We start from the raw sequence: 57,303 nt of genomic DNA, 5'->3' as shown, positions 1-57,303 counted from the left end.
ATATGAATATATACCTGGTGGGGCAGTACCGTTTTCCGCTGCAGCGTTATAGCTGGGAAATCCCGGAAGGGGGTGGCCTATTGGGGCAGGATCCCCTGGATAGTGCAAAGCGGGAATTGCTCGAAGAAACCGGCCTGGTGGCATCACATTGGGAGGTGATCACGAAAATGGATCTGTCTAACTCCGTTTCCGACGAGGAAGGGGTGGTATTTCTGGCCCGGGGGCTGGAGCAGCGGGAAGCTGAGCCGGAGGATACCGAGCAGCTGGTGGTGAAAAAGGTCCCTTTTGAAACGGCTTACCAGATGGTGAAAGACTTTGAAATCACCGATTCGTTATCAGTGGCGGCCATACAAAAAGTGAAGCTCATGGGCTATGAAGGCTTATTAAACAAATAAACCCGTTACCTTTGCAGCACATGGAAAGGAAATACAACGCTTTCAAAGGGGAAAGAAGAGAGGGGCATAGTGGCCCTAAAAAATATGCAACGCAGCGGCCAAAGCAATCTACCATGATTATTGGCCGGCAGCCGATGCTGGAGGCCCTGAGCTCCGGCAAGTCCATCGAGCGCATATACATGCTGCGCACAGCTACCGGCGATATTATCCCGCAAATAAGGGAGCTGGCGCAAACCAATAATATCCCGGTCAACTATGTTCCGGTGGAAAAGCTGAACGGGCTTACCCAGGCTAATCACCAGGGCGTGGTGGGTATTGCAGGTAATGTGACCTACCTGGACCTGCAGGATGTCATATCTCATGTAACGGACCAGGGCGAAACGCCGTTGTTCCTGATCCTGGATGGTATTACAGATGTACGTAATATAGGGGCTATTGCCAGGAGTGCCGTTTGTTGCGGCGCCCAGGCCATCATTATCCCTGACAAGGGTATTGCCGCCTTAAATGAAGAAGCAGTGAAATCCTCTGCCGGCGCCCTGGAAAAAATTTCCGTCTGCCGTGTTAACAGTCTCAATAAAGCGATCGATACCCTTCACCTCAATGGTATTAAGGTGCTGGCCAGTGAAATGGAAACCGAGATTAAGTTATACGATTGTGACCTGAAGGAGCCGGTAGCCATTATTATGGGATCAGAGGATAAAGGCGTATTTCCCTCACTGATCAAAGCTTCGGACGTGTTGTTCCGCATACCCATGGCAGGTAACTTTGAATCATTCAACGTATCCGTTGCCGCCGGGATTATTCTTTATGAAGCACTGAAACAAAGAACGGTAAATATCTAACGACGCGAATTTTGTCTTGCCCAGGATTAAACTTATTTTATGATTTTCAGGATTTTTTTAATTTCATCAGATTACAAAAGATTAGGGAAGATGGCAGCGGATATATTTGCTGTTATCTTCCCTAATCTTTTTAAAATCAAAAAAAATTAGAAAAATCCTGAAAATCATAAAATAAGTTTAATCCTGGGCAAGACAAAATCCGCTCCCACAAATGGTTTGTTATGCTAAAATTAATTGAATGCCCGCGCGACGCAATGCAGGGATGGCACCGGATGATCAGTACGGATGAGAAAGTGCAATACCTGGATGCTTTGTTGAAAGTTGGTTTTGATACGATTGATTTTGGAAGTTTTGTATCGCCCAAAGCTATACCGCAGATGGCTGATACAAAAGAGGTGTTGTCCCGTTTGCAGTTGCCTGGCTCCAAAAGCAAACTGCTGGCCATTGTAGCAAATTTGCGTGGCGCGGAAGAAGCGGTCGTATTTGATGAAATCAACTACCTGGGATTCCCTTTCTCCATATCGGAAACATTTCAGTTAAGAAACACAAACAAAACCATTGCGGAATCCCTGGAGCAGGTGCATTCCATGCAGGAGCTCTGTATCAAGAACCGGAAGGAGCTGGTGATTTATATTTCGATGGGATTTGGTAATCCTTATGGAGATCCTTACAGCCCGGAGATTGTATTGGAGTGGGTGGCGGAAATGGTGAAGATGGAAGTCGGCATTATTTCCCTGGCAGATACGGTTGGCGTGGCCGACCCTGCTACCATTACCGGTTTGTTTAAACACCTCATTCCGGCCTATCCGGATGTGGAAATAGGCGCTCACTTTCATGCGGCTCCCTACAACTGGGAAGAGAAAGTGCAGGCCGCCTACGAACAGGGCTGCAAACGCTTCGATAGCTCCATTAAAGGCATCGGCGGTTGCCCTATGGCTAAAGATGAGCTGGTAGGTAACCTGGCTACTGAAAACCTGATTGCTTTTTGTCATCAGCGTAAAGAACCGCTTACACTGGATATGACCGCTTTGCGCGGGGCACAGCGGCTGGCAGATGCTGTTTTTAAAGATTAACTGTAATACATGCAATTTCATTTGAGTTTTCCGGTAACACCGCTCTCCACTGCCATTCAATACGGGCAGGAGCTGTTGCTGATGGGATCCTGTTTTGCGGAAGAAATAGGGGAAAAGCTGCATGAGCACCGGTTTAACACCCTGATTAATCCACATGGTATTTTATATAACCCCCTGAGCATTACCCGGGCGCTGACAAGCTACCTGGATGGCAGGGTATATACGCGGGAAGACTTGTTTCAACACAACGATTCCTGGAACAGCTGGGATCATCACAGCCGTTTTTCGGCGCTTACACCCGAAGCGGCGCTGGATAATATCAACGGCATGCAGGCTGCCGCCATAAAAGCAATTGACAATGCCGATTGGCTGATACTAACGCTGGGCTCTGCACATGCCTATTCGCTGAAGGAAAACAGCCGCCTGGTAGGCAACTGTCATAAAGTACCGGCAGGCAATTTTTATAAACGCCTGCTCACCGTAGATGAAATAGTTACGGCGCTGGACAATATGATGCATCGTTTGTTTTTCCGCAACAGGAAAATCAATATACTCTTTACGGTTAGTCCTGTACGTTATATCAGGGATGGCGTAGTGGAAAATAACCTGAGCAAAGCGGTGTTACTGCAGGCTGTACATCATCTTGTTAATAAATTTAACCGCCTCTTTTATTTCCCGGCCTATGAGCTGGTAATAGATGATTTGCGCGATTATCGTTTTTACAAAGAAGACCTGGTACACCCCAACGAGCTGGCAGTGAACTACGTATGGGAGCAGGTAGTAAAAAATTGTGTCGGAGAAAACAGCCAGGCGCTGTTACACCAGGTCGCTGAAATAAACCGGGCCGCCCGGCACCGGCCTTTCAATCCTGAAAGCCACCAGCACCGGCAATTCCTGCGCACCTATGCAGAAAAGGTGAAGTTGTTGATGGCGCAACATCCGGAACTGAAGCTGGATGATTTACGCGAGTTTTTTCTTGCCCAGGATTAACGGTGATTATGATGATTAAAATGATTTTTTTCTTTTGGTGATTTTTTAGAGATTTTTGATTTTAAAAGATTAGGGAAGATAACAGCATATATCCGCTGTCATCTTCCCTAATCTTTTAAAATCAAAAGAAAAAAATCATTTTAATCATCATAATCACCGTTAATCCTGGGCAAGAAAAACCAATCCTGGGCAAAAAAATCACAGCGGGATACCCCGCTTATCCTTTAGATAAATGATCCCCACAATAAAGCAGATCACGGCAACGCCTATAGGATAGATCAATCCGGCGAGGTGATTGCCGGTATTGGTTACCAGGATGGTGGAAATAGTTGGTAACAATCCGCCAAATACGCCGTTACCGATATGGTAGGGCAGCGACATGGAGGTGTACCTGATACGGGTAGGGAACAGTTCTACCAGGAAAGCCGCGATGGGCGCATATACCATGGTAACAAAAATAACCTGTATAAAGATGAGCAGTACCAGGTAGGTAATGTTAAGACGACTAACGCTCAGTTCTTTTTTATCGGCAGTTTCCTTCAGGATGCTGCCGTCGGTGTAGCTGTGTACCCGGGTGGTTTTGTTAACGAGTTCGCCTGCATCGTTTTTGGTGGAGCTGCTTTCTATTCTGAACAGCTCTGTTTGTTCCTGTTTCAGTTTTACATTCCCGATGTTATCCATCGCCTGGTAGATAGGGTAGTAGGCCAATGCGGCCAGCAGCATGCCTGTGAGCATGATTTTTTTACGGCCTATACGATCGGAGAGGGAACCGAAGTAAATAAAGAAAGGGGTACCTAACAGCAGTGCAATGGCAATGATGATATTGGATTGCACAAATTCTATGTTCATAGTTTTCTGCAGAAAGGAAAGTGCATAGAACTGGCCGGTATACCATACCACGCCTTGTCCCATGGCGGCGCCAAATAAGGCGATCATCACCAGTTTCAGGTTTTCTTTGTTGGCAAAACTTTCCTTAATGGGATTAGCGGAGGTTTTCCCTTCTTTCTTCATCTGTGCAAACAGGGGGGATTCCTGCAGCCGTATACGGATATAATACGACATGATCACCAGCAGCACGGACAGCAGGAAGGGAATACGCCAGCCATAGTTATTGAAATCTTCTGGCGACATGAGCATGCGGGTAAGCAGGATTACGCCGAGGGATACAAACAAACCCAGTGTAGCAGTGGTTTGTATGAAACTGGTGTAGTAGCCGCGGCGGTCATCGGGCGAATGCTCGGCCACATAGGTGGCAGCGCCGCCGTATTCGCCACCAAGCGCTAGTCCTTGTGCGAGTCGCAGGATCAGCACCAGTATGGGTGCCAGTATACCGATGGTGTGGTAGCTGGGAATGAGACCGATAGCGAAGGTCGATCCGCCCATGATAAGGAGGGTAAGGAGGAACGTGTACTTACGGCCTACCATATCTCCGAGGCGGCCAAAAACGATGGCGCCAAACGGGCGTACAATAAATCCCACTGCAAAGGTTGCCAGTGTGGCAATATAGGCCAGTTGCGGGTTGCTGGGAGGAAAGAACTTTTCCGCAATAATGGCGGATAAGCTGCCAAAGATGTAGAAGTCGTACCATTCAATGAGCGTGCCTGCTGACGAGGCCATGATTACCTGCCAGATGTTTTTAGAAGGGAGCGAGGATTTCATATGTAGCTTTTGGCTTTTAGCAGCCAGCTTTTAGACGATGTTTTGTTTTTTAAAGATTTTGGCAGATAGCGTGTAGTCGATAGCGTATAGTCTTACCAACGGAACGGGCTTTTTGCTGTCTGTTTTCAGCCTTCTGCTTTTTAAAGGGGAATAAGATAACAAATATTTACAATGAGAACAAATGTATGGGGAAAAATCATGGATGAGCTAAACCTTTAATGTTTATAAAGCCTTATCTTTAATAAGGGCCAATTATTTACAATGAAGCAGGGACCATTTCTTAGAATCACCAGGATTATCAGTTTATTGTTGTTAGCTATTTTATCAGGCCACTATACTGTGGAGGCCCAGCAAACCGTCGGCAACAAACCCAGGATAGGGCTCACGCTCAGCGGGGGCGGGGCAAGGGGACTTGCGCATATCGGTATCCTGGAAGCGATCGACAGCGCCGGTTTGAAGGTAGACCTGGTAACGGGTACCAGCATGGGCAGTATTGTAGGCGGTTTATATGCGATGGGATATTCCGGTAATCAGATTGAGGCGGTGGCCCGCAAACTCAACTGGAATAGTTTATTTTCCAATCAGCCGGTGCTCACAGATATTTCTTACGAAGAAAAGCGGGAGTACAACAAATACATCATTGAAATTCCTTTCGAATATGGAAAGCCTAAACTGGCTTCCGGCGTTATTTCCGGAGAGGCGTTATGGCTGGAGCTGGCCAGACTTTGCTGGCCGGTAAAAGATGTAAAGAACTTCGGCGATTTTAATATTCCTTTTAAATGTATTGCCACAGATGTGGCCACGGGTGAAATTGTAACGCTCGACAGCGGTGAAATTGTTACCAGTCTGCGGGCCAGTATGGCGATCCCTTCTGTTTTTACAGCCGTAAAAATCGGCGACCGCAAACTGGTGGATGGCGGGGTGGTGCGTAATTTCCCGGTGATCACTGCCAAGGATATGGGAGCCGATATTGTCATCGGCGCCAATGTGAGCGGCGGCCTTCGAAAGGCTGATCAGCTGCTAACTCCCTTTGATATTCTTTACCAGCTTGGGTTTTATAAGGATGCTGCCGACTTTGCCAAAGCTATTAAACAATGTGATGTTTATGTGCCGATGAATAAAGAGTTAGAGCCTTATTCCGCTGCGAGCTTTGGCAGCGTGGATTCTATCATCGAAGCAGGAAGAAGAAAGGGAAGGGAGATGTATCCTGTGTTCAAACACCTCGCTGATTCGTTGAATGCCCTGTATCCGCAGGGACCGTTTGTAGCGGATCGCCTGCCTTTTGCCGCCGATATAGAAATCAGCAGTATTCATGTAAGCGGCCTGGTGCACTCTGATCAGAAATTCTTTTTGCAGCGGCTGCATCTGAAGCCCAATGGCTGTTATACGTCGGCGCAGCTGAGAAATGCGATCCTGAATGTATACGGCACGCGTTTTTATAAGCTGATCACCTATAACCTGGTGCCGGAGGGATATGGTAAAAGCAGGATGGATATTACGGTAGAAGAGAATCCGCTCACTTATGTAAAGGTGGCGCTGAACTATAACACGTTTACCGGCGCCAATGCCATCGTGAACCTCACCCAGCGGAATTTCATTGTACCTAACTCCCGTTCGTTTGTTACGGTGGCGATCAGCGAAAATCCGCGGCTGGAAGCGGAATATTTTAAGTACCTGGGGAGAAGCCGCAATTTTGGTTTTGGCCTAAGTACGTACTACGAGAATAACGGACTTACTTTTTATGGTGATGATTTCAGCAAACAGCAACCTTATCGCAGCAAATATGCCAACGTGAATATGGATGTGCAGTATACCCTGAACCGGGATATGTCGATGGGAGCGGGTACGCGCTGGGAGTATATCAAATACAAGCCACAGTTCTCGAATTTCCAGGATGTGCGGGGCAGCACGAATCAGCTCAATACTTATTTGTCGTTCGGTATTAATTCGCTGAATCAGAAATTCTATCCAACAAAGGGTCTTTTACTCGATTTTGAAGCGGGCTATATCTACAATCAGCATTCCGGTATTAAAGTAAGTTTTGGTGGTGTAGACCAGGACCTGGATAGTTTGGGCGTGAACTTCAAAGACTATCAGCGGTTGCTGCTGAATATGAAATACTATATCCCGATGGGGCGGAAATCGGCCCTGGAACTGGATGGTAATATCGGGTATAGTATCAACTATAGCGAATCGGTGGTAAATGGTTATGTAGTAGGCGGGATGACCAACATCACCCGCAACCAGGTTCCATTTGTAGGACTCTATGAAGGCGAAGTTATCACACCCAAAATAGGCGCCGTGCAGGTAGCATGGCAGTATGAATTTCTCCGCAATCTATTTGCCATTCCACGTATAGGCGCTGCCGTATATGATGGTCAGATAACTGGTGGCGAACGTTACAAATACCTGAGCGGTTACGGATTGGGAGCGGCTTATACGAGCCGGCTCGGACCTATTGAAGCCACCATCATGTATAGTGATCAGACCGGGAAATTGAAGTTTTATGTGAATATGGGGTTCAACTTTTAGCTGTTAGCCATTAGCTGTTAGCTTTTAGTAAATGCAGCGAACCAGCTTTTAGCCATTAGCTGTTAGCTTTTAGTAAATGCAGCGAACCAGCTTTTAGCCATTAGCTGTTAGCTTTTAGTAAATGCAGCGAACCAGCTTTTAGCCATTAGCTGTTAGTTTTTAGTAAATGCAGCGAATCAGCTTTTAGCCATTAGCTGTTAGCTTTTAGTAAATGCAGCGAACCAGCTTTTAGCCATTAGCTGTTAGCTTTTAGTAAATGCAGCGAATCAGCTTTTAGCCATTAGCTGTTAGCTTTTAGTAAATGCAGCGAATCAGCTTTTAGCCATTAGCTGTTAGTAAATACAGCGAAAATCAACAAATGTTATTCTTCGCTGCATTTACTAAAAGCTAACAGCTAATGGCTAAAAGCTGGCTCAGTGCATCCTATCGCCGCGCACATCGATGTTTTGCAGTATTTCTGCTTCCATTTTCAGCCATTCCTGCCAGCGGTTTCTTACTTTATCTTCCGGGAAATATTCGTTGGCGAGATCGATAAACAGCCGGTAGTGACCTGCTTCTGACACCATGAATTTGCGGTAGAATTCCCGCATGTACTCATCTTCCAAACCTTCGCTCAACAGGCGAAAGCGTTCACAACTGCGGGCTTCAATGAGGGCAAATATCAGAAGGGCGTCGAGGAAGCTGTCGTCGGCATGACCGCCTTTGACGCGGTTATCCATTAATGCGTTTACGTATTCATCTTTCCGCTGACGGCCCAGTGACAGGCCACGCTTTTTCATTTCAGCAAGTACCTGCCGGAAATGGCCCCATTCTTCCGTAACAATAGGCGCCAGTTCTTCCACCATTCTTGTTCTTTCCGGGTTGCGCTGGATCAGCGAAATAGCGGAAGATGCCGCCTTTTGCTCACAATAGGCGTGGTCGGTAAGAATGTCCTGGAGTGAAATAGCGGCCAGGTTAACCCATCTGGGGTCCGTAGGTAATTTTAATCCGAGTATTGATACTTTGCTCATGAGAAAACAGCAGTTAGCGTATAGCTTTTTTGCGAAGATAAAGGCAAAGTTTAAATTGTGCATGGCAAAAGACAGATCAATGAGTAAGGATAGTACTTTTTTTTTGACACAGTTGCTGGATGAACGCCGGGCGCAGCAGTCTTTCCGGGAGTTACGGCTGCCGGGAGACAAAGTGGATTTTTGCTCCAACGATTACCTGGGGCTGGCGCGGAATGCGGATGTGCGGGCTTATATCCATACGCTGATGACAGAGCGGCATCCTGCCCATGGCAGCACCGGCTCCCGGCTGCTGGCAGGCAATTATGAGTGGATATTATCGGTAGAACAGGATCTGGCCAATTTTCACCAGGCGCCCGCGGGATTGCTTTATAATTCCGGCTATGATGCCAACCTGGGTGTGTTTTCCTGTTTAGGCAGGAAAGGGGATACCATCATCTATGATCAGCTGATACATGCGTCTATCCGCGATGGGGTACGGTTATCCGCCGCACAGTCTTTCTCCTTTCTGCACAGCGATGTTGCCGACCTGGAGAAAAAACTGCGGAATGCCGGCGGGAATATATTTGTGGCCGTAGAATCGGTATACTCCATGGATGGGGACCTGGCTCCGCTGGCCGCCATTGCGGCGCTTTGCCGGCAGTACGGCGCTCATCTGATCGTGGATGAGGCCCACGCCACCGGCATCATCGGCAATGCCGGCGAAGGGCTGGTACAGCACCTGCAGTTAACAGATCAGTGTTTTGCACGGATACATACATTTGGAAAAGCGGTTGGTTGTCATGGCGCCGTGGTATTGGGTTCGGAGATACTACGCGAGTACCTGATCAACTTCTCCCGATCTTTTATCTATACTACTTCCTTACCACCGGCCGCGTTGGCGGCCATTGTGGCGGGTTATGCCGCATTTCCCTATATGAAGGCGGAAAGGGAGCAGTTATCCGCATTGATCCGGCAGTTCCGGGAAGGCCTTACCGCCGTGGAGCTGCTGGCAGGAAATACACCTATACAGGCGGTGCTCACACGGGGCAACGACAACACCCGGAAAATAGCAGGCGCGTTACAGTCTGCCGGCCTGGATGTAAGGCCCATACTGCATCCTACCGTGCCTAAAGGAGCGGAGCGCCTGCGCATAGTATTGCATAGTTTTAATACAGCAGCAGAAGTAGACATGCTCATAAAAGTATTGCAGTCGTAGGCGGTTATGAATCAAATTTGATGTATTTTACATATTACATCCGATACGTAATATGAGAATCATCCCCGGAATTATTACCGCAGCAGTTACCTTATCGCTTTCCTACGCTTTCAGTCATAAACTGGGACAAATACCACCACTGGGCAACCTGTTAAGTCCGCAAACCGGCTTCTGGCAGAATGCGGAGCCAATTGGCGAGTTTCCCCGTGAGCAGCTGGTATTGCCGGGATTAACAGGCAAAACGGAGGTTTGGTATGATGACCGTATGGTGCCGCATATTTTTGCAGAAAATGAGGCAGATGCATATTATGTACAGGGATATGTGACAGCCCGGGACCGGCTGTGGCAAATGGAACTGCAGACCTATGCGTCTGCCGGCCGCCTCTCTGAAATACTGGGACCGAAACTGATTCAGTATGACCGCAAACAACGGCGCCTGGGGATGGTATATGCAGCAGAGCAAGCCGTGAAGAAGATGATGGAAGATCCCGATTCCAAGGTAGCCGTAACGTCCTACGCTGCCGGTATCAATGCTTATATCGCCACGCTCACACCGGCTACCTACCCTGTAGAATATAAGATCCTGGATTATAAACCGGAGCAATGGGACGTGATCAAATCCGCGCTGCTGTTGAAATACATGGCACACGACCTGGCGGGCTTTTGTAACGATCTCGAATATACGAATGCGCGCCGCCTGTTTTCGCCGGAAGACTTTAACCTTTTATACCCCGATTTTCATGACGCCACGGATCCTATCATCCCGAAAGGCACTGCTTACGCTGCTGCATCCGCAAAAGCCATGGCGCCGCCAGATAGCCTGATAGCCGCAGATGCCACTTTCATGAAGTTTAAGATGGATAAGCCTGATCCTGCCAACGGCAGCAATAACTGGGCAGTAGCGGGCAGCAAAACCCGTTCAGGCGCTCCTATCCTGTGCAGTGATCCTCACCTGGGTCTGTCGCTGCCCTCGCTCTGGTACGAAATACAGATACATACTCCTAATATGAATGTATATGGGGCCTCTCTGCCCGGCGCACCTGGCGTGATCATTGGCTTCAACGATCATATCGCCTGGGGCGTCACCAACGGAGAAGAAGATGTGAAAGACTACTACCGGGTACAGTTCCGCGATGGCGTGAAAGAATACCTGTATAACGGCGGCTACCGCAAAGCCGATCTGCGTGTGGAAGACATCAAAGTAAGAGGTGGCGCCACTGTACACGACACCGTGGCCTACACTGTTTTCGGACCCGTTATGTTCGACAACACTTTCCCGGATAAAACGGCTGGTCAAACCTTCCTCGCCATGCGATGGAAAGCATTGGATCCCTCCAACGAACTCGCAGCGTTCAACAAGCTGAATAAAGCCCATAATTACGACGATTACGTTAATGCCATCACCACCTTTACCTGTCCTGCCCAGAACTTCGTATTTGCTGATAAAGCCGGCGATATTGCCATCTGGCACAACGGGCAATACCCGGTACGCTGGAAAGACCAGGGCAAATGGATCATGCCGGGCAGCGACAGCAGCTATGCCTGGCAAGGATATATTCCGCATGACGAGTTGCCGCATATCAAGAATCCTGTACGTGGCTTTGTGAGCTCTGCCAATCAGCGTCCTACCGACAGCACCTATCCTTACCATCTTTACGGCGAATATGATCTTTTCCGCGGTCTGCGTATCAACGAGCGGCTTTCTGCCATGAGCGCCATCACCCCACAGGATATGATGCAGCTGCAAAACGATGATAAGAACCTGTTTGCCGCCGCCGCCATGCCTATGATCCGCAAGCATATTGACAGTACGGCTTTCACCGCACAGCAACAGCCCTACTGGCAACTGCTTTCTTCCTGGGATTTTATGGCTACCCCCGACAGCAAAGCCGCCAGTATCTTTAATACCTTCTGGCGCCATCTTGAAGACACCATCTGGCAGGATGAGCTGCATCCAAAAGATACGACCATACTGGCGTATCCGCAGTCTATTACCACCTTACAGCTCTTACTACACGATACCTCCTTTCATTTTATCGATAACATCAACACGCCGCAGAAAGAAACATTATCGCAGTTGGTACAGGGCGTTTTTGCCACCACCGTACTTGAGCTGGCAGAACTGAATAAAGCAGGTAAACTGGAACTGGGCAGAGCCCGCGGCACCGATATCAACCACCTCTCGCGCGGTATTCCTGCATTCAGTGCACAACACCTGAATACCGGCGGCGGTCAGCATATTGTAAATGCCACCAAACAAACACATGGTCCTTCATGGCGAATGGTAGTACAGCTTTCTGACAAGACAGAAGCATACGGTATTTACCCCGGCGGACAAAGTGGAAATCCGGGTAGCCCGTTTTATGACAACGCCATCAATGACTGGGTAGCGGGCAAATATTATTTGCTGCATGTTTTCAGCCAGGAGGAAAAAGATGACGCTGTAATCCGCTACAAGCTTGTGTTTACAGGGAAGTGAGAAAAATAATTTCGATAAAATTTGGCTGGAATTAAATAATTCCTATCTTTGCACTCCGTTACAGAAAACGGGGTAAACGATTCCCTAGCTCAGTTGGTAGAGCAATACACTTTTAATGTATGGGTCTTGGGTTCGAGTCCCAAGGGGATCACCAGATGGGACAAGTCCGAAATTGACGGATTTGTCCCATTTTCTTTTTCTACGGAAGCCTTATCCAGACCGCATATTAGCTGAACCGCATAATTTATTCTCGTGGTTCGATATGCGTCACCGGAAAAAGTGAGTTTTTCGGGAAATATCGAACCAATGATCTGCCGCCGCTGTTCAATATCAGCATTTTCAAAGATTGTGTCCAATACTGAAATGTTTGCCATGCCTTTTTCGAGGATGGTTTCAATATTATGTGTTTTTTTGGGCATTCCCGCGAGGCTATCCTCTAATTTTGCAATCGCCTTTTCGTATTCTTCCTTGCTTTCTTTAAAATCTCCCGGTGTTATCTGCTGCTGAAATAGCAGTTTTCTAGCTTCTCGTATTAATTCTGTATAAGCATCAATTTGATTTAGTAGACGATCTCTTTCCTCGCTGATACCCTTAGTTTGTGCTACAAAATAGTATTCCAGCGCTGGGCGGAAAAGCTGATTGTATGGTGATCGTGGCACATATTTACGAAGCTCTTTTGTAAAGAGACTATTTGCACGTTCTGCCGGGAAGCGACAGCCGCACGAAGTAATGCAGTGATAGTAATGGTAGTGCCGATTTCTTCCCTTTGATGCGCTGCCAGTTAAGACCCTACCGCAACGGGGGCATAGAAGAAAACCGCGTAGGGGCAATTGATCGTCAACAACAATTTTTGTGCGCTGCTTTTTACGCCGTCCATCAAGTATTTCCTGAACGAGATAGAATAAAGTAGAGGAAATGATGCCTTCATGTTTGCCCTGTACAAAGATGCTTTCTTCATCCCGGTATTTAGGGACGTGTATTTTACCACAATACACAGGATTTCGTATTGCTACCCAAAAATTGTTTTTGCTGCATTTTAAGCCCCGTTTACGGGCCATTTGCAAGATTTGTTCGGTGTTGTATTGGCAGTCAGCAATTTCCTCAAAAGCCCATTTCATGATACTTGCTTCCGGGTCTTTGGGGCAGATGTATTTCGATTTTCCTGATTCGTCTGTTTTATTCTGGTAGCCAATGGGGGCCGTTCCCATCCATCTACCTTCCTTTCGTGCGCGGCGCATACCATAGAAAACATTGAGCGCACGGCGATCATTCTCTGCTTCGGGTACGGCGAGGTACACAGCCATCATGATTTTGCTTTCGGGGACGGTCATGTCCAGCGGTTGCTCTATAGCCTGCGGCTCTATATTGAGTTTTCTGATAGTACTAATCATTTGATAGGCGTCTCCCGCGTTACGCGAGAATCTGTCCCATTTTGTAAATAGCACAAAATCAACCTGGTTTCTGGTCTTTCGCCAATCGGTAAGCAATTTGTTCCACTGTGGGCGATTAAAGGTTTTCGCGCTGTGATCTTCAAAAATTGTATGGCGTACCTGGATGAAATTATGATCGCAATATTTTCTCAAAACTTCCTCCTGGTATCTTTGAGAAAACCCCTTATCGCGCTGATCATCTGTGCTTACTCGAATATATAAGTCAGCAATCTTCATGGTTTAAAATTTCGGTGATTGTAATTTCTGCAAGCCGGTAGATAATTTCAAGAATAGCCACGGCATCTTCCAGAGTAACCGTAATGCCTTGTTCACTCAGGATTTTTACCGCCATTTCAGGCGTCATTTTTTTGTTCATAACACACTCATGTTCATACATCACAAAATCCAAGTGCTATGAGGGATGACACAAATTTACAAAGGTTATGAAGGCAAAAAAACACTCAGAAATGAAGCAGAGGCAGTGTATCACGGGCAAGATGTATCAAAGTGTTACAAAGTTTTAAAATTTAGAAAATATTTAAGAAATGGTTGGTTGTATTGATGGTGGAAAACGATTTACAGCGGCTTAGGTGAGTTTATCTTTGCTTTTTCGCGCAATTTGATAACATCATGTATGTCTTTTACAATCCCTTCGTCAAAAAGTATTTTCATACGTGGGTTTTGGGCTATGAAGTCTTTTTTTTCTTTCTCCATCAGAATATTATACAGGTGTTCGTAAAGGGCGAAGTAATACCCAATTTGAAAGATTAGCAGCTCGCGCTGTATTTTTTGGACAAAGGTTTTCTTTTGTATGACGTTGAACGCAGAAATACGTTTGCCAAGATCATACAAGTGGGTTTCTATAAATTTCAATCGTTGCCTAAGCTGTATAATGGATAGGCTCTTAAACTTCCTACTGCGGATTAATTGAGGGAGAACTACCATCGTTTTACAATCTGTAATAGAAAAATACGCGAAGTGTGGAACTTTAAGGGGAAATAAGCGGTTGACTTTTACAGTAACATGGTTGACTTTTACCAGCATAGTAGCTATATTCGTAAATGGGGTGCCCGTACATAGGATAAAAAACCTATCATCACCGCCTCCAACCAAACAATCATCGTAATAGATGTATGCGTGCTTGGGTCGCTATATATACATATATGCACGCACGCATGTGTAGCACAAACAGCGGATTGAAGAATCCCCAAAAAAAGACTGGGCATTTACATTTGATTAAGATTTGACAGAAAAAAGGACTGTATTTTACACCAGCCTTTATTTTTAAATACTATGAATAACATCGATCAAACAATCGCGGAAGAACTGAAACTTCTTGAAAGGAATGTTGAGCAAGTAAAAAAAGCCGCACGAAGTAATATTGCGCAGCCACCTGCTCTAATGTACATTAACGGTGAGCCACTTTTTCGCCCTTTCACAATTAACGCAATTCAGGGAAAGGAAGGAAGTCATAAAAGCAGGCTGGCTGAGATCATCTCCACGGCGGCGCTGGCGGTAGATAATGCAGTCAGTAGTCCGGGGGGCAATCAACTTAATATAGTGGCTAATCCCGATATTCCCTGTCATGTTCTGTATGTCGATACGGAGAGAAATACACAGGATGAGTTTCCAACAACAATTCAGGCGCTGAACGCAAATGCGGGCCATAGAAAATTTACTATTTCATCTCGTTTTACACCGGTTCCGTTGCTGAATGTCAGCCGCCAAAATAGATTGGCGGTTCTGCAAATGTTCGTGGAGAACTTACGCAAAAAAGTCCCGAATCTTCATATGCTCGTAGTTCTTGATGTTTCTACTGATTGCATCGACGATTTTAATTCGTCTGCAAGTGCTAACCGTATCCATGACTGGATGAATGTCATGAGAACACAATTTGATATGACTTTTTTGTTGTTAATACACGAAAACCCAGGCGGAAGTAGCGATAAAGCCCGTGGACACGTGGGTACGGAATTGACGTTTAAGGCTTCAACGCAACTGCAAATTCGCCGCGTAGATGTTCAGGAAGATAAGGAAGTGTTTCAATTGGTGTTTAAGAAAATGCGATTTAAAAGACGTTATGCGCCCATTTATGTAGCTTATAGTGACGAATATGAAACGTTGGTACAGGTGGAATATGACGATGCGAAAGAAAGTAAACCAGGCAAAGAAGATTCCGCTGTGGGCAATGATTTGCACACTGCCCTGGCGGAAGCCTTCAAAGTGAAAAGAGAATACTCCCGTAATGAATTGGCGGAAGCTGTAGCAAAGAAATTGGGCGGAAAATTCAATGAGAATACCATCAAAAGAAAACTAGGTGAACTTGCCGGCGAGGCGCAATTTATACTGAATATAAATGGCGGAGGAAGGTTTGCTATGGAGAAGCGAGGTCGCGAAACCTTTTATCTGTTTCAACCAACAGTTCACCAGGAATCTGATAGTACCACAGTGGCAAACTAAAATTGCTGTTACAGGGTCATTTTTTTACTATTAGCCCTTCCTTTGATGGGTTATTTAAAACGGACTGTAATACTGCGTCCACAATATCCTGTACGTCCTGCTTTATAATCTCGTAGTTGTCCATTATATCTTCCCTGGTCACCGCCTTTACTACTGGTATAGGCAGGTAGGATTCTTTCTCAACTTTAAGGGCTAGATCATGAACTAAAACGCGGGCGTGGAATCGTTTTAGTTCTATCGGCTGTTGCGGTGTGTCGGCACAAATGCCGACGAACTCACCTGCTGAAAGATTTGAAATTGTACTAACAGGTACCGCCATTTCCAATTGCTTGCTTCTGGAAATACTCGTGTCACTTGCATTTATGGAAATACTTTCTCGGTCTTGTAGAACCTTTCCGAGCCGTTCTGATACTTGCTTTGCCAGTTCTCCGCTGGTTTGCCCAATCATGATATTTCCGCATATATTGAGTACCACATCGGCCCACTCTTTCCCATAGTTTAACCGAAGCTGATGATCGGATTGCATAGCAAGAATAGTAGTGATTAAGTGGCTTCTCGCACTTGCGATTTGGGTCGAAAGCTCCAAGAATGTTAATGTAGGGAACTCGTCCAGAATGACGGCAGTTTTAACTTTCCCCGGCTGGTTTATGATCTTGCTTATGCGTGTCATAAATAGGCTAAGAATGGGGCCGTATACCTCTTGTTTCTGCGGATTGTTAGCGAGGCAGACAATTTTTGGCGCAGCAGGATTATTTACGTCCAGGGAGAAATCACTGCCGGAAAGCAGATAGTAAATAGTTGGGGATGATAGCCTTGCTAGGCCAATTTTCGCCGCATCGACCTGACCTTCTAATTGTTCCATCGTGTTTTCAACATACGCACTGATGAAAGGGGAGATAAATGCTGATATTTCCGGTTCTGTTTGTAGTACTGTAAATAGCTTATCCATTTTTACTTGCATAAGCTCGATCAGGTGGGGTACGGTGCAGTACCTACCATCCTCATATTTTCGGAGAAACCAAATTATCGATATTGTAAAGTTGATTGCAGATTCAACGAAAAAATCACCCTGGCGCTTCAACCAGCTACGATTGGTTCCGAGCATTAATATCCGCGCAGCTTCTACTGCATCTGAAATGTCCAGCATCATTTCTGGGGAAAGTGGATTGCATCGATGGCTGTGCGGTAGATCATCGAAGTTGATGGTGTAGAACGATGGAGTAGACGGATAACTATGCCTATTTTTGAGATAGTGGTTATAAACTATAGTGCTTAAATCCGGGTACTTAAAATCATAGCATATCATTGCATGATTTTTAGATAGTAGTTGGCGGATAGCAGGCTCCACTAGGTATCTGGATTTTCCCCCTCCAGGTGAAGCCACACAGAGCAGGCCGCGTGCTGGAGAGATATAATTAATCCATGATTTTCGTTGTTTACCTTTGAAGTAGTAGGAAGCCGGAAGATTAATGGAAAATTCATTTTGCAACAGCCTTTCTTCCTGTGGGAATGTTTCGTTTTCCTTATTGAAAACGTCGCTACTCAATCTTTTTTTTAAAGCCCTAGCAATGACGCTGCCACCGGTTATGATAAGCAGAAAGGATAAAGCATTGAGTGATATGTAAGCTGTTGCAATAGCTTGCGGAGTGATACCGTTAATAAACAGAATCAAGCCGCTCAAAAAGTAGATAATCAGGCCGGAAATCAGTAACGCTATACCGGCGTGAGTATCGGCTTTTTCATTTTTTCTGCCCTGTACACCAATCAATGAAACAAAAAGAAATAGCAGCGCTATCATTTTACTTTTGAAAAAACCTGAGAGTAGCCCAGTACGGACGACGTTTTTCAAAAGTTGATCGGATATTTGGCTTGTCCATCCGATCACTTTGAAAGCATAGTAGCAGTTATAGTAGCAATGTATAAGTAGTATTACAATTGCAATCATTCTAGTGAGGTCAATTATTTTCTTCAGCCCCATTTCGTTTTCACCTGTCCTCATTGTCATAACATATAGTTTGATTAACAGAAATTATTTTTCGGTTTAATGGAATAACCTTTTCCTTTTTTTCTTTTTTCTTTCGTCAAATTCAGCCTGCGGAGACGTTTCCTTCTCCACTTCAAACACTGATTCTACCGCGTTTCTGACGGTATCTACCGGCGTGATTTTTTCTTTTTGGGTAATCGATTCTTCTTGTCTGATTGTGGGTTTTACTGATGGCTTGGTAGGTACTGGCAGCAGGCGTGTCTGCAATTGGTTGGCGCTATACGCCTTTCCTAAATCTGAGCCGTTGAAAACGCTTTGTGTCTTATGGTCAACATAGGTCAATCCGTAGATGAGACCTTGATCATTTTGCCGAGCAACAAGCGCTATCCGTTCTTTAAGGAGGTGCTGTTGGAGATCGGAGATTGTCAAGCGCACCTTTGTAGCAATAATGTAGTCGATCGCAGTACGTACCCGTTGCATATGCGGTCTGCGAGCAACTTGGTTTTTCAGGAAGTAGTTTTGTAGGTTCTTTAAAGTTGGTTTGTTGTAAATGTGGCTGGCTGGAATAGGTACTCCAACCTTTTCACCGTTTGCATTGATCACCCTATAAACCAGCCCTCCAGATTTGTAGATACGGGATTCCTTGCCACCCTGGTCAGCAACGATGTTGTACTGTCGGAGTACGGCGTTTAGTTCCGGAAGGGAAGTAAATTTGTATTTAGGTATTACTTCGTCCAGTACATTTGCGATAGCCCGCTTTGTACCAGATACCGCATTTTTTCCATACACTATTTTGTCGGCATTTACCGGTTTTATTTCATATACACGTTGCCGTTGTTTAGAATCCGCCTTAATGAGATTGTAGTCTTTTTCAATTTGCCTCCGGGCCTTCTCGGACTGATTTTTACCGATGTTATGGAGTGCTATTCGTTTTCCGTTGTTTTTGATATTAGTGGTTACGATATGGATATGTGGATGACTAGCATCTTCGTGTCTGTAGACGAGATATGGTTGGCCACCAAAACCAATTTTTTGCATGTAAGAATCAGCGATACTTTGTAAGTTGGCAGTGTCCAGTTTTTCGGATGGGTCGAAGTTCAAAGAGATGTGTACACTATTAACCTTTGTGCGCTCATTGAGTGATGCAAACTTTTGAAGCGTGCCGAGTTTGTCAGTTATGCTGAGTTTCTCGGTATCTTTTCCGAAGTTCCTTGAATGGATAAGTGTAGCTACGGATTGCCGGACCTTATTCTCGTTGTAATGGACCGCATTGCGCAGCGATCTGCTGGCGTTTATTCTTGCAACCATTTGTCATTGATTTGGGAGATTTTTTCCTTTATTTCTGTGATCTTTTCATTCAGTGCTTTCCGGCCAATTTCATTGAGAGAAATCCAGCCGGATAAGTCGGATTTGTTATTGAGCATGTGGAGTTTTTTGACGACCTGGTTGTAGTTGTTGGCGATGGCATTCAGTTCATCTTTAAGCACAATTAGCACTGCCATTAAGTCATCGGTGGACTGGTTTCTGTGGTACATTTTTATTGGCTTATCCAGTAGTATTTTGCGTATATGTTCGCTGAATTTTTGGCTGGAGGAGGTGGTGAATTGATGGTGTAACTTTTGGTATTCTTCCGGCGTGAGCCGCACATGGAGATGCTTGTTACGATTGATCTTTTGACTTTTCATTTGTAGAATGTTAAATGGTTAGAGATGGTTTTGGACGCGCCTTTGGCGCTTTCCGGCCCCGACTTCGGAGGGTGCCGGCCAGATTCGGTTGTAGCCTTGTGGCACAACCGTACATCTGGCCGATCATAGCGCAGCAGTTGATCTCAGATTCTGGCATGGTGAAAGAATCGTTTGCACTACTGGATGCGACAATGGCAGATTCAGGCATGGTGAGGGAATCGTTTGAAATGATGGATACGGCAATGGCTTATTGTGTAGATGGCCCGAAGCCCCGCACAATCGAGAGAGTACGTAGCCGGGAGATACTAGGGGCTTCGGTGTTGCTGCTGGTGTTGTTGCTTTTGCTGAGGGGTGATATTGAGTACCCACTCATTAAGGTCTTTGTAATGGGCATACAGCTTCCGCTCATCGCTGAATTTTTGGCAGTCGGAAGTTAATGCCTGCTTGGTGAATTTATCGCCGGATTTGTCATTATCAAGAAACAGGCGCACGTGGTTATGCGCTGTCATTCTTGACATATTGCCGTTGAAGAAAGACAGAGAGTTTAGGACTAAATAGTTGGTTGGATTCTTCGTTTCATCTCTGTGCATAGCGCGATACGTGAGAAAGTTGAAGAATCCCTCAAACACTGCAAGTTGATCGGTTTTATTGTCAATGAATGTGGAGGTTTTGGGCGCACTGCTGGCCTTGATGTATTTGTTACGCAGCTCATATCCGCCTGCGTCATTTTTGAATCCCAGGGCGTAGTAATTTTTCCCTTTGAGGTTATAGTTTATTTCCTTCAGGTAACGCTCCGCTATATCCATCGGGATACCACGTTGACGTATGTAATGTATGAGCGGTATTGATGTAATAGGTTTCACTTGCCTGATCGTGATTTCGCTTTCCGCCGGTGAATCAGATTGTGGGATTGCAGGCCTAGTCGTTGGCGTGTTTGCATCCAGCTTTTGCAAGAAATCTTTTACAGAGCATTTATGATACTGGACCCCAAAATCAATAATGTTCCCGCTATCACCACTTCCCCAGTCTTTCCATTTATTCATCACTCGATTTATCTTGAAAGAGGGTGTTTTTTCATCTGGGCGTAGTGGGGAGATATACCAGTAATGAGGCTCGGAAATTTTTGTTGGCTGATGTCCTAATCTGGACAGGTAGTCAACCATATCCAGGTCTTTAGCTTGCTCTATTGTCATAACTCACATTTTTCAATTACACAAAGCAAAATTGCAGATACAAAAGTAGAGATGTAACACAGTTGAGACTATACCACTGCAAAGAAGGACGTGGGTGAAAGTGCTGATTGGTTGTCACTAGTAATAATTTTACACTGGAAAAAATATTGTTCAAAAAAAACAAGTGAGTATGTTAAGTGCGAAAGATGTAGCTGTGATTTTTGAGACATTACTCGCCTCTCCGGGAATGGGGGATACGGTAAAAGTCAGTTTAGTGCAACCAAGAAAATTAATCCTGTTATTGGCGAAGGTGATCGACGCAGGATTGAAGAGCCGTGAAGATGCACTTCTTGCCGGAATGGAAGCGGCGACAGTTGATTCCATTAAGGGATTAGCAGACGAACTGCTGAAGAAGGCCGGCCTGACAGAATTGAATGAAAAAATTTCTTTGTTAACACAGAAATGATAAGCGGATGGAAAGTAATGTGCTGGCATGGAGTAAAGCCTTGCAAATGGGATTGCATACCAAAGAATATCCCTACTCAATAACGTCTGTTCCGACTGGTATAGTGGTTGCTCGGCTTGATTTTAAGATTTGGGCTAAAAAGATAATGGGGATAAATGGTTTTTTCTCACAGCAGGGCGGTCTGAGGTTTCAGTTGACGGTATTTCTGAATAAGCAGTTAAAGAACTATCAATTGAATAGAGAAACTGTTGATTTTGCATCCTGCCCGGTCAACAGCTTGTATGAATTGAAGATTGGGGTCCGGAAGGATAGGCCATACCTCGAAAGCATTCAATGTTTGGAGTTATAGCTTGTTTCCGGCAGTTAGGTTAACAACAATTGCCGTTATTCAATCAGATGATGTTAATGAATGGATAACGGCTTTTTTTTCAGATTGTCAAAGTGATCGGAACGGCGTTGTGGGTTACTTTTTACTATTCCCATCCACTTTTGAAAACTTCAAATAATTCCCGTTCTGCATCAGGTATTAATTCGTGTATCGTATATGTGTGTCCGATGTATATTTGATACTTGACTATCCCTTCTATCGGTGTTTCGATGAAGAAGAAAATATCGAGGTAGATATGAAAAGCGATAATGTCATGCCTATCCGCAAAATCATCGATGAAGTAATATTGTTCGTGATCTGTGAGTGCCTCTTGGAAGGTCACCCGCTTGGCAGAACGGCAAAATACTTTAAAGACATTTTTACAGAATACATCGTATCCTTTACTTTTCTTGTCTATGGGCATATGGATATTTTTATAAGATGGAGGAATGGCACCGCGGGTTTGGGCGTTTCTGTTCGGGTTTATGGTATGCCTTCCATGTTGAAGGAAGGCATACCTGGTGATAGATGTTTTAAGTGAGTAGGGTGTGGGCCGCTATGATCTTCTTACTCATTGCTTCGGCTTCTGTTATTCGATGTTGGTTTAAATCTGGATGCCACTGCCGGATAAGTTGACGGAAGGCGGTTTTAATTTCATTCGCAGATGCTCCGGGTTTTATACCGAGTATTTCATGCGGAGATTGTGCAATCTCTGTAATGATAAGCGTTGCATCTTCCTTACTCATTCGTTGTTTAAATGTTTCACGCCATTCGCCGGGGCTGCCGAAGCCACTGTCTGTGTTGTACGTTTTATAGCCATCAAGAAAGCCTTTCTTTGCCATAGTCTATTGGTTTATGAGGTTTACTTCATATGGTTGAGAGTGACCAGGCAGTCCGAGAGCGGAAAGATGCTTGCAGGTCCGGTGTGCCCTCCAACCTGGGCAACTGAACCCCCAATGTCTATTTTTTTTGTTCTGAGAAATAACATAAAGACGATTGGAGGATTCGCTTTTTACATTGAAGCGATTTTCCCATTGTGAGTTGTCTGGTAGGGCCATATCAGACCGTACGTAAATTGTAGGTAACATTTGTTTTGGATTTAGTCATGTGATGAAAAAATGAGATCGCAAGCGAGTTTGAACCTCTCGTTTGTCGTTTTTTGCTTTGCATACTGCTGTAAGCAATGGACGGTGTATAATGCCAGCATACCGTAAAAAAGCTGCTCGGAAAACATCTTGGGAGATTTTACCAGATTGGCGCGGTATTTCTCAATTAGGCGGCTTATTTCGGTAGCGTAATAAATCCAATCAGCCGGGCCGATAATCGGATTGGGTTTCCATTGCTTGCGGAGGCTGTCAGGGTCACCGGTTATCCGGCCAGAAAATTCCTTTGTATAGTCCAGGAAGGCAGGAATTTCTTCGATGAAAAGTTCAGAAATTAACTTTGCCTTTTGTTCGTTGTTCATTTTAGAAAGTGAGGTCATGTGTTAAGGTTTTGAAGTGAAGGAATGAGCGCGGATTGCTCCGCGCCTTTGTTATTTTAAGAATCCTTGTTTCTGGATATTGGCTAGCCATTGGTTAGCGCATAAGGTATGATCAAGCTGTAGGTCCGGCCAGTAGGACACGATAACATCGTTTTCAAGGTTTATGCTGTCCTGGTTTATGCCTCTGTTGTCCTGACGGAACATTTGGGGGATAACAACTAGTTTTTTTATTTCCTTTGGGTCGCTCCTTCCATCTACGACAATAAATCTCATTTCCGGGTCGCGTTTTGATACCCCGTCTTCTTGGTGGTAGTGGCATAGGCTTACAAGTTTAGCCTCGCCGCATTCAGTGGTTATCAAAGTGTTTAATACTTCCACCGTAAGCGCCATAAACTGATATGTTTCTATCTTGACATACTCGCGTGTGCCTAACCGTTTTAGTATTTCGGAAAATGTTTTTGTAGCTTGGTGATTTAACTTTTTCATGATTTTGAAATTTGGGTGTGAGCGAAAAGAGAGGGTAAGCAGAGCGGCTGTGCCGCTCCGTCATTTTTATGCTTCATCAATGGTTTTTCTTTTTTTTCCGTGTACGGTTTGTGACCCGTATTTTGCCCTGATTTGTTCCAGCGGCGCACCAGTGCCGCGCACTTTAAATGCTTCGTTCCTGTAGAACCAGGCAACCTTTTTTGAAGCGAAAACAAAACCTGCGTTTTTTAGGGTTTCTTTAACCGGCTTTGTTTCTCCGGTGACCCATATCCAGTTGCCTACAAGCTCGATAACGATTCCGGGCAGATGAATAATTTTTTCTATTTTTTCTCTGTATTCCTCAGATAGTTTTAATTCTTCGTCTATTTGTTCATCCGTCATGCCGGAACCCTTTGCAATAAAGGCAGAGGCAAAAGCATATTCTTTATTGATTTCCTGCATGGTTGCGGTATCACCGCCCATATCGGGGTGGTGTTCTTTTGCCAGCTCGCGGTAAAGCATTTTTACTTCGTCTAAGGTTTTACAGTTATTGAAATATTTCATCGTTCAAATTTTTAGAAGTTGAAAAGGGAGAAGTTTTTAATAGGTGCGGGTTTACTGTGGCGGGTGCTGTGCTTTGCACGGAGATAGCCTACTGCTATATCATCATTTTGGAAAATAACCCATGCTGACAGGAGGGCTTTAGATCGATTGGTATGACGGCGGCGTTGTATCTCCCAGGACATGCGCATTAAGCGGCTTAATAATATCTTTTGCATAGTGAAATATTTGAAGTGAGGAAAAGAGGGGATAATACCCCGTAGGGCGTTACTGATTGAGTAGGTTATTTAGGTGGGCTTTTACTAATCTTGCGGTTTCTCCATGCCATGAATGAGCATTCAGAAGGAAACGCTGTACTATACTTCGAGCGCTTTCATGATACAGCATATCGTCAATGCTGTTTAGTATTTCCATAGCCGACAAATAGGGCTTTGCAGCATATGCGATATTCTTCCAATCTTCGCGGATAACCTTTGCGATTTCTGATAAATTGTTTGAAAGTTGCATAACGAAAAAGTTTTGAGTTAATGATTACGGCTTACTGTGTGTGCCGCTTTCTTCTTTTTCGCCAGCAACGCTGCGCATTGTTTTTCGGAGCCCGGAAGAACTGCCTGCCGAAAAAAAATACAACCCTTTTGGGTGGAGATTTTTTTTCAAGGGCTGTTCTCCGGCATCCGGAAAACGATACACATCTATTCCTTCAATGCGGTAATCGTTTTAAAATCGTGTAGTCGTCAGTGTTATAATTGTTATAGTAGTGGCGTCGTATGGTGGCATGAATGATATGGTAGGGTGAGTAGAGGATTTTTCGCACAAGAGTGCGACGCAACGGAAGTTTCATCGAGATTCAAGCCTTGACTTCCCAAATACCCTAAGTAATAATGATAGTTTTATAATTGAAAATGTTTATAGAAAAAAGTTGCTTTGATCTCAGTTTCAATGTGACACTAGATAAATATGTAAAGGGGAATAGCACATCTGTGTACATTAATGGATGGAGTTTTGTAAATTTATTATAGGGGCATAATGACCGGACAACCCCATCATTTGGTAACCATTTAAAAAATACGAGAAATGCCAGCGTCTTAAAAGGAGTAACCCATTATTCATTAAAACCTCAGCTTAATGTTTACCTTATCCGAAAGAACTAACGGACAAGTTAGTTTTATGCCAAACAATCCCCATAGCCTACCGCAGACATATATTCCCGGAAGCCTTGCTTACCAGTCCATCAACGGTTTTGGAGATTTTTATTATCAGGTTGTGGAACAGCAACAATTCACGATATGGCGTAGTACCTACAAGCCATATGCTGATGTGTCTTTGCGTGTTGTTAGGAATGTAAAATGGTTAGGTTTTCGACTTATGTTGAAAAAGCATATAGCGCATGTTTACCTTGGGAAGCCTGTCGGTATCATGCAAGGTCAAATGTATTTTCAGTACTCGCCATTGACTGATGTTGAGATACGGCTAAAAGCTGACGTAACCTACGAGGTGGTGGATATGCACGTATCTACGGACTTATTCAGTCAACTTAATCTACGAAGTAGGGTATTTGATACGTTTTCCGAGATGATCGGTCATGATAAGCCAGTGTGGATTTCCGACACTCCGGTCTGGAGTGGATATTCTGTCTTGGAGGGTGTGGAGTCGTTGTTGAAAGACCCTGCAAAAGACGGGGCAGCAATAGAGATCGTGCAGCAGGTGGTAGCTACTTTGATTAAAAATGGAGGGCATGATAAGAAGATCACCTACGAACAAGCAGAAAATTTATACCATGTGAGAGAGATGATAATGAGTAGGTACTCGGAAGCAATGACATTGCAAAAATGGGCAAAAGCTACACAGATGAATACCACTGATTTTAAGTATAAGTTTCGCCAGGTATTCGGCATTACTCCCTACCGGTATCTAACATACGAACGTGTGAAGGCTGCAAAGGAAATCATGCTCTCGAATCCAGAGCTGCCGCTGGCTGAGGTAGCGAGGCGATGCGGTTTTCGTACGTACAATAATTTGCGCAGGGCGTTTTATCCAATGGAAAAAACAAAGTTATCAGTGTGGCGGGATATGAATTTAGGTATGGCATTCCAAATACTGGTAGAAATTCTGTTGAATGAATTATTGTAGAATGGTAATGTGTCAAAAAGGAAGTTTTTTGTAGCAAAAAGGAAATTTCAACATTGATGTATTGTTAACTATCAAACAGGTTCCTAACTTTAATATAGATTCATCAGACAATCAAGAATATTGTAGCCCTCAGCTTTAGACAAACACAAAGGACGTTGTAATACCGCCAACAGAATGTGAAATATATCGGTAAGGATAGACCTTATCAGGAATCACTTTGCCATATGCGCCTTAATAGTAAGCAACCATTACCAGGAATTAGAACAAAGGGATATATCGCGCAAGCCGCATCGGGTTTGCTAATCTGCCTCTTTTTGTATACCGGGTTGGACAAGATGTATAATCATAGTCGGTTTATGGATGCTTTAGAAAAGTCGTATTTATTGGCGGACGTGGCGGGAGTAGTTACATGGTCGCTACCAGTAATCGAAATATTAATTGCAGTAGCGTTGTTTGTACCAAGTTTAAGAATGAGAGGCTTCAAATACGCTATCGTTCTACTATCAGTATTTACTTTCTATCTATGTTATATGATGGTGGTATCGCCAAAGTTGCCGTGCATGTGTGCTGGTGTTCTCGAAGGCTTGTCCTGGAAGTCGCACATTGCATTTAATATAGTCATGATTGTATTGGCAATATTGGGAATGATGGCAACAGGAAAGTGCCTCGATGATGGTAGCCGTGCGCCTCCTATGACGAAAGGTTAAGTTGTCCGGTCTGTATTAAATAATTTTTTAACAATTAAAAATTTCATGTAATGAAAAAGTATTTAATCGGCATATTTGCCGCCGTAGTTGCCTTTACTGGATTTGCCTTTAAAGAAGCCAAAAGTAAACGCGCTGATATGTACGTTTTCGAGTTTAAAAGTTCACAACCATCAACTACTGCAAATGTGTCCAATCCGTCAAACACGTATTGGGAGTATAAGGGGCTTAACCTGAGCGGTTGTGCTAATATTAACCAGAAAGCCTGCCGTATCTTGGTGAGTGCTGATTATGTAGATAACCCCAATAGTCCGACTGAGCTTTCCGGTGTCAGCATTTCTGCTGCTCAAAGTGGAACTACAGCATACGTGACTGGTATTTCTGGTAGCGGAAATCTGTATTCTAATCAGGCAAGGTAAATTTGTTTTATTTTGAAAGGGCTACCCTCGAAGCGAGGTGTAGCCTTTTTGTCGTGTGATAGAATCAACTTGTAATATAGGCACAGTGCGGTTTTTGTTGGGGTGAAATCGGTAAATTTGCATGTAAAATCATATGAATTATGCGCATATTTATTTATATACTTATTACAGTGTTTTTTGTTTCCTGTAGCTCAAATGAGTTGACAAAAGAGAAGGCGGCAGAAGTCATCGCCAAGAAGTACCCCAAAGTGCTAGACTGGGAGATATTTACGGCTGACCCACAGCACGCAGCGGGCGCACTGAAAACAAAATTGGAAGATGAGGGTTACATTAGAATACAGAAAACGCAATCACTGGCAGATGCTGGGAAACCTTTTATCAGCTTTACTGATAAGGCAGCATTGTATATGTTACCAGTAACTGAAAGCGATAAGAAATACAGTATACAACGCGTGAAAATTAGCGAATTGCATTTTAAAGAGGTTGTCGATGTTAAAACCCAACCTGACGGAAAACAAGCAACAGTTGAATACACTGTAGAGCATCAGCATAATACGCCTTTTGCTGAATTGTCTCATTATAAATTAGAAGGCATTAAAAAGGAAAAAGCTGTGTTGATGTTGTCGGATAGCGGTTGGACGCTGGCTGAAAGAAAGTGATTTTTTATTGGTTCGAGTATGGATGGTATAAAGTTTACGGACAAACGTGGGCGTGAAGTCGAACTTTCTAAACCGCATGGTGCCGGTGGGAATAGCTATTACGTAACTGTGAATAGATACCATTACGGCCAGATAGTGAGGGTGTCGGGGGGAGAGTGGGTCGCTTATCCGAATAGCCAGGATTTGCCATCAGCATATTGGGATGCCCTGGTGAAGTGGGTGACGGAATATGAAGAAGGTAAAAAGAAAGAAGGCGGCTAAAGGCCGCCTTCTCTACATCAGGGCTACTGAAGCCTCTTTAGGTTTTCCTAGATACTGGTTAATACTTGTTTTGTGGTACTGTATTGCTCACTATGTCCTGTGGAAGTGGTAAAGCGAAGTATGGATCGTTTGCATTCAATCTGTAAGTAGTGCCTGCAACAACACGTTGCAGGGAGATATTCCGACCTTCTTTATTCAGCCGTTTTATATCCATCCAGCGGGTGCCCCGCATAAAAAGTTCTTTCCGCCGCTCATTGAGTATCATAGTCACAGCTTCCTTGCTATCAGCAGGCGTTATCACTGGCGGATTGGCGGATTCGTTCCATCTTGATTTTAACAGTGTTTGCATATCTGAAATAGCTTGTCCTATTATTCCTACCCGTGCGGCACACTCACTTCGTATCAGGTATAATTCATCTACCGCAATCCCTGTGAAATATTGCCATTCGTTCCCGGTATAGCTGCCCTTAAATCGATATATTGTATCCTCCTTCGTATAGAAGGCAGTAAGGCGTAAATCGTCTTTGTTGTACGATTTTATGATGTTGGAATCCACAGCTATAGTAGATGGATTTATGACATAATTAGTGGTTGCCATCTCCGAATAGAAGATAGTCTCCTTGTTGAATTGTCGGAAAGGAATTTGTGAGGTGATACTACTGTTTATGTCATTGTCGGCGGCAAAGTTCATAAGGTCGGATTTTAGGTGTAACGCAGCATCAGCATAGTGGTAGGCGCTATCGTAGTACCGCATTGATAAGTAGGTACGCGCCAATAGACCATATGCGGCGGCCTTCGATGGCATTGTTGGTAGCTTTGGGAGGTCCGGTAATAGATAGGCGGCCTCTTTGGCATCATGTAGTACTTGTTCAAGTGTCTGCTGTACGCTGGCGCGTTCGCTTGGTTCGTTGAAGTCTGAGTGAGTGCGTAATACAATGCCTAGATCGTTTGTAGCTGTGGCGGCATCATAGGCTGGTGCGAACGTGTTTACTAGCTGCTGGAAGTAATAGCTGCGAAAGAACAGCGCAGCACCTTTGACCTGGTTCCATACTGCCTGGTTTGTGGTTGGCGGTATTTTCTGCAATTGCTCTAAACAAAGATTAGCAATAAATACCGGTTCGTACGCAATAGACCAGTCATTCTGAAATTTGTATTCCTTTACCTTCCATGTATAGATTCGCTGTAGTTCTACATCAAGGCTATTGAATTGGTCATCAGATAAGAAGTAGTCATCCCCGGAAGCCTCGCTGAAGTTTGGTGTCCGTTGGAGATTCATTTTTTGGGAATTGTTAAGTAATGCCTGTAGGTCAGTAAGGGTCTTGGGTACTGTCAATGTATTGTCGGGCTGTACCTCCAGGTATTTGTTGCAACCAACCAGTCCACCGAGTAGTCCACCGAGTAGTAGTATATATGCTGTGTGTTTCATGATTTTGTTTTTTTAGGTTTAGAATGAAGCGCGTACGCCGGCGGAAAATGTTTTTGGCGTTGGTAAGCCATTCGGGAAGTCAGGGTCTATTCCGTGATCGTTGGCCCGCCATAGTATACCAACGTTCGCCATGTTTGCATATAGCTGGAATTGTTTTAGCGCTTTTATGCCGAAATGCCCTACCGGTGTATACGTGAGGTTAATGTATTGTAGCCGGATATGATCGCCTTTGAGGGCGTTAATCGTACTATATGCGTAGAACATATCACGGGTGCCGTCAACTGGGTAATTAAATGATGGTACAGATGTTTTGTTTTCGTCACCGGGCCTCTGCCACCTTTCAGCATATTCCTTGTTGCCCATCGCACCGGCAACTATACCTGAGTATGATATTGATGGCTTGCGGAAGTAGTACCCGAATTTGTAAGAAATATTTACCGATAGCTCAAAATTGAAGAATCCAAATGTATTTATCAAACTTCCTGTAGACCTGGGTATAGAAGAACCTACATATACAATGCTTGGGATTTTTCCATCTTTTCCCGGTGTTGATGCGAGCATTGCGGCGTAGTCTGTACTCAGTTCACCATTTAAATAACCCTGTGGGTTTCCGGCCTTATCGAGTGATGCCCATTGAAAAGCTGCGATGCTATATAACGGCCTGCCGATCACCGGTGTAATACTTCTGCCTCCGCTTAGTAGTGTGTTAATACTCTGCGCAGATTCATCATAGTATTTTGTGGTTTTGTTGCTGACATAATTATAAATCGCAGTTGTGTTCCACTTTAATTTCCCATTGAGATTTTGACTATTTAGCAGTACATCGATACCTGTACCCTGCATGTCAGCAACATTGGCGATGATAAAATTGGAGGCACCCCACGCTGTGTAGTCGTAGGGCATAGGGCCGTAAAGATCGGTCCCCTTTTTCCTGTAGTAGTCAACACTGCCTGATAGAAAGTTGTTGGAGAACTGTAGTCCTATATCGACCTGCTTTACAGTTTCCCATCGTAGCCGGGGATTATTCAGGTTTGTTATGGCGGCAATTGGTATGTTTGTAAGTGGGTCCACGCTATACACAGCCACAGGTAACGCTGTCCGAGTGAGGTCTACATTGCCAGACGTACCATAAGTCGCCCGCAGTTTTAGTTGCGGTAGCCATTGGAGGCCGTAGAATCGTTCACGACAAATATCCCATCCTAAACCGGCGGACCAAAGAGGTTTCCATCTATCGTTTGTTGCGACACCGAAGGCATTGCTGCCATCGTATCGCGCACTGAGAGAAACACTGTACTTTGATTTGTACCCGTAATTCATATTGGCGAATGCAGAAACAAAACGATTTGTTGTGTTTGCTGGTGGCAGTCCTGCATCTGCTATGATTTGGTTTCTGCCGGTGATGAATGTAGGATACTGATTTAAGAAGTCCATCTTTGCATATGAAAGTGGTTGATCATTGTATCCGTAGTATATATTCTTATTGCCATCAGTCTGAAGTTGCTGTATCTCGGCGCCAGCGAGCAGTGCTACATTTTGGTCTTTCCATTTCTTGTTGAAGTCAATCTGGCCGCGTAGGTTTTGGCTTTTTCGATTGGTGAAAGTAGTGCGGAGAATGTCCCCGACGGGGACGTTCTGTGTCACTTGCCCAGTAGAGCGGTTAACCTGTGTAAACAGGTTGATGGTATTTCGAGCGTCAAAACTGCCTACGCCTGATATGTTTTGCAGGTCTGTACGTTGTTGCTGATGTTGGTAAAGAACACTTATCTGCAATGACGGTAAGATTTTATAGGCAATGGTGATATTGGCGAGTATATCGTCTGTGTGTGTGGTTGCTTGCCGTAGCTTATATTCATCCAGTGGAATGTATTTCCAGTTAAGTAAATGTCCCGCACCTGCTGTGTCTACGTAGCTATCTCGGTAATATTTAGGAACAGGTAAAGGGTTACCCTCTTTGTCTGCAAATGAAAGGTAAGGCGTATATCTGCCGTTGACACTAGCCACGGTATTAAAACTTTCTTTTCCGCTGGTGGCTTTGCTGTTGGTATAATATACGTTTATGTCAGTTTGTAGTTTAGCAGATAGTTTTACCGCATTTGATAGGTGGAGATTCACCTTATCATACCTGGTACTAAGGTTGTCGGTGTTTCGGTCAATTGCTCCTGCCATTAGCCACCTTACATTGCTGCTGCCACCAGATACGCTTAGCGAGTATTGCTGAGTTGTAGCAGGACGGTAAAAGTACTCTTCATACTGGGCCTTACTATCTTGTGCTTGTAGCGCAGCTACCTGCGTAATGCTATCAGTAGCGGAGATCAAACCAGATTTTCGCTTCAGTAGCACTTCAATGAGTGGTGGAACTGGAACAAACTTCCGGTTTAGTGCTGGGTTGAAGTAGTTCTTCCCGAAGAGAAATGTTTCTAAGTTCATGTAGTCGGCAATGCTCATATCGTTTAGGGTCGATAGATCGGGCTTCTTTTGAACGATTGAGCCGGTAGTAAGAGAAACGGTTGGTTTTTGATTGTATCGGCTTTTTTTGGTGGTGATGACGATTACCCCGTTACCTGCCCTGGCCCCCCAAATACTGGCCGCTGCTGCGTCCTTTAGGATCGTGATACTTTCTATGTCTGTAGGGTTTATGTTTTGTATATCCCCATTGAATACAAAATTGTCCAGAACAATGAGGGGATCCAGCGAACCGTTGATGGTACCCAAGCCCCGAATGTTGATACCGGTTTTATTGTTGTTGCTGTTTGCATTGCCATAGCCTGGGTTAAAGCTCAGGCCGGGTGTAACGTTTTGAAGCCTGTTGAGGATATTTGTGCCAGTCTGTTGAATTAGCAATACATTATCTACAATAGAAAATGATCCGTTGACCTGGTTAGGCTTTATCCGCTGGTAGCCGGTACTGACTGTAACCTGTGATAGTTCCGTGGCAACGGTATTCATGATGACCTCCAACGCTTTTTCCGGGCTGGCAATCAGCGTTCGGACTGGTTGGTAGCCTATATGGGTAAAGTTCAGGGTGTCGGGTAATTCAACAAGGGAGAGGGTGAATGTACCATCTGTTCCCGTAGTAGTTTTGATGCCGCCTTTCATCGCTGATATGGAAATACCAGCTAACGGCACTTGGTCATTAGATAAAATCCGCCCACTGATCTTTACACGGGCATTCGGCTGTGCCGATGCGGCTGCGGCGAGTAAGAAAAGAAATACTGCAAAAATAAATCTCATTGAAAAATTGTGTTTTGGTGAATAAATGGTGTTGTGTCAATTATCCCTATCGTATCTGTCATCCTTAATAGGTTCTTTTAAAATTTGTCCTTTCAGTGCTTCTTGTATGTTGCCGGTAGTAAGTGCTTCGGCGCTAGTGATGCCTAGTATTTTCCTGTTGGCTGAAATCCATACATAGTGAGGAATGTATATATGCGGGAACAGTTTAAACGCGGTGGTATCGTTGATGGCAGTGGTAAGTGGGAAGGGCTTTCCTTTTACTGTTTGCCAACGTCTAAAAAATGTTTGAAGTTGCGGGATGCTGTCCAGTGTTCCCCGAACGCTGTTGACCAAGAGGAATTTTATCTGCCCGGAGAACTGATTTTCAAGGGAATCGTATTTGGGAAACATGCGAACGCAGCTACTGCACCATGTTGCCCAAAAGTCCAGGATCACCAGCTTGCCGGTATGGTCACTCAGCTTAATTGGCGCTTTTTCGTTCCAAAGGAGAAAGAAAATGTCGGGTACTGTATCGCCTACAGATAGGCGATGTAGTTTTGCTGGTTGAAGATCCTGAGCAAAGGAAGGTCGTGCCAGCCCAATAAGGGCCAGCGCAAAGAAAAACATAAATTTCATGCGTGATTTTTAAATTGAAGTATAAGTTTTCAGGCTAGTATTGTATCGAATGCCGCTCTACCAATGAATTTGTCATATTTCCAATAGCAAGGGAATTAGTCTCATCCAGCAAGTTAGCCCTTGTGATGCTAATTTTATCCAATTTTTAGTTGACTTTAACTGGAAATTGGTTGACTTTTACTATATTGTGGTTAAAATTGAGTATATGGTTACAGGCTCTCCAGATATGAAATCCAGCAAGCATCATGGAAAGAATATCCAAAAAATTAGGGTTTATATGAATGTTAAACAGGAAGCTTTAGCAACGGATTTAGGTTTAAGTCAGCAAGGTATTTCAGCACTAGAAAAGATGGAGTACATAGATGATGCAATGATGGATAAAATAGCAGATGTATTGGGTGTGTCTGCTGATTTAATCAGGGATTTTGATGAAAGAAATGTTATTAATAATATCAATAACGTAAGGGATTGTTCATTCTCTGATAATTCGATTAATTCTGTCGCTGGTACATTTAATCCTCTTGAAAAAATTGTTGAACTTTATGAGCGGCTATTGACCAGCGAAAGAGAGAAGGTTGAGATTTTAAGAAATAAATCTAATAATGAATAAATAATTTAATCGAAATGGAAAAGTCAATCAATAGTACAAATGTGGCTCACATGGGGCGTAGGGTTGAAAGGATAAGACGTTTACGAGGTTTTTCTCAAACGCAGTTAGGTGAAAGGCTTGGCGGCATGTCGAAGCAGGCTGTTTCAAAATTGGAACAAAGCGAAAAATTAGATGATGAGAAGATCGAGAAAATCGCACAAGCATTGGAAGTCACCGTTGAAGGACTTAAAAAATACCATGAAGAGCAAGTGTTGTATAATACTATTAATTTTTATGATTCCAGTGGTGTGACAGCTTCGGGTATTTGCGCTAACAATATTGAGAATCTAAATACTTTCGATATTCACCAGGCAATGTCACTTTATGAGAAACTTATCGCTAGGGAAAAACAAACAGCAGATAATTTGAAGAAACAAAAACAATAGACGGATGGCGATAGTTGAAAGTAATTGTAACAAGCATTGGGGTAGGAAAATTAAAAGCATTCGCCTGCTACGAGGAATAACAGAGATGGAGTTCGGAAATACCCTGGGGATTTCTGTTCAAGATGTTTCAAAATTGGAACAGTTGGAGAGAATAGAAATAGGTAGAGTAAAAGATATTGCAAGGGCATTGGGTGTAACTGAGCAAGGTTTAATAGATTTCAGTGATGATAGAGTGCAATATAACACCATGAATTTTTATGAAAATTGTGGAGTTAGTAATTCCACGATTGCTAACTGCTTCCATCAAACAGTTAATACAAATCAGTACGACAAACTTGCAGAATCACTGGAACTAATTTTGGAATCCTTGAAGATATATAAATGACTTGTACAAAATGAATATTTTTATATCTTTAGTTCAAACGACTACTGTTTAGACATAATATAATATTCAGTCCTTAAAAAGAAGGAAATATCTGCTTTTTAAGATTTGCAACCTTTAACAAATGGAGAAGAACTTATTATACATCCAAATTGAAGAAAACTCTCTCAATAGTGCAATACTTAATGAAATTAAAGGCTATTGCGGAGAAAACCCAAATGAGCAACTATATGTCATAAATGCACCTTTAGGCGATAAAAAATACAAATACCCTTATCAAGAGAATGCAGTCGTTATCCTTTCTCCCAGACATAAGCTTATGTTTGTTGATTTAAAAGGTGATGATGAAAGCTTTGAGGAATTTTATGATGATTTCCTTGAGGATATAAACTCAATCTCAGACAAGTATAACTATAGAAATCACATAGGCAGGCCAAGAGAATGGAAACAAAATAATACAGCTCTAATCTCCTATGGCAACTTAACAAGTTTTAAACTATTATTAAATAATAACAAAATAGCACCAGAAATACAGAGAGTAAGTGAATTATTAATTTCCCTCCTAATAGGAAGTATTAATGATATTGACAAAGTAGGTGCTAAAGTTCCAGAGACGATTTTAGCCAGAGTAAAGAAGAATATTATACTTTTTGATGGAGAACAAACTAGGTTTATATACCAAGAATTTAATAAGAAATCAGTATCCATTCAAGGACTTTCTGGTACTGGCAAAACAGAGTTGCTCCTACATAAGCTAAAGGAACTCTACATACAAGATGAATCCAGCAGGATATATTTTACTTGCCATAATATTGCTTTGGCGAATAATCTAAGAGAAAGAGTGCCTAACTTTTTCAACTTTATGAGAGTAGATAAGCAAATCGAATGGCATAAAAGACTGTGGGTTACTCATGCTTGGGGGTCAAAAAATGATCCTAATACTGGATTTTATAGTTACCTATGTAATTTTTACAATCTTCCGTTTTCAAGATGGAGTGTTGATAATACCTACGAAAAAATTTTCAAACAGATATTAGACCGAATAAACCTATTAAATGAAAACGATTTCGAATTTGCATTTGATTATATTCTGGTGGACGAACGGCAGGATTTTCCAAGTGTATTCTTCGAACTATGTGAAAAGATAGCAAAACATAAAGTCTATATAGCAGGTGATATTTTTCAAGATATTTTTGAGAAGGCTGATAAAAGTGATGTAGCAGTGGATATTGTTCTAAATAGATGTTATAGGACTGATCCGCGAACTTTGATGTTTGCCCACGGTATTGGCCTTGGATTATTTGAAAAGAAAAAACTAAACTGGTTTCCGGACAGTTACTGGAATGATATTGGGTATACTTTGGAAAGAGTAGATGGAAATTTAGTTCGACTGCATAGAGATCCTATTCGAAGATTTGAGGATTTGAATACAGACGATTTTGAAAGTGTTGTTATTGGTGGGTCAAATAGCGTCGGAGATGTAGTCAAAATCATTACCGGTATTCGAACTAAACATAAGGACTTATTGCCTGATGATATAGCAATTATAATATTGGAAGAAAATACAAAACAGACTTATGAATACATCGATTCATTGAGCGTATATATTGGAAGACAATTAGGTTGGAATGTTAATAGAGCCTATGAAAATAAAAATAAGATTCCTAACACTGTTTTTGTTTCAAATTCCAATAATGTAAAAGGTCTTGAATTTCCGTTTGTAATTTGCATAGCTGGATCGATAACAAATACCTACAAATTCAGAAATATCCTGTATACTATGCTAACTAGATCCTTTATTCAATCCTACCTATTGGTTCATGAAGAAAAGGGTATTGACCAAAATAAAGAAGGGTTGCGCATAATTAACAAGTACCATTATATTCAAACAATCGAACCAAACGTTAAGGAAAAGAGAGAGATACAAAATAAACTAACTAAGTTCATTCAAAGTAATACAAATTTATCCTATGAGGATTTTCTAACGAATATTTTCGACGAACTGAATATAGATAAGGATAAAAGGTCAAAACTTAGTGAAGCCTTATTGAAAACAGGAATTGACAGATTTGATAAAGCCAAAACGATAAAATTCATTAGAACAAATTTAGAATTTTACATGTAATGAAAAGCTCCTTTCAAATTGAAATTAATCAAGGTTCACTTAAAACATTCTTTCCAGAAGAACGAATAAAGGACAAATATAAAATTATAGAGATTCTATTAGAGGCATGTAGAACTTTATTATATAGCCCGAAAGCGGAAAAAATACGAGCTAAGACGAAGATAATAGTGAATATTGACAAAATGAATAGGCTATTTTTCGTCAGTGAATTAAAAATATATTCGATTGCTTTCCCGTTTAATATCAGCTATGATGAGAACAATACCAGCATAAGCTACAAAAACATTATTGACATTGATTCTTTAGCAATTACAAATGTGCTATCCATAATTAAAAACCCTATCTTCAATAGTGAACATTGCCTTGAATCCGTTGAACCAATTATTGATATTGAAGCGGAGCATAAGATTAACTATTGGACTTTAATTAGGGAATTAATTCTACTAGAGGATGGTTACATAAGATACGACAAAGATGAAAAGGGGTATCAGGCGGCATTGGAAAAAATGCAGCAACATCGGCACCCTTTGAATCATATTGATATATTTTATACAAATCATGTTTCATTTAAATTGGGACTAGAAAAAGAATATTTAGAAGCAGATCTGATAGACACGTTAGATTCAAATACAGACTGTAAATATCTAAAAATTGCTGTAGATTCAAGTTCTGCATCAAAAAAGACCAAACGCAAATAGTAAAATTTTTTTACCAGCGAGTTTCCTGAAAGTCGTCGGTCTATAACAAGAAGTTAATTGGTCTACATGTTACCTGGTTAGCATCCATCCGTGCGAAAAATATTGCACTTGTTCCTGCCTAAAAGTTCTTGCTTTTCCCATTCGCATATTAGCAATCTTTCATACAATTCAATGATTTTTTGAATATAGAAATCATCCTCCAAAGCTACAGGATTATGAACCTGTAGCGCTATTTTATTGAATAAATTACAGGGTATCTGAAATACCCATACAGGCACCTGTAAAGCGTGTGCAATTTCATTTAGAGCAGAAATTTCTATTTTTTGTTTGCTTTCCCAATAGGATATTTTCTGTTGATTCCAGTTTTCTCCAAGTCTTAGTGCCAACCTGTTCTGCTTCATTCCTCTTATCAGCCGCAGCTTCCTAACATTCTGGCCTTCGTGTATAGAAACATTTGTCATAAGCAATAAAACACTAAAAGTATATGGTTTTCGGCATTTGTAAAAGTCAACACCTGATTGGTAAAATACAGAATTTGAATTTGCATTTTCAGTTTGAGAATGGCGTCATTTGCTAGAAATGAAAATCATGTCTACAGCAAAACTAAACACCCATGCTCCATCTGCTTCTGTTGCTATTCCATTTACGAATGGCAATTGCATTTCATTGGAAGAACTACAAAAGCAGAGTATCGACGGCTTGCTATTGAAAGATATAGCTCACCCTCTCGTAAAATTTCAGGCGTATAAAAATCATCAGCTTGTTCTCAAAAGTAAATTTGCTACTGGCGACTATATTCTGACGTTCAATGCTGATAGTAAAGACTTACACGTGGCCTGTAGTTGCAAAAACAAAGCTCCTGGTATCTGCATTCACATTTTCAAAACGATTGATGCCATAGCTTATAAGTACGGAAACAAATATTTTGAACAATTACAGGAAAACAAGCAATTTGATATTGGGTTTAAATATCCAGACGCCTATGATAAAATAGAAACGGACTATGGTATTACTCTAGCGAAAAGAAAAGAACTAAAACAACTATATCCTTTTGAGAATACATCATGGCCACTTCCACTTTCGGATATGTTGGCCCTGGAACCTGCCATTGAAAGCGTCGCCCGGGAAAAGCGTGCTGCCGTTGTTTTTTTTGTAGCATTGCCGTATGGCAAGCGACAATTCCCTTTTATTCTCTCTGGCTATGGTAAACTATCGAAAGGAAATGATCAGTTGGTGTCCTGGGTGAAGTTCGGACCAGAGATTGACGAGGCTATCGGGAGACCGTATACTGTAGATCAACTTGGCCTGTATTTAAAAGCGGGTGAACTTAGAAAGAAGGTTGAGGAGTTTGCAAAGAAGTATGGGGATGTTTACCGGATAAGCTGGAATTTGGAGGTTCAAGAGATATTCCAGGAATGGAAGATCCTTTATCCGCTTTTACAAGATGAGATTTTTGTCTATGCCTATAAGTACTACGGTTCGAGACAATTGAGAGGGAGACCTTCGAAAGCGAATGCCCGGAGGGTAGCCATATCTAAGAAAAAACCTTTTGTGTATTTTAAAAAGGATTCCATAAAGGGGAAGTCTCAACTATCTCTCGGAATTAAAATCGATAGAAAGCCTATATCGTCTTACCGGGTCCACTTCCCTTTCCTTTTCCACAATGGAACGATGTATATGTTCGATAGTTATCAAGATGCTGTAATTGTCCAGTGGATAGACAACATTGGTTGTATCACTTTTTTTGCTGAACATAAAAAGGATTTTGATGACGCCATCTTGACGCCACTTTCCCAAAAGTACCCTATCCTTTAATAAATCTGCTCCGACTTACCAACTGAGAATAAAACTTGTATTATGATAAATTATAGCGAAGAATTTAATTTGAACCATTTTGATGATGACAGGCTCGGCTACGGCGGTGGCGATGGGCAGAATGGAAGAAAACCTGGTAGACCTAAAAAAGAGAAAACGGGATTGCCCCAAAAACCGGGTAACTGGCGCTCGCTGGGGGAGCGACCAAAGTACGATTTAGTTAGTGGCGAACGGACCGCACCACCGGTTTGGAACAACGACAGCGGTTTATCGCATACCGGAAAGCGTACTCGGATTACAAGTATTGGTCATTCAGGGCCAAACGGACCCCAAAGGAAACCAGGTAGACCGCCTGGTGCTAAGAAGCAGCAATCTTCAGGCTGGCTTACGGATGCTGATCGAACAACAGGCCCAACTTATTCTTCGCCCCAATATAGCCAATCAATTATAAAGCAGGAGAATGCGGACCACAATACTGGTGAGGCATTGGATGGGAACGGGGTTAACAACGCTTTTAGAGACCTTCAAATTTATATCGAATCTTTTTGGGAGTATCTCAAAGCTGATGTTATGACCGAATGTGGTTGGTCAATCGCGACGTTTCATAGAAGGATGAAGACGTCTGTTGTTTCCAAAGCGGAAGCTATGATGATTACAACCCTTATCAAAAAGCATTGGTCCATGTTTGAAACGCATGTGAAAGACTTGATGGGTCCGAACAAATAAAGCCTGTCCACCCCCAATTAATTATACACAGAAATATTTTATATATGCGGCCCTTTAATTTATTCAGCAATCAAAATAGTTCATTGCAGAGTGTACAAGACGTAGTGGTAGGGGTTATTAGAGAAAGCGTACCCACTGAATTGATTTACATACTAGGTTCCTCGCATTATCAAAGAAGAACAGAAACGATTTTTAGTAGTGTTTCGCCTGCTGCACACTATTTTGGAGACTTCTTCTTGCTCGTCGTTATTAAAGACGGAGAAAGCCGGCGTATGAGCGAGTGGGAGGATATTCTGGAACAAAGGTGTTACCAGTTCGCCAGGATAACAATAATAGCTATGGAGGCAGCAAGTTTCATCGAAAAGTATAATGATGGTAATATCTTCGTTACTTCTGTACACAGGTCCGGTATAATTTTCTATGATGCTGGTAATATACAGTTACCGGAGGTAACCACGATAGGCATAAAGCAATCTCGTGACGGGAAAAGAGAATATACTAAAACGGTACATCGTGTTAAGGAGTTTCTGGCCGGTGCTGATTTATATATTGCACGTGAAGAAGGTGAGCTGGCAACGTTTATGATTCACCAGTGCTTCGAGCAATCGCTTAAAACCATTGTCCTGATAGGAAGTGGCTTTGTTGTCGATACACACAGTATCGATAGGCTATTGAGGTATGCGGGCCTGGTAACATATCGATTGCTGGAGGTCTTCCCGCCGGAACAGGGACGGAAGTTATTGGAGGTGTTGCAGAAAGCGTATGTTGGTGCCCGTTATACGTATGATTTTGCACCCGCTTTTCCACATGTATTGAAGCTAAGGGAAAAGGCTCAGTTGGTCTTCAATATTCTTGTAGATACGGGAAAGACAGTGGCGTTTGAAGCTGCCGAAGAAGTGATAATCTAAATTTTCAGCAAGATGGAAAACCCAGGTTATGAGCACAAACGGCACTCTTTGTTCATTAAGTTGTCGGCCAAGAAAAAGCATGTTCTTCGTGCTATCTTTGAGGATTTTGGATTGGATGACCTGAAAGATAGTTTTGAGCATTGGAAGTATGCCAGTTTGACTAATGAAATTGGGTTATACGAAACAGGCGAAGAAAGAAGAATATTATTAGAGTTCTACGATGATGTTCTACGTATGTTTGAGGCTTTTTTTATACAGAGTGGGAGGCGTAAGCGGATGCTGAAACGACTTCCGGCAGAGTATCGAAAACACTGGAAAAAATCTGATCGTTGTAAAGCTCTTTCGAAGGAAGAAAGGCGAGATACTTCGCAGGTTTTGCTTTTGTTTACGAAAAAGTACAATCGTCTTTACTGTATAGCTGAAGCGATAGACATGCTGGAATGTGTTATCACATCGCAGAGTACTGATAAATGGGAACGGGAATCTGCAATATCTCTTTTTCTATGCTTACAAGCAATGTTGAATCTCGCCTACGGTTAGCGTTTGTTTATGTAGAGCCATAGTAGTGTTGTGATCTTCTCTATATTGTTCCATTTGATGAGTTCCTCGGTTATGTATTCTACGGAAGGTAATATTCCCCTATCTTCAAGTAGATGTAGAAAATACTCATCCTGCTTCAACCGCTTCATAATACGAATTATTCGTTTTGTGAAGCGGTAATTTATTGTTGCACTCTTCCTCAGTTGTTTAAAATTTTCGTGTGGTGAAATATCCATTTTGAAAAATCTTATCAGGTCATCACCCAATACATCACACATCTGATAGTAGTATCTTTTATCAGGATTGGGTGATTGGGTATTGACACAGATTCTATAGTCTGCTACTATCAAAACGAACTCAATAAATTCTTCTTTTGAGCCGGTCCATTTTATTGTCCCTTCTGGAAGGTTGTCGTTTATTTCCATTTAGATCAATTGACGGTCTATTGTATCTGCCTACAAAAACTATGCTTACTCACTCTACTACAGGCGCTTTTTTAAATGAATATACTGCATATATACATCAGTACATCTGCGCTATGCAGCATTGCAAATAAGTGAATGTGACGGGTATATACTATGCAGTAGAGAAATTTCCGATTTGCTGTTTAAAATTTCTTTTTTGATATGCTCCTGAATACCTGTTTGCATGGCATTTGCGGTAAATTAGTAATAGTGTAAAGTTAAAAAACTATTCCCTATGCAGAAGCAGCGATATTCGGTTTACGAAACGCTCCATAGCGAAATGGTAGATGAGCTGGAACAGATAAAGAAAGATGAACTTAGCCCAATTGTATTTGCGAGAGGCGGAATTGAAATCGTTAAGTTAGCTATTGAGCGTTTGAGGCAACACGTTATTACAAATGGTTTTTCCTCTGAAGAAAGCGAAGTGTCTTTTTTTAAGGAAGTTAAGCCACAATTTATGAGTAAGTTGATATTCTTTCGGAAACTGTATGATTCGGAGGTAAAACGGCCGTTGATGGTAGATAAGATTAATGCGAAAAAATATTTTAAACGCGAGATCCGCAAAGTAAAGCGAAACTACCAAAAGCGGTCTGAGATATATGCTTACTATAAGTCTGGTGCTACACATTTGGATAGAGTTTATTTTCTGAGGCGACCCGGTGATCTGTTGTATTCGGCTGATTCGTTCATGATCGTAGATAGTTCCTTTCAGACCCTACATGATAGTACTGTTTCCGAGTTTCTTGCCGATGAAGAATACTGTGCGTACCTATACCGGCAATTATCGGTTACTGAAACAGTGCAGCAAACGGTGGGGCTGATTCAAAATGAATCTACCAAAGGGTTAAGGTGGACCGGTTCAAAGGTTGCTTTGACAGAACTTGTTTACGCTCTATACAGCGCCGGTGTTCTGAATGATGGGAATGCAGACGTAAAGGATATTGTTGCCGACATTTCCAAACTGTTCAATATTGACATTGGGAATTTTTATAGGACGTTCCAGGAAATACGCCTCAGAAAGAAAGATCGGGTATCTTTTTTAAATCACTTGATTGAGCGGTTGGAAGATCGTATGAACTACTGGGATGAGAATCCGAAGCAGTAAACCGCCCGATGTGTGTTTTTTATGTCTAATGCTTGTTAATGCCGCTGCTGTAGCGGCATTTTCGTTTGTTATAGAAAAAGTCCCACTTCAGACCGAAGTGGGACTTTTTCTGCTTGTTAATAGATGTATGCGTGCGTTGTATATATAATAGATACATCGATGCACGCATCTGTCGTGTTTTCTTTATCGGTGCTATTTCTCTCTGATATACATGTATGCGTGCGTCATGGCTGTATATATAGACACACACGCACGCATCTATTAGGCATACATGCGTATGTTGATCGAGATCAGCAACAAAAAATATATTTCTCCGACTTCTGTCCATAGTGTGAAAAACAGCTTTCCGACTGGTGCATTTTTGTGTAGCAATAAAAAGCAATGCACTATGATTACATGGACTACTTATTTGTTATGGCTTTGCATACTGCTGGTAATCTATTATGCAGTTGTTGTCGTTTTCTTCCGTGTTAAGATTGGTTCAATATTGAGCCTGAAAAAACGGATAGCGGAGAAGAAGGCAGTTGATAGTGTTCTGTTCAAAGAGAAAGATACAACTGTAGAAGATCAGGACGCCACGACAATGGCTCCTGTGCATTCGCTGGTAGATGAGCTGCAAGCACTGGTAAGCCAAGCTGGAAAAGAAGGGATGGACAAAGAGGGGCTTTCCAGTAGCATTAAGATGCTACTAGGTAAGTATCCAGGTACAAAGGGAAGCATTTATCAGAATGGGATTACCAATCTGATCGAAGTTATTGCTGAAGATCAATGTGACATTCGTTTCAGTGAGGATGAGTTGAATGCGCTGTGGGATGAATGAATGAAACATTAGAAACACTCGTCAGCACCGGTGTGCAGGAAAACCAAGTGCGAGGGATAAGGTGCGGAGTGTTTCTTTTTTATTACGCATTTTTTGCGTTTTTGGCCCTGCCGTTACCTGATAGTGTTGAGTGGTTAGTGATTCGGGTCAGGTAGTGCGTGGGGCCTTTTTATGCCTATTATTTTTTGATAACAATATAAAGCGAAGTGTGTATGAAAATGAAGTTGATTGATCGCTTTGGAAAGCGGCTGCTTTACGGTTCTGTATTAACCGCATTATCAGCAGTGCTAAGTGTTTACGTTTATGCTCAGGATGGGAAGGCGGGTATCCAGGAAGCAAATGATAAGGTCCGCGGTTACTTTAGTGTTGGGTGCGATCTTATGTATGCAGTGGGCGCGATCTTGGGCCTCATCGGGGCGGTTCGTGTGTATCAGAAGTGGTCAAACGGTCACCCTGATACAGGTTCGACTGCTGCCGCCTGGTTTGGTAGCTGCGTTTTTTTAGTCATTGTAGCGACTGTGCTGCGTTCATTTTTCGGAATCCAACAGTAAAGCATTACGGAGTATGGCAAACAGTGTTTATAAGATCAATAAAGGTGTGGATAAAGCTGTTGAGTTTAAAGGGTTGAAGGCTCAATATATATGGTATCTCGGCGGTGGTTTGGTGTTAGCGCTATTGCTGTTTGCCATACTATATTTGGTTGGGGTAAATTCCTATTTCTGCATCGCACTGGTGGGTGGCCTTACTGCATTTCTATTTACCCATGTGTACAAGTTAAGTAATAAGTACGGAGAATATGGGATGATGAAGAAGATTGCTAGTAGAGGTATTCCTAACGTGATAAAGTGCAATGACCGGAGTGTTTTTAAGATGTATTGATCACCAAGTGTGGACATTATCCATATAGGTAGTCGAGGCGTAAAGAAGAAAAATATTGTGAAGATGGAAAAGTGGCTAAGAGATATTTTTCCCATTGCAGATTATGAGCATGATTGCATCCTAAGTAAGCAGGGGGACATAACAATTGCATACAGTGTAGAGTTGCCTGAAATATTTACCGCCCATGCTGACGATTTTGAAGTATGGCATCAAGCCTTGATAAAGGCTGTTAAATTGTTGCCGAAGAATACAATGATTCATAAGCAAGATTGGTTTGTGAAGAATAAGTACGAAGGGATTTTTTCGGAATCGGATAGCTTTCTGAAGAAGCATAGCCAGGCATACTTTCATGGTAGACCGTTCCTTGATCATCGTTGCTACATTATGCTTACAAAACGGTCGCCTGCGCGAAAGGGTTCTACATCACTGATGTCGAATCTTATACGACCAAATATCGTTCCGCAACAAACGTTAAGCGAAGTGGTGTTGCAGGGATTTGAGGACGTGGCTGGACAGTTTCAGAAAGTGCTGAGTGATGTAGGGATTATTTTAAAACGCTTGAAGAATGCAGAACTTGGAAGCCAAGATCGTAAAGCTGGACTTGTTGAAAGGTATCTGTTCCTGCTGGATAAAGAAGATGAGTTACTAGTCCAGGATATTGAGTTACGGGGCAAACTGAAAGTAGGTAACAAAAGCTGCCAGCTTTTCACGTTATCAGGTGTTGATAGCCTTCCTTCTCTTTGCGGGTCGCGGATTAACTATGATAAGTATAGCACAGATCAGACGAAGTTTTCAATAGGATTTGCGTCACATCTGGGGTTGCTGCTTCCGGTTAATCACATTTACAACCAATATATTTTTGTCGACGACGCGCAGCAAACATTAAAGAAGTTTGAAAGCAAGCGACTTCGCCTTCAATCTCTCGCTAACTATAGCAGGGAGAATGCTATTAGTCGTGATGCGGTGAATGAGTTTTTGAATGAGAGCATTAGCCAGCAACGCTTGCCAGTAAAGGCCCATTTTAATGTATTAGCCTGGACTGAATCTGCTGATGAAGAAAAGGACATTCGGAATTTGGTTACTTCCGGTTTGGCACATATGGATGCTGTCGCCAAGCAAGAAACTATTGGCGCTGCTCAGATTTTTTGGAGTGGTATTCCGGGGAATGGTGCTGATTTTCCGGGGAACGATATGTTCAACACTTTTGCAGAACAGGCTTGTTGCTTTCTGAATTTGGAAAGTAACTACAGGTCTGATGACCCCAAAGAGGGTATAAGATTTTGTGATCGTTTGACAGGTAGGCCCGTTTACGTAGACCCATACACAGCTCCCAGAATGAAGGGTATTTCCTCAAATATGGGTACACTCGTCTGTGGTACAAGCGGTGGTGGAAAAAGCATGACCGTTAACCATATGCTGAACACCATGTTTGAGCAAGGTGCCCATATCGTGGTTTTGGATATTGGGGGTAGTTACCGGGGGCTTTGTGAACTTACGGGTGGCTTTTACTTTACCTATACTGAGGAAAATCCTATCCGCTTCAATCCTTTTTATCTCCCGCCTGGACAGACGCTCGATACGGAGAAGAAGGAAGCCTTGAAATCCCTGCTGGTGGCCTTATGGAAACAAGAAAGTGAGGCTTTCAATAGATCAGAGTATGTAGCATTATCGAATGCGCTAACGGGTTATTACAAACATCTTTCCGAAAATCCGGCGATCGCTCCCTGCTTTAATACATTCTATGAGTATCTGCAAGAGTTCTTTATCGAAGAACTGAAGTTACACCGGCTCAAAGATCGGGATTTTGATGTAGACAATTTTCTGTACGTTCTCCGTCCTTTTTACAAGAATGGAGAGTTTGACTACTTACTTAATGCAGAGGGCAAGCAGGACTTACTAAATCAGCGGTTCACGGTTATAGAGATGGATAATATTAAAGATCATCCCGTCCTCTTTAGTGTAGTCGTACTGATATGTATGGAGATGTTCATTTCAAAGGTTCGGAAGGTGCCAGGTGTTAGGAAGGCTTTCGTGATTGACGAAGCATGGAAGGCGCTGACAAGGCCCAGTATGGCGGAGTTTACGAAGTATGGATTTAAAACGTTTAGGAAGTTTAACGGTGTGCCAATTGTCGTTACGCAAGAACTAAATGACCTGATTTCCTCCGCGGTAATTAAAGATGCGATTGTAGCTAATGCCGACGTGAAGATACTGATGGATATGCGAAAATTTATGAACCGATTCGGTGAATTGCAATCTGTATTAGGGCTGTCGGAGAAATCGAAAAACATATTGCTGAGTGTGAATAAGGATAATCGGGAGATTTTTATGGAGATAGGTGGGCAGGTTGCGAAGGTCTTCAAAAACGATTTGTGCGCTCATGAATATTTCGCTTTCACGACAGAAGGAAAAGAACGTGTTAAGGTTTTAGAGTACGCGGAGAAGTTTGGCAGTATGGAGAAAGCTATCGAGCAAATGGTGTTGGAGAAGAATAGAAAACAATAAATAAACTAAGGGGTATGAATAAGGTGTTTGTGGGGTTGGCCCTTTGCTTTTGTTTGGTGATTGCGCCAACACAAAAAAGTCACGCGATCATATGGGAGGTTGTGAGGCAGGCGTTGATTGCCGCTATTAAAGCAGCAGACCTTGCGGTTCAACGTTTGCAGAACAAGACCATCTGGTTGCAGAATGCTCAGAAGCAAGTTGAGAACGTTCTTACGAAACTGAAGTTGGATGAAATTTCAGATTGGACAAAGAAGCATAAGGAGCAGTACCAACAATATTTTGATGAACTGAACAAAGTAAAACAAGCTATCAGTTCGTATAAACGGGTAAAAGAAGTAATAGGGAGACAAATAGCCATTGTAGACGAATACAAAGCAGCGTTTGCTCTGTTTAGAAATGATAAACATTTTACGGCGAAGGAAATTGACTATATGGCAAAAGTCTATACCGGAATAATAGATGAGAGTTTAAAGAATGTAGATAATCTTTTCCTGGTCATAAACTCCTTCAGTACAAAAATGACAGACGGAAAAAGGATAGAGATACTGAATAGGGTTGCTGACGGAATAGATGTTAACCTGAATGACTTGCGATCATTCAATAATGAGAATAAGAAATTGGTTTTGCAACGGGCCAGAGATCAAAAGGACGTTGAGCAAATTAAGTTGATGTATGGAATAAAATAGTGTAGTATGAAACTATTACTTGCCATAGGTGTGCTGTTGGGTTTTTCTTTCAATGCCTATTCTCAGAATAACCAGATTAAGCTGTATGTGCAGCAGATTGCAGCCAATAAGGTATACATCGAGTTTCTTCAGAAGGGCTACAAAGCAGCGCAGCAAGGTTTGAACTTTATCGGTAGCGTTAAGGATGGACACTTTAAACTGGACAAGGATTTTTTTCTTTCGTTAGAATCCATTAACCCGAAGATTCGCAATTATTCCAGGATAGCCGAGATAGTTACAATGGGTATTGAAGTATCAAAAGACTTCAAGAGTATTCTGCGAGACATGGGAGAGAGTAATTTGTTTGTTGGGGCTGAATTGGGGTATGTTGGTAGCGTTAAAATTCGGATGCTGGGTAAATGCGAGAGACTATTGGACGATCTTATTCCTTTGGTAACTGCCGGAAAGATTGAATTGAGTGATGATGAGCGTATCAAGCGAATAGATGGTGTTTATGCTGATATGGAAGATTGCTATCTGTTTACGAAGCATTTTTGTTCATCAGCTAAAGTTCAGGTACTACAACGGAGGAAAGAGTTACTTGATGTTCAAGTAATGAGGAAAGCAACAAAATAAAATTGTGCGTATGAAAAGTGGTGTGTTGGTTTGTTGGGTACTCGCTGGCGGGTTATTTTTTACTGTCTTTTTTGCCCCATATAGGGTAAATGCCCAGGCGAAAGAAATCGCGCAGTTAGCGTTAAATATTGAGAAGCTGGCGCAGTTCCGGCAGATTTTATCTGATTTGAAGAAAGGCTATGAAATACTTTCTGGTGGCTATAATACAATAAAGAACATTAGTCAGGGAAATTTTCAACTGCATAAATTGTTCTTGGATGGATTGATGGAAGTGAATCCTGCCATCAAGAAATATAGCCGCGTCGCCGATATTATAGACGATCAGGTTTCTATCGTGAAAGAATACAAGAAGGCGTTTCAGTACGCTAAATCTTCAGGCATTTTTACGGTTGGGGAGATTGAATATATGGGTAGGGTATATAGCCGCCTGTTCGATGGTTCACTGCAAAATCTGGACGATTTGATTACTGTTATTACGGCCAGCAATTTACGAATGTCTGATGAAGAGCGGCTAAGTGCCATTGATAAAGTATACTCGGAGATGGAGGATAAACTGGTTTTTCTTAGGCAGTTCAATAGTTCTAATTCGGTTATGGCGTTGCAGCGCATGAAGGAACAGAAGGAGGTCGATAGAATGAAGGCAATTGAAGGGCTGAAGTAGGTAAATTATTTTAGGATTTCAGAAAGCGTGATGTATGAAAATGTTGTTAAAATCCTTAGTGGTGTGTGCGTTTCTGTTTGTCATTCCCTGTTTGACTTATGCCCAATCAGGTGGGGTTTCAGATGATATAAAGAGTTTGCATCTGGTTTTAGACGAACTGTATAAAAAGTTGATGCCCTTGTGTGGTGAATTAATAGGTGTAGGGCGTGCTATAGCAGGGTTTGCCGCTTTATGGTACATAGCTGTTCGTGTTTGGGGTCATTTGTCAAGGGCTGAGTCAATCGATTTTTATCCTCTCTTTAGGCCATTCGTAATTGGTTTTGCTGTCCTCATTTTTCCTTCGGTACTCGCAATGATTAATGGAGTTATGCAACCTACTGTTATCGGTACTGCGAAAATGGTGAATGGTGCTGATGAATCTGTTGCTACGTTGTTGAAGCAAAAAGAGGAAGCCATAAAGAAAACTGATGTGTGGCAGATGTACGTTGGTGAATCGGGTGTGGGTGACAGGGAGAGGTGGTATAAATATACTCACGACGGACAACCAAGTGATGATGAGGGGTTCTTATCCAGTATCGGAAACGATATGCGGTTTGCTTTTGCCAAAGCATCATATGATTTCCGCAACTCAATTAAAGAAGTTATAGCAGAAGTATTGCAGTTGTTGTTTGCGGCGGTTTCGTTGTGCATAAACACGATGAGAACCTTTAACCTGGTTATTCTTGGGATTCTGGGACCATTAGTTTTTGGATTGTCTGTTTTTGACGGTTTTCAGCATACCCTGAAACATTGGCTGGCGCGCTATATCAATGTTTTTCTGTGGCTTCCTATTGCCCAAATATTCGGGGCAGTTATAGCTACTATTCAGGTGGAGATGTTGAAAATCGATTTGTCGCAGATTGGCTCTACTGGTGATACTTTTTTCAGTCGTACGGATTTGGGTTACATGGTGTTCTTGATCATTGGAATATACGGCTACACGACTATACCAAGTATTGCTAACCATGTTATGTTTGTCGGAGGTGATGCGCTTACTGGAAAAATGACACAGGCATTGGGAGGCGCTGCTGGTGCTGCTGCTGGTGCTGCTGGTGCCGCCGCGGGGATGGCTGGTAAAGCTGCTGGTGCTGCCGCCGATGGTTTCGGCCACTTAATGTTCGCGGATAATAACAGCCTCGAAGCTGGCGCACGGAACTTGTATAATGCTCCGGATGACATTAAGGAGGGTTACAATTCTGGTAGCACAGGAAAGGGATTTGCTGCTGATGCTGGCCGTGCCTATGGGCATTTGGCTAATAAATTGAAGGGCGGCAAAGCTGAATAGGTAGGCATGTTATGTTCATGCTGTGAATTGAAACAATGTGTTGGTTGAAAAGTGAAAGAGTATGTTTCAGAAAATGAAGAGTATTCAGGGTGCATTCGCACATGTGCGGTTGTTCACGTTGGTGATCGTTGTGTTGTCGTTTTGCTTGGTCGCGTTTACTATTTATAAATCGATGTTGCTGGCGGCGAAAACACAAGATAGAATTTATGTTTTGGCAAACGGAAAGGCTATCGAAGCCTTTGCCAGCGAGAAGAAGGAGAATATCCCTGTGGAGATTCGTGATCATGTCAAGATGTTTCATTTCTATTTTTTTACCCTCGACCCCGATGAGACGGTAATAAAGAAGAACATCGGCCGTGCTTTATATATGGCAGATGCTTCCGCAAAGCGGCTTTACGAGAATTTAAAAGAGAGTGGTTATTATAACAACATTATCTCCGGGAATATTTCTCAGAAGATAGAGATTGATAGTGTAGCGGTGAATATAGATCAATATCCATATTACTTCAAATGTTACGCCCATCAGCGGTTAGTGCGCGCAACAAGTATTTTAACGCGAAGTCTCATTAGTGAAGGATATGTTCGGAATGTTAGTCGAAGTGATAATAATCCGCATGGTTTTTTGCTTGAACGGTGGACCACTTTGGAGAATAAAGATTTGAATACTGTAGAACGTTAAATCTTTTTTTATGTGGAGAATTTTTAGGCGTAGTACCCGACGTATTTCTGTGGTAGATGCAATTTTCGAGTGTAGTGCTGGTAAAGTTGAGAAGATGCAGCGGAAATACGCAGATTTTCTGAATGGCAAGGTGAAAAGCTGGTCGCCGTTTAAGATCAAAGTAGTACTGATAGTGTTTGTTCTTTGTTACATCTCGGTTACAGCTATTGTATTAATCCATGCTGGAGGTTCAGCAGATACAGTTGATGCTCATTCGATCTACCAGCCTACGCATGTGATTCCGCGAATAGTTTTAGAAAGTGATGTTAAGCCGATTTTTTTGACAGATCGAATTAAGCAGTTTCGTCATTACCTGGATAGTCTGAATGCTGATAAGATTGGACGAAGTATGTACGATAGTATAGTGACAGCAAGGCCGGGATTGATCGATAGCCTTGCGCAGTTAGAAAAGTTAAGTAAATAACTAAAAATTGATGGTGTATGAAAAGTGGAGAAGGCGTAGCTGATGAGAAGCTACGGAAGCAAGAACAATTTTTGATGGCTGTACCGGTCCTCGTTATTCCCTTTTTGACTATTCTGCTTTCATCCTTTGGTGTTGTTGGTGGAAATGCCAAGAAACTAGTGGCGGAGGTGCGTATACATGGTATAAATACCGATTTACCAGATGCGAAAGCATCGGCAGATAGTAGTTGGAATAAGTTGATGTATTATGAGAAGGCTGATCGAGATTCTGCAAAGATGCGTTCCCTGAAGGAGAAAGACCCTTATTATAAATCTCCGTCAGTCTATGAGAATATTTTCAACGTGGATACCTCTGAAGAAAGGTCGGGCATCAATAGGACAAAACGCCGTGATTTTCATGATGCAACTGGTCATGATGAAAATGAGGAGAAAGTATACCGGAAAATTGCAGCTCTTACAGGTGAATTAAACCGTAGCCCAACAAAAGAGTACGGGGTTTCTACCCCAATAGATGGCGTGAAGGATAAAGTAGACATGCAAGGCGTGGACCGATTGGAAGCGATGATGAAGGAAATGACCGATGATAAACCAGACAAACAGATGGAACAGATTTCCGGCGTCCTTGAAAAGATTTTGGACATTCAGCATCCTGATCGGGTAAGGGATAGAGTGCAGGAACTTTCTGAAGCGAGTAGAAGCCAGGTTTTTTCTGTGAAGACTTCAGGAGGTGAGGATGTTGTATCCCTGATGCAGTCAGATACAGGAAGGGCAAATACTTTTTTGGATTCGCTGAGAATTGCCCGGTATGGTAGCATGAACCGTTTTTATTCCCTGGAAGATCAACAAACAGAAGTTAGACAGAACACGATACGCGCTGTTATTGCTGAAAGCAAGGAGGTTACTGACGGGTCAAAGGTACAGATGCGGCTGCTGGAAGATGTCTATGTTGCTGGTGTTCTCGTACCCCGGAATGCCTATATATGGGGAAAGGGGAGATTGGCTGAGGGTCGGTTTGCCATCACGGTGAGTTCTATACAGTCCGGTAATAATATTTTGCCGGTGAACCTCACGGTCTATGATATGGATGGAATTGCCGGAGTTGATGTTAACGCAAACATGGCTGCGGAGGTAGCGAAGCACACCACAGATCAGGCTATTCAGAGCCTTAGCATAGGTTCGTTGGACCCCTCAATTGGTGCGCAGGCGGCTAGTGCTGGTATCCAGGCGGCGAAGTCTTTAGTTGGTCGTAAGCTAAAAGTTGTAAAGGTTAATATACGTTCTGGTTACGATGTTCTGCTGGTTGATAACAATATTAAGAACCGATAGTAAAAAAAAGAGTATGAAAAGGTTATGTGTTACAGTGATTATGTGGGGTATTCTTTTTACCACTGCTTTTGGACAGACTGCTGATGATGACACAGAATTGAGGGCAAAAAAAATAGACCCTTATTTCCTGTCGGTAAGTCTCAATCAAACAAGTAATTTAATTTTTCCCTATGCGATAAGAAGTGTTGACCGTGGGAGTGGTGCTGTGATGGCTCAGAAGGCGAAGGGCGCTGAAAATGTTTTGCAGGTGAAAGCTGCGGTAGCCGATTTTCTACAAACGAACCTGTCGGTGATTACCGAAGATGGCAGGCTGTATTCCTTTTTGCTGAGATATTCGCTAGAGCCTTCTGTATTAAATCTTCGCTTCTATAAAGCTGGGGAGGAAAGCCGGAATGTTTTGATAAAGGGAGTGGAACACGACAAGGAGTTTTACGAGTTGGCGTGTTCGGAGGTGAAAGAAGGAAAGGGATTTCTGTGGAAGCATATTTCTGAGCAAATGATTATTCTGTCGCTTCAAAGCATTTACATGCGAGGGAACACCATGTTTTTTAAGCTGGGTATCCGTAATAACTCATCTATCGCCTACTCACCGGACTATATAAAATTTATAGTGAAGGACCGGAAGAAGGCGAAGAAAACAGCCATCCAGGAGAAAGTATTGTCACCTGTCTTTTCTACTGTTCAGGAGAATGTAAGTGGTGATAGTTCAGAAAGTATCGTCCTGGCTTTCCCTTCCTTTACGATTCCCAAGAACCAAAATTTGATAATTCAGGTTGGTGAAAGGAATGGAGGGAGAATGTTGCTGCTAAAGATCAAACATAAAGTGCTTCTAAAAGCCCGTTACCTGGGTGATTGATAGGTTTATATTAAGCAGATTTCCTGAAGATTTAAAATTTCTTTTTATGGAAGGAGGTGATAATAATTTTACGGAGAAGCATTTTATGCTGATCGGAGTGAAGGACGCATTCGACGCTGATCTGGTAAATAAGATGAAGGATGGACCTGCGGTTATCGAGCATTCCTATAAAAAACAGTATGAGGATGGTAAGAGTGACACGGTTTTTCATTTACGTAAGTCAGCAACAAGCGGTGATTATTTTCTCAATAAATACACTATGTCCGCACAAAAGGATGGTAGCGGAGAAGTTCGCACTCAGACCTTTTATTTGAATCACAAGAAGGACGACAACAGCAGTGAGAAGGCCAAAGAAAACTTTACCTATAAGATGGCTTACAATTTCTTGCAAGGGCGACCAGTTCACCATGCTAAAACTGACGCATGGGAACGAATCAAACCAAAAGAAAAGCTGGAGAATGGCAACTATGCCTCTGAAAGGATCGATAAATCTTATGGGTATAATTTACCGAAGGTCATTGATGAGTATTCCGTTGTGTACAAGAATGCCTTAAAAGAATCCTTAGAACGGGGAAATCTTCAGAAGGAGAAGTTCTTAAATAAAGATGGGCAGCATGAAGAATTGTATGCAACGCCGGGTCTGCGTTCGGGAAGTCTTATTCTGTTCGATGAGGATAAAAAAATAATTCCGTTGCAGACGCAGATCGACAAAGGATTTATTAGCGAAGAATTGGGGCAGAAGTTAATGGAACGGCAAAAGGAACAACAGAAGGTTACCGCTGATAGTAAACCTTCGATGAAGGAATCAGAGAAACCGGAAGGTGGAACCAAAAAGACGGCAAAGAAAAGCCAGCAGGAGGAGAACGGCGAAAAAAAAAGTAAGGCGAGAAAACATAAACAAGGTGCAGGATGATTACGTTGGAAGGCTATATAGCTGATTTTATGGACATAGTGAGTGAGAATCCAAGAATGGGGCCAAAGCACGTTAGTTTAATGTTGGCTATCCTGTATTATTTTCATCATCAGGGGGGCAGCAACCCTGTAACGGTTTTCTCAGCTCAATTACGTGATCAGGCAAAGATAAAGTCGGAAAGGATTTATTACTATGTTATGCGGGATTTAAAAGATTGGGGCTATATCAAGTTAGCCCCTTCTTTTAAGCCGGGGGTAGCAAGCCTTATCACTTTGAGGGAGATTGGAAGTAAGGAATAACTAAAATGGAGTAGCTATTGAGCTGCTCCATTTTAGTAAGTATGAGTATACCGAGTTATGCCTGCGGTACTGCTTTACAATTCATATTCTTATCAAATACCAATACCATAGTAATGGCGTATGACATTCGCCAGAATATTTGATGATATGCCTGTTGCAATCTTCCCAGCACCGGACAGTGCTTTACCCGCAACTTTCAAAATCCAACCGTTTGATTTTTCCCCAAGAGTGTTACTTGCGGAATTTGGACTCTCCGTTTGCACAATTTCTGCTAACTCCTCTATATCTTCATTTTCAATTCCATACTTAGACAATTGGCGTTTCAGGCTATCCAAATTGCCCTTACTTACATTAATAGTAGCGTGTATATTTGCTTCATCGCCATTATTAAGAATGATATTGTCTCCAGTTATGTCTCCAACTTGAATTTTGTTTCCCATAATTATTTCATTTTTTATAGTAGGCATTTGATGATACATTTGAGGGTAATACTGCCTTACATTCTGGTAATCAAAAAGACTCTCTTGAGGTATTGAAAACCGAACAGCCTTCTCTTTGTTTGCAGCAAATCCTTTTACCGCGTCTGCAATACTATTAACTTTAACAGTCTTTATTTCAAAACTCTCAAATTCATTTTCTGCGGTATCTTTGAAAAAATCAAATAGTTCTTTATAAATATCATCCAAATTGCTAAACACAATTTGTAAACAAAGAAAATTGCTATTGGTCTCCTTTCTGAAGTTCAAATACTTTTGCTTATACGCGATAACCTTTGCAATGTCGTCGGATTCAAAACTTTCTTTAAAATCAGAGATGGCAGAAGAATTGTTATTCCAGATACTTGTGAATATATCGTCACCAGACCATATTTCTAGGTCTTTGAGTTTATTTAATACCGGTGTGTAAATATTCAGAGTTATCGGTTGAAACTTTTCCTCTATTTCCTTTTGTATCGCATCGTATTTCTGTTTATCGAGGTAGTTGCTTTTAGGTTCTAATTTTGACCTTTGAACATCCAGACTGCTTAGTTCCTCACAAAGCGGAATGTACGTATTGATATATTCAATTTTTTTTGAATCTAAGTAATCTATAAAATCAAATAGAGCTTGTATTCTTTGCGGTATCATAATCTCGTCATTTGCTCGGTAAGTGTATTTCTGGGGGCTTTGAACACAGCTATGCCAACATTTGGAAAGAGGCACTATCTCAAGCCACCTTGAATAAAACGAATTTACAAAAATGAATATTACAAATATCCACGATAAGGATAATTGATCAAATATTTAGTTATTTTGGTGATAGTAGCGCTTTTGGTATAGGTAACTTAGGGGATTCTTTTTGATAGACATATAAATTGGGGAATTTATTATAATACATTAGTGATAAATGTAATATAATATTTTAACTCTCAAATTGAATGTATTGTATATACGCTGACGTACGAAAACGGATTTGGCAGAACTAATGGCTATCAACATTAAGGGGACGTTGACCTTCTCATTGTCAGCGTCCCCATTCGTCAAAGTATTGTAATTATAAATAAAATTGTTGATTATTGCACCACATTGAGGTCAAAAGTGAGTTCTTAATATTATTTTAACTTAATTATATATAAATTATGCTATTTGGGCTAATTTTCGTAAATCAAAGACAAAAAGGTTCGAGTTTTGTACCATAGGGTTCACTGGAGAAACTTGAAACCTGCGCGCCGCGCGGGTTTTTTGTTTTTGGTCTATTTGTTAGTCTATCAAAGTGCGGATTCGCGTTTCGTGTTTACTTAGTTTTAT

General features: G+C 42.4%; 59 protein-coding genes, 1 tRNA gene and 1 pseudogene (1 of these 61 only partly in view). 40 read left to right on the top strand and 21 right to left on the bottom strand.

From position 1 onward, the window contains the following. From KE626_RS07375 to KE626_RS07360, 4 genes are all read left to right on the top strand, one after another. On the top strand, window positions 1-395 hold the 3' portion of the coding sequence (locus tag KE626_RS07375) for an NUDIX domain-containing protein (protein WP_211972234.1). It extends 169 nt beyond the left edge of the window; only the last 395 of its 564 coding nucleotides appear in the window; its start codon lies beyond the left edge, outside the window; the stop codon is at window positions 393-395. A 20-nt stretch (window positions 396-415) separates the two neighbouring features. Further along, on the top strand, window positions 416-1,237 hold the full coding sequence (gene rlmB, locus KE626_RS07370) for a 23S rRNA (guanosine(2251)-2'-O)-methyltransferase RlmB (protein ID WP_249207339.1): 822 nt from the start codon (window positions 416-418) through the stop codon (window positions 1,235-1,237). A 221-nt stretch (window positions 1,238-1,458) separates the two neighbouring features. Beyond that, on the top strand, window positions 1,459-2,310 hold the full coding sequence (locus KE626_RS07365; RefSeq protein ID WP_211972233.1) for a hydroxymethylglutaryl-CoA lyase: 852 nt from the start codon (window positions 1,459-1,461) through the stop codon (window positions 2,308-2,310). Between the two features lie 9 nt (window positions 2,311-2,319). Continuing rightward, window positions 2,320-3,300: a GSCFA domain-containing protein gene (locus KE626_RS07360; RefSeq protein ID WP_211972232.1), complete on the top strand. Its 981-nt coding sequence runs from the start codon at window positions 2,320-2,322 to the stop codon at window positions 3,298-3,300. 198 nt (window positions 3,301-3,498) lie between these two features. Here the strand turns inward: KE626_RS07360 and KE626_RS07355 are convergent, their stop codons facing one another. After that, a complete protein-coding gene (locus tag KE626_RS07355; RefSeq protein WP_211972231.1) occupies window positions 3,499-4,959 on the bottom strand; it encodes an MFS transporter in 1,461 nt (486 codons plus the stop codon). 261 nt (window positions 4,960-5,220) lie between these two features. Here KE626_RS07355 and KE626_RS07350 point away from each other — a divergent pair, with 261 nt between their 5' ends. Further along, complete coding sequence (locus KE626_RS07350; protein WP_211972230.1) at window positions 5,221-7,491, top strand: patatin-like phospholipase family protein; 2,271 nt, start codon at window positions 5,221-5,223, stop codon at window positions 7,489-7,491. A gap of 413 nt (window positions 7,492-7,904) precedes the next feature. Here the strand turns inward: KE626_RS07350 and KE626_RS07345 are convergent, their stop codons facing one another. Further along, entirely contained in the window at window positions 7,905-8,501 is a 597-nt protein-coding gene (locus tag KE626_RS07345; protein ID WP_211972229.1) for a MiaE family protein, read from the bottom strand. Between the two features lie 79 nt (window positions 8,502-8,580). Here KE626_RS07345 and KE626_RS07340 point away from each other — a divergent pair, with 79 nt between their 5' ends. The 3 genes from KE626_RS07340 to KE626_RS07330 all read left to right on the top strand — a co-directional run bounded on the left by KE626_RS07340 (window position 8,581) and on the right by KE626_RS07330 (window position 12,329). Beyond that, entirely contained in the window at window positions 8,581-9,696 is a 1,116-nt protein-coding gene (locus tag KE626_RS07340) for an aminotransferase class I/II-fold pyridoxal phosphate-dependent enzyme (protein ID WP_211972228.1), read from the top strand. Between the two features lie 52 nt (window positions 9,697-9,748). Next, on the top strand, window positions 9,749-12,175 hold the full coding sequence (locus KE626_RS07335; protein WP_211972227.1) for a penicillin acylase family protein: 2,427 nt from the start codon (window positions 9,749-9,751) through the stop codon (window positions 12,173-12,175). A gap of 78 nt (window positions 12,176-12,253) precedes the next feature. Beyond that, window positions 12,254-12,329 (top strand) — tRNA-Lys (locus KE626_RS07330). 526 nt (window positions 12,330-12,855) lie between these two features. Here the strand turns inward: KE626_RS07330 and KE626_RS35160 are convergent. From KE626_RS35160 to KE626_RS07310, 3 genes and pseudogenes are all read right to left on the bottom strand, one after another. Beyond that, a pseudogene (locus KE626_RS35160) lies at window positions 12,856-13,842 on the bottom strand (recombinase family protein); the annotation flags it as partial. Next, the gene (locus KE626_RS07315) at window positions 13,829-13,981 is read right to left on the bottom strand and encodes a hypothetical protein (protein WP_211972226.1); all 153 of its coding nucleotides are present in this window, start codon (window positions 13,979-13,981) and stop codon (window positions 13,829-13,831) included. The gene KE626_RS07315 and the pseudogene KE626_RS35160, both read right to left, overlap by 14 nt. Window positions 13,982-14,181: 200 nt before the next feature. Then, window positions 14,182-14,649, bottom strand: a complete 468-nt coding sequence (locus KE626_RS07310; protein WP_211972225.1) for a hypothetical protein — start codon at window positions 14,647-14,649, stop codon at window positions 14,182-14,184. A 249-nt stretch (window positions 14,650-14,898) separates the two neighbouring features. On the opposite strand from KE626_RS07310, the gene KE626_RS07305 reads away from it, so the two are divergent. Further along, window positions 14,899-16,065 carry an AAA family ATPase gene (locus tag KE626_RS07305; protein ID WP_211972224.1) on the top strand — a complete coding sequence of 389 codons (1,167 nt, stop codon included), beginning with the start codon at window positions 14,899-14,901 and terminating at the stop codon, window positions 16,063-16,065. A 16-nt stretch (window positions 16,066-16,081) separates the two neighbouring features. Here the strand turns inward: KE626_RS07305 and mobC are convergent, their stop codons facing one another. The 4 genes from mobC to KE626_RS07285 form a co-directional block, all read right to left on the bottom strand. Further along, window positions 16,082-18,070 (bottom strand): conjugal transfer protein MobC, encoded by a 1,989-nt coding sequence (gene mobC, locus KE626_RS07300; protein WP_211972223.1) that lies wholly within the window; start codon window positions 18,068-18,070, stop codon window positions 16,082-16,084. Between the two features lie 36 nt (window positions 18,071-18,106). Continuing rightward, window positions 18,107-19,357, bottom strand: a complete 1,251-nt coding sequence (locus KE626_RS07295; RefSeq protein ID WP_211972222.1) for a relaxase/mobilization nuclease domain-containing protein — start codon at window positions 19,355-19,357, stop codon at window positions 18,107-18,109. Continuing rightward, a complete protein-coding gene (locus tag KE626_RS07290; protein WP_211972221.1) occupies window positions 19,342-19,734 on the bottom strand; it encodes a plasmid mobilization protein in 393 nt (130 codons plus the stop codon). The genes KE626_RS07295 and KE626_RS07290 overlap by 16 nt, the downstream gene beginning before the upstream one ends. 305 nt (window positions 19,735-20,039) lie before the next feature. Next, the gene (locus KE626_RS07285) at window positions 20,040-20,927 is read right to left on the bottom strand and encodes a toprim domain-containing protein (RefSeq protein ID WP_211972220.1); all 888 of its coding nucleotides are present in this window, start codon (window positions 20,925-20,927) and stop codon (window positions 20,040-20,042) included. A gap of 169 nt (window positions 20,928-21,096) precedes the next feature. Between KE626_RS07285 and KE626_RS07280 the strand changes: the two genes are divergently transcribed. Then, a complete protein-coding gene (locus KE626_RS07280) occupies window positions 21,097-21,372 on the top strand; it encodes a hypothetical protein (RefSeq protein WP_211972219.1) in 276 nt (91 codons plus the stop codon). A gap of 7 nt (window positions 21,373-21,379) precedes the next feature. Next, complete coding sequence (locus tag KE626_RS07275; protein WP_211972218.1) at window positions 21,380-21,721, top strand: hypothetical protein; 342 nt, start codon at window positions 21,380-21,382, stop codon at window positions 21,719-21,721. Between the two features lie 124 nt (window positions 21,722-21,845). On the opposite strand, the gene KE626_RS07270 is transcribed toward KE626_RS07275, so the two are convergent. The 7 genes from KE626_RS07270 to KE626_RS07240 form a co-directional block, all read right to left on the bottom strand. Beyond that, entirely contained in the window at window positions 21,846-22,163 is a 318-nt protein-coding gene (locus KE626_RS07270) for a hypothetical protein (protein ID WP_211972217.1), read from the bottom strand. A gap of 109 nt (window positions 22,164-22,272) precedes the next feature. After that, on the bottom strand, window positions 22,273-22,581 hold the full coding sequence (locus KE626_RS07265) for a J domain-containing protein (protein WP_211972216.1): 309 nt from the start codon (window positions 22,579-22,581) through the stop codon (window positions 22,273-22,275). Between the two features lie 257 nt (window positions 22,582-22,838). Beyond that, on the bottom strand, window positions 22,839-23,222 hold the full coding sequence (locus KE626_RS07260; protein ID WP_211972215.1) for a hypothetical protein: 384 nt from the start codon (window positions 23,220-23,222) through the stop codon (window positions 22,839-22,841). Window positions 23,223-23,273: 51 nt separating this feature from the next. Next, window positions 23,274-23,708, bottom strand: a complete 435-nt coding sequence (locus KE626_RS07255) for a DUF6908 domain-containing protein (RefSeq protein WP_211972214.1) — start codon at window positions 23,706-23,708, stop codon at window positions 23,274-23,276. 66 nt (window positions 23,709-23,774) lie between these two features. Then, window positions 23,775-24,251: a hypothetical protein gene (locus tag KE626_RS07250; protein WP_211972213.1), complete on the bottom strand. Its 477-nt coding sequence runs from the start codon at window positions 24,249-24,251 to the stop codon at window positions 23,775-23,777. Window positions 24,252-24,262: 11 nt separating this feature from the next. Continuing rightward, entirely contained in the window at window positions 24,263-24,466 is a 204-nt protein-coding gene (locus KE626_RS07245; protein ID WP_211972212.1) for a hypothetical protein, read from the bottom strand. Between the two features lie 49 nt (window positions 24,467-24,515). Next, entirely contained in the window at window positions 24,516-24,755 is a 240-nt protein-coding gene (locus tag KE626_RS07240) for a hypothetical protein (RefSeq protein ID WP_211972211.1), read from the bottom strand. 618 nt (window positions 24,756-25,373) lie between these two features. Here KE626_RS07240 and KE626_RS07235 point away from each other — a divergent pair. The 5 genes from KE626_RS07235 (at window position 25,374) to KE626_RS07215 (ending at window position 28,421) form a co-directional block, all read left to right on the top strand. Next, the gene (locus KE626_RS07235; protein ID WP_211972210.1) at window positions 25,374-26,378 is read left to right on the top strand and encodes an AraC family transcriptional regulator; all 1,005 of its coding nucleotides are present in this window, start codon (window positions 25,374-25,376) and stop codon (window positions 26,376-26,378) included. 176 nt (window positions 26,379-26,554) lie between these two features. Beyond that, the gene (locus tag KE626_RS07230) at window positions 26,555-27,085 is read left to right on the top strand and encodes a MauE/DoxX family redox-associated membrane protein (protein WP_211972209.1); all 531 of its coding nucleotides are present in this window, start codon (window positions 26,555-26,557) and stop codon (window positions 27,083-27,085) included. A gap of 50 nt (window positions 27,086-27,135) precedes the next feature. Then, window positions 27,136-27,501, top strand: coding sequence for a hypothetical protein (locus KE626_RS07225; RefSeq protein ID WP_211972208.1), 366 nt, complete (start codon window positions 27,136-27,138; stop codon window positions 27,499-27,501). Between the two features lie 140 nt (window positions 27,502-27,641). Beyond that, entirely contained in the window at window positions 27,642-28,160 is a 519-nt protein-coding gene (locus tag KE626_RS07220; RefSeq protein ID WP_211972207.1) for a hypothetical protein, read from the top strand. A gap of 108 nt (window positions 28,161-28,268) precedes the next feature. Further along, on the top strand, window positions 28,269-28,421 hold the full coding sequence (locus KE626_RS07215) for a hypothetical protein (RefSeq protein ID WP_211972206.1): 153 nt from the start codon (window positions 28,269-28,271) through the stop codon (window positions 28,419-28,421). A 58-nt stretch (window positions 28,422-28,479) separates the two neighbouring features. Here KE626_RS07215 and KE626_RS07210 read toward each other — a convergent pair whose 3' ends face one another. From KE626_RS07210 to KE626_RS07200, 3 genes are read right to left on the bottom strand one after another with little or no spacing between them, the layout of a single operon-like run. Next, on the bottom strand, window positions 28,480-29,847 hold the full coding sequence (locus tag KE626_RS07210; protein WP_211972205.1) for a RagB/SusD family nutrient uptake outer membrane protein: 1,368 nt from the start codon (window positions 29,845-29,847) through the stop codon (window positions 28,480-28,482). A gap of 18 nt (window positions 29,848-29,865) precedes the next feature. Next, window positions 29,866-33,078 (bottom strand): SusC/RagA family TonB-linked outer membrane protein, encoded by a 3,213-nt coding sequence (locus KE626_RS07205; protein ID WP_211972204.1) that lies wholly within the window; start codon window positions 33,076-33,078, stop codon window positions 29,866-29,868. A gap of 36 nt (window positions 33,079-33,114) precedes the next feature. Next, window positions 33,115-33,693: a TlpA family protein disulfide reductase gene (locus tag KE626_RS07200; protein WP_211972203.1), complete on the bottom strand. Its 579-nt coding sequence runs from the start codon at window positions 33,691-33,693 to the stop codon at window positions 33,115-33,117. A gap of 205 nt (window positions 33,694-33,898) precedes the next feature. Between KE626_RS07200 and KE626_RS07195 the strand changes: the two genes are divergently transcribed. The 9 genes from KE626_RS07195 (at window position 33,899) to KE626_RS07150 (ending at window position 41,922) form a co-directional block, all read left to right on the top strand. Then, on the top strand, window positions 33,899-34,303 hold the full coding sequence (locus KE626_RS07195; protein WP_211972202.1) for a helix-turn-helix domain-containing protein: 405 nt from the start codon (window positions 33,899-33,901) through the stop codon (window positions 34,301-34,303). 14 nt (window positions 34,304-34,317) lie between these two features. After that, the gene (locus KE626_RS07190) at window positions 34,318-34,728 is read left to right on the top strand and encodes a helix-turn-helix domain-containing protein (RefSeq protein WP_211972201.1); all 411 of its coding nucleotides are present in this window, start codon (window positions 34,318-34,320) and stop codon (window positions 34,726-34,728) included. A 4-nt stretch (window positions 34,729-34,732) separates the two neighbouring features. Next, window positions 34,733-35,113 carry a helix-turn-helix domain-containing protein gene (locus KE626_RS07185; RefSeq protein ID WP_211972200.1) on the top strand — a complete coding sequence of 127 codons (381 nt, stop codon included), beginning with the start codon at window positions 34,733-34,735 and terminating at the stop codon, window positions 35,111-35,113. A gap of 121 nt (window positions 35,114-35,234) precedes the next feature. Then, window positions 35,235-37,235 (top strand): STM2767 family DEAD/DEAH box helicase, encoded by a 2,001-nt coding sequence (locus tag KE626_RS07180; protein WP_211972199.1) that lies wholly within the window; start codon window positions 35,235-35,237, stop codon window positions 37,233-37,235. Further along, window positions 37,235-37,933, top strand: a complete 699-nt coding sequence (locus KE626_RS07175) for an STM2766 family helicase-associated protein (RefSeq protein WP_211972198.1) — start codon at window positions 37,235-37,237, stop codon at window positions 37,931-37,933. Before KE626_RS07180 ends, KE626_RS07175 begins: the two co-directional genes overlap by 1 nt. A gap of 588 nt (window positions 37,934-38,521) precedes the next feature. Next, window positions 38,522-39,748, top strand: coding sequence for a hypothetical protein (locus KE626_RS07165; RefSeq protein ID WP_211972196.1), 1,227 nt, complete (start codon window positions 38,522-38,524; stop codon window positions 39,746-39,748). 42 nt (window positions 39,749-39,790) lie between these two features. Then, entirely contained in the window at window positions 39,791-40,474 is a 684-nt protein-coding gene (locus KE626_RS07160) for a hypothetical protein (RefSeq protein ID WP_211972195.1), read from the top strand. Window positions 40,475-40,518: 44 nt separating this feature from the next. Beyond that, window positions 40,519-41,382, top strand: coding sequence for a HEPN domain-containing protein (locus KE626_RS07155; protein WP_211972194.1), 864 nt, complete (start codon window positions 40,519-40,521; stop codon window positions 41,380-41,382). 12 nt (window positions 41,383-41,394) lie between these two features. Beyond that, window positions 41,395-41,922 carry a hypothetical protein gene (locus KE626_RS07150; protein WP_211972193.1) on the top strand — a complete coding sequence of 176 codons (528 nt, stop codon included), beginning with the start codon at window positions 41,395-41,397 and terminating at the stop codon, window positions 41,920-41,922. On the opposite strand, the gene KE626_RS07145 is transcribed toward KE626_RS07150, so the two are convergent. Then, window positions 41,919-42,347, bottom strand: a complete 429-nt coding sequence (locus KE626_RS07145; protein WP_211972192.1) for a hypothetical protein — start codon at window positions 42,345-42,347, stop codon at window positions 41,919-41,921. The two genes, KE626_RS07150 and KE626_RS07145, sit on opposite strands and share 4 nt — an antisense overlap. Window positions 42,348-42,621: 274 nt before the next feature. Between KE626_RS07145 and KE626_RS07140 the strand changes: the two genes are divergently transcribed. From KE626_RS07140 to KE626_RS07070, 15 genes are all read left to right on the top strand, one after another. Beyond that, window positions 42,622-43,491 carry an RteC domain-containing protein gene (locus KE626_RS07140; protein ID WP_211972191.1) on the top strand — a complete coding sequence of 290 codons (870 nt, stop codon included), beginning with the start codon at window positions 42,622-42,624 and terminating at the stop codon, window positions 43,489-43,491. Window positions 43,492-43,762: 271 nt separating this feature from the next. Then, window positions 43,763-44,311 carry a hypothetical protein gene (locus KE626_RS07135; RefSeq protein WP_211972190.1) on the top strand — a complete coding sequence of 183 codons (549 nt, stop codon included), beginning with the start codon at window positions 43,763-43,765 and terminating at the stop codon, window positions 44,309-44,311. Window positions 44,312-44,523: 212 nt separating this feature from the next. Beyond that, window positions 44,524-44,862, top strand: coding sequence for a DUF4134 domain-containing protein (locus tag KE626_RS07130; RefSeq protein WP_211972189.1), 339 nt, complete (start codon window positions 44,524-44,526; stop codon window positions 44,860-44,862). Window positions 44,863-44,875: 13 nt separating this feature from the next. After that, entirely contained in the window at window positions 44,876-45,190 is a 315-nt protein-coding gene (locus tag KE626_RS07125) for a DUF4133 domain-containing protein (protein WP_211972188.1), read from the top strand. A 9-nt stretch (window positions 45,191-45,199) separates the two neighbouring features. After that, the gene (locus KE626_RS07120; protein ID WP_346344351.1) at window positions 45,200-47,695 is read left to right on the top strand and encodes a TraG family conjugative transposon ATPase; all 2,496 of its coding nucleotides are present in this window, start codon (window positions 45,200-45,202) and stop codon (window positions 47,693-47,695) included. A gap of 14 nt (window positions 47,696-47,709) precedes the next feature. Continuing rightward, a complete protein-coding gene (locus tag KE626_RS07115) occupies window positions 47,710-48,381 on the top strand; it encodes a DUF2059 domain-containing protein (protein ID WP_249207338.1) in 672 nt (223 codons plus the stop codon). 6 nt (window positions 48,382-48,387) lie between these two features. Continuing rightward, window positions 48,388-48,996 carry a hypothetical protein gene (locus KE626_RS07110; RefSeq protein ID WP_211972186.1) on the top strand — a complete coding sequence of 203 codons (609 nt, stop codon included), beginning with the start codon at window positions 48,388-48,390 and terminating at the stop codon, window positions 48,994-48,996. Between the two features lie 10 nt (window positions 48,997-49,006). Next, entirely contained in the window at window positions 49,007-49,657 is a 651-nt protein-coding gene (locus tag KE626_RS07105) for a TerB family tellurite resistance protein (RefSeq protein WP_249207337.1), read from the top strand. A gap of 34 nt (window positions 49,658-49,691) precedes the next feature. Beyond that, window positions 49,692-50,981, top strand: coding sequence for a conjugative transposon protein TraJ (traJ, locus tag KE626_RS07100; protein ID WP_211972185.1), 1,290 nt, complete (start codon window positions 49,692-49,694; stop codon window positions 50,979-50,981). A 61-nt stretch (window positions 50,982-51,042) separates the two neighbouring features. Continuing rightward, complete coding sequence (traK, locus tag KE626_RS07095) at window positions 51,043-51,660, top strand: conjugative transposon protein TraK (RefSeq protein ID WP_211972184.1); 618 nt, start codon at window positions 51,043-51,045, stop codon at window positions 51,658-51,660. 10 nt (window positions 51,661-51,670) lie between these two features. Then, window positions 51,671-52,123, top strand: coding sequence for a hypothetical protein (locus KE626_RS07090; RefSeq protein ID WP_211972183.1), 453 nt, complete (start codon window positions 51,671-51,673; stop codon window positions 52,121-52,123). Window positions 52,124-52,140: 17 nt separating this feature from the next. Then, window positions 52,141-53,448, top strand: coding sequence for a conjugative transposon protein TraM (gene traM, locus KE626_RS07085; protein WP_211972182.1), 1,308 nt, complete (start codon window positions 52,141-52,143; stop codon window positions 53,446-53,448). Window positions 53,449-53,461: 13 nt separating this feature from the next. Continuing rightward, the gene (gene traN / locus KE626_RS07080; protein ID WP_211972181.1) at window positions 53,462-54,304 is read left to right on the top strand and encodes a conjugative transposon protein TraN; all 843 of its coding nucleotides are present in this window, start codon (window positions 53,462-53,464) and stop codon (window positions 54,302-54,304) included. A gap of 46 nt (window positions 54,305-54,350) precedes the next feature. Further along, window positions 54,351-55,217 (top strand): hypothetical protein, encoded by an 867-nt coding sequence (locus KE626_RS07075; protein WP_211972180.1) that lies wholly within the window; start codon window positions 54,351-54,353, stop codon window positions 55,215-55,217. Then, window positions 55,214-55,516 carry a hypothetical protein gene (locus KE626_RS07070; protein ID WP_211972179.1) on the top strand — a complete coding sequence of 101 codons (303 nt, stop codon included), beginning with the start codon at window positions 55,214-55,216 and terminating at the stop codon, window positions 55,514-55,516. Before KE626_RS07075 ends, KE626_RS07070 begins: the two co-directional genes overlap by 4 nt. A 92-nt stretch (window positions 55,517-55,608) precedes the next feature. Here KE626_RS07070 and KE626_RS07065 read toward each other — a convergent pair whose 3' ends face one another. Further along, complete coding sequence (locus tag KE626_RS07065; protein ID WP_211972178.1) at window positions 55,609-56,643, bottom strand: hypothetical protein; 1,035 nt, start codon at window positions 56,641-56,643, stop codon at window positions 55,609-55,611. Window positions 56,644-57,303 lie beyond the last annotated feature (660 nt).

Source organism: Chitinophaga hostae (genome assembly GCF_018224885.1).
Classification (GTDB): Bacteria; Bacteroidota; Bacteroidia; order Chitinophagales; family Chitinophagaceae; genus Chitinophaga; species Chitinophaga hostae.
This window is presented reverse-complemented; position numbering and strand designations above follow the sequence as displayed.

Bases quoted from the DNA above. Each gene is read 5' to 3' on its own strand.
- KE626_RS07225 (WP_211972208.1), top strand. From the start codon at position 27,136: ATGAAAAAGTATTTAATCGGCATATTTGCCGCCGTAGTTGCCTTTACT.
- KE626_RS07285 (WP_211972220.1), bottom strand. From the start codon at position 20,927: ATGACAATAGAGCAAGCTAAAGACCTGGATATGGTTGACTACCTGTCC.
- KE626_RS07340 (WP_211972228.1), top strand. From the start codon at position 8,581: ATGAGTAAGGATAGTACTTTTTTTTTGACACAGTTGCTGGATGAACGC.
- traK (WP_211972184.1), top strand. From the start codon at position 51,043: ATGTTTCAGAAAATGAAGAGTATTCAGGGTGCATTCGCACATGTGCGG.
- KE626_RS07250 (WP_211972213.1), bottom strand. From the start codon at position 24,251: ATGAAATATTTCAATAACTGTAAAACCTTAGACGAAGTAAAAATGCTT.
- KE626_RS07280 (WP_211972219.1), top strand. From the start codon at position 21,097: ATGTTAAGTGCGAAAGATGTAGCTGTGATTTTTGAGACATTACTCGCC.
- KE626_RS07355 (WP_211972231.1), bottom strand. From the start codon at position 4,959: ATGAAATCCTCGCTCCCTTCTAAAAACATCTGGCAGGTAATCATGGCC.
- KE626_RS07065 (WP_211972178.1), bottom strand. From the start codon at position 56,643: ATGATACCGCAAAGAATACAAGCTCTATTTGATTTTATAGATTACTTA.
- KE626_RS07105 (WP_249207337.1), top strand. From the start codon at position 49,007: ATGAAAAGTGGTGTGTTGGTTTGTTGGGTACTCGCTGGCGGGTTATTT.
- KE626_RS07245 (WP_211972212.1), bottom strand. From the start codon at position 24,466: ATGCAAAAGATATTATTAAGCCGCTTAATGCGCATGTCCTGGGAGATA.
- KE626_RS07110 (WP_211972186.1), top strand. From the start codon at position 48,388: ATGAAACTATTACTTGCCATAGGTGTGCTGTTGGGTTTTTCTTTCAAT.
- KE626_RS07360 (WP_211972232.1), top strand. From the start codon at position 2,320: ATGCAATTTCATTTGAGTTTTCCGGTAACACCGCTCTCCACTGCCATT.
- traN (WP_211972181.1), top strand. From the start codon at position 53,462: ATGAAAAGGTTATGTGTTACAGTGATTATGTGGGGTATTCTTTTTACC.
- KE626_RS07240 (WP_211972211.1), bottom strand. From the start codon at position 24,755: ATGCAACTTTCAAACAATTTATCAGAAATCGCAAAGGTTATCCGCGAA.
- KE626_RS07350 (WP_211972230.1), top strand. From the start codon at position 5,221: ATGAAGCAGGGACCATTTCTTAGAATCACCAGGATTATCAGTTTATTG.
- KE626_RS07270 (WP_211972217.1), bottom strand. From the start codon at position 22,163: ATGCCCATAGACAAGAAAAGTAAAGGATACGATGTATTCTGTAAAAAT.
- KE626_RS07130 (WP_211972189.1), top strand. From the start codon at position 44,524: ATGAAAATGAAGTTGATTGATCGCTTTGGAAAGCGGCTGCTTTACGGT.
- KE626_RS07070 (WP_211972179.1), top strand. From the start codon at position 55,214: ATGATTACGTTGGAAGGCTATATAGCTGATTTTATGGACATAGTGAGT.
- KE626_RS07185 (WP_211972200.1), top strand. From the start codon at position 34,733: ATGGCGATAGTTGAAAGTAATTGTAACAAGCATTGGGGTAGGAAAATT.
- KE626_RS07075 (WP_211972180.1), top strand. From the start codon at position 54,351: ATGGAAGGAGGTGATAATAATTTTACGGAGAAGCATTTTATGCTGATC.
- KE626_RS07150 (WP_211972193.1), top strand. From the start codon at position 41,395: ATGGAAAACCCAGGTTATGAGCACAAACGGCACTCTTTGTTCATTAAG.
- KE626_RS07180 (WP_211972199.1), top strand. From the start codon at position 35,235: ATGGAGAAGAACTTATTATACATCCAAATTGAAGAAAACTCTCTCAAT.
- KE626_RS07145 (WP_211972192.1), bottom strand. From the start codon at position 42,347: ATGGAAATAAACGACAACCTTCCAGAAGGGACAATAAAATGGACCGGC.
- KE626_RS07160 (WP_211972195.1), top strand. From the start codon at position 39,791: ATGATAAATTATAGCGAAGAATTTAATTTGAACCATTTTGATGATGAC.
- KE626_RS07295 (WP_211972222.1), bottom strand. From the start codon at position 19,357: ATGGTTGCAAGAATAAACGCCAGCAGATCGCTGCGCAATGCGGTCCAT.
- KE626_RS07140 (WP_211972191.1), top strand. From the start codon at position 42,622: ATGCAGAAGCAGCGATATTCGGTTTACGAAACGCTCCATAGCGAAATG.
- KE626_RS07305 (WP_211972224.1), top strand. From the start codon at position 14,899: ATGAATAACATCGATCAAACAATCGCGGAAGAACTGAAACTTCTTGAA.
- KE626_RS07165 (WP_211972196.1), top strand. From the start codon at position 38,522: ATGTCTACAGCAAAACTAAACACCCATGCTCCATCTGCTTCTGTTGCT.
- KE626_RS07255 (WP_211972214.1), bottom strand. From the start codon at position 23,708: ATGAAAAAGTTAAATCACCAAGCTACAAAAACATTTTCCGAAATACTA.
- KE626_RS07365 (WP_211972233.1), top strand. From the start codon at position 1,459: ATGCTAAAATTAATTGAATGCCCGCGCGACGCAATGCAGGGATGGCAC.
- KE626_RS07310 (WP_211972225.1), bottom strand. From the start codon at position 14,649: ATGCTGGTAAAAGTCAACCATGTTACTGTAAAAGTCAACCGCTTATTT.
- KE626_RS07275 (WP_211972218.1), top strand. From the start codon at position 21,380: ATGGAAAGTAATGTGCTGGCATGGAGTAAAGCCTTGCAAATGGGATTG.
- KE626_RS07115 (WP_249207338.1), top strand. From the start codon at position 47,710: ATGAATAAGGTGTTTGTGGGGTTGGCCCTTTGCTTTTGTTTGGTGATT.
- mobC (WP_211972223.1), bottom strand. From the start codon at position 18,070: ATGACAATGAGGACAGGTGAAAACGAAATGGGGCTGAAGAAAATAATT.
- KE626_RS07345 (WP_211972229.1), bottom strand. From the start codon at position 8,501: ATGAGCAAAGTATCAATACTCGGATTAAAATTACCTACGGACCCCAGA.
- KE626_RS07125 (WP_211972188.1), top strand. From the start codon at position 44,876: ATGGCAAACAGTGTTTATAAGATCAATAAAGGTGTGGATAAAGCTGTT.
- KE626_RS07260 (WP_211972215.1), bottom strand. From the start codon at position 23,222: ATGACCTCACTTTCTAAAATGAACAACGAACAAAAGGCAAAGTTAATT.
- KE626_RS07090 (WP_211972183.1), top strand. From the start codon at position 51,671: ATGTGGAGAATTTTTAGGCGTAGTACCCGACGTATTTCTGTGGTAGAT.
- traM (WP_211972182.1), top strand. From the start codon at position 52,141: ATGAAAAGTGGAGAAGGCGTAGCTGATGAGAAGCTACGGAAGCAAGAA.
- KE626_RS07265 (WP_211972216.1), bottom strand. From the start codon at position 22,581: ATGGCAAAGAAAGGCTTTCTTGATGGCTATAAAACGTACAACACAGAC.
- KE626_RS07190 (WP_211972201.1), top strand. From the start codon at position 34,318: ATGGAAAAGTCAATCAATAGTACAAATGTGGCTCACATGGGGCGTAGG.
- KE626_RS07200 (WP_211972203.1), bottom strand. From the start codon at position 33,693: ATGAAATTTATGTTTTTCTTTGCGCTGGCCCTTATTGGGCTGGCACGA.
- KE626_RS07335 (WP_211972227.1), top strand. From the start codon at position 9,749: ATGAGAATCATCCCCGGAATTATTACCGCAGCAGTTACCTTATCGCTT.
- KE626_RS07210 (WP_211972205.1), bottom strand. From the start codon at position 29,847: ATGAAACACACAGCATATATACTACTACTCGGTGGACTACTCGGTGGA.
- KE626_RS07155 (WP_211972194.1), top strand. From the start codon at position 40,519: ATGCGGCCCTTTAATTTATTCAGCAATCAAAATAGTTCATTGCAGAGT.
- KE626_RS07315 (WP_211972226.1), bottom strand. From the start codon at position 13,981: ATGAACAAAAAAATGACGCCTGAAATGGCGGTAAAAATCCTGAGTGAA.
- rlmB (WP_249207339.1), top strand. From the start codon at position 416: ATGGAAAGGAAATACAACGCTTTCAAAGGGGAAAGAAGAGAGGGGCAT.
- KE626_RS07205 (WP_211972204.1), bottom strand. From the start codon at position 33,078: ATGAGATTTATTTTTGCAGTATTTCTTTTCTTACTCGCCGCAGCCGCA.
- KE626_RS07235 (WP_211972210.1), top strand. From the start codon at position 25,374: ATGTTTACCTTATCCGAAAGAACTAACGGACAAGTTAGTTTTATGCCA.
- KE626_RS07175 (WP_211972198.1), top strand. From the start codon at position 37,235: ATGAAAAGCTCCTTTCAAATTGAAATTAATCAAGGTTCACTTAAAACA.
- KE626_RS07135 (WP_211972190.1), top strand. From the start codon at position 43,763: ATGCGTATGTTGATCGAGATCAGCAACAAAAAATATATTTCTCCGACT.
- KE626_RS07220 (WP_211972207.1), top strand. From the start codon at position 27,642: ATGCGCATATTTATTTATATACTTATTACAGTGTTTTTTGTTTCCTGT.
- KE626_RS07290 (WP_211972221.1), bottom strand. From the start codon at position 19,734: ATGAAAAGTCAAAAGATCAATCGTAACAAGCATCTCCATGTGCGGCTC.
- traJ (WP_211972185.1), top strand. From the start codon at position 49,692: ATGAAAATGTTGTTAAAATCCTTAGTGGTGTGTGCGTTTCTGTTTGTC.
- KE626_RS07195 (WP_211972202.1), top strand. From the start codon at position 33,899: ATGGTTACAGGCTCTCCAGATATGAAATCCAGCAAGCATCATGGAAAG.